Source organism: Agrobacterium sp. B1(2019), from assembly GCF_008274755.1.
Taxonomy (GTDB): Bacteria; Pseudomonadota; Alphaproteobacteria; order Rhizobiales; family Rhizobiaceae; genus Agrobacterium; species Agrobacterium salinitolerans.
The window spans coordinates 1-57,671 of record NZ_VTPB01000004.1 but is presented as its reverse complement, the minus strand read 5'-3'; the positions used below and the strand labels follow the sequence as shown (position 1 = coordinate 57,671).

Genomic DNA, 57,671 nt, shown 5'->3' with positions numbered 1-57,671 from the left:
GAATATGCCAGCGGCTACGAGGTGCTGACCAATCCGGCTCATGCATACACTCGCCAGCTTATCGATGCCGCCCCGGGGCGGCATTGGGATTTCGCCAATTTCCGGCCGCTTGCCCCCGAAGCGGCATAATTTCCAGGAGAATGACTGATGACGTCCCGGCGTGTCGCCTTTGCCGGTTTCATTCATGAGACCAATACATTTGCTCCCACCAAAGCCACCTATGACGCCTTTCTGAAGGGATCCGGCCATCTGCCGCTCTGCCGTGGCGAGGAGATCATCGCTCTCGTCCGGGGCGCCAATACCGGTATCGAGGGCGCGCTCGATTATGCCCGGCAAGCAAACTGGGAAGTTGTTCCTATACTGCGGGCCAGCGCCGTTCCTTCTGCTCATGTTACCGAGGATGCCTTCGAGCGCATTGCCGGTGAGATCGTTGCCGGCATCGTGGCAGCGCTGCCCGTCGACGGAATCTATCTTGATCTTCATGGAGCCATGGTCTGTGAACATCTGGACGATGGCGAGGGCGAACTTCTCGCCCGCATCAAAAGCGCAGTCGGCAATCACATCCCCGTCGCTGTCAGTCTCGACCTGCACGGCAACATAACCAGCCGGTCGGTCGACAACGCCGATGTCATGATCGGCTACCGCACCTATCCGCATGTGGACATGGCCCTTACCGGCAAACGGGCGGCAGGTTTGCTTGACCGCCTGATGGACGGTGAGCGTTTTGCGAAGTCCTATCGTCAGATCGACTATCTGATCCCGATATCGTGGCAATGTACTGAGATGGAGCCGGCGCAATCCATCTACGCCCGGCTCGCAGGGCTGGAGGAAGAGAAAAAAATTGTCTCGCTCTCCTTCTTTCCCGGCTTCCCAGCTGCCGATTTCAACGATTGCGGTGCGACTGTTCTCTCCTATGGAACGACGCAGGAAGCAGCTGATCTTGCCGCCGACGAGCTGAAGGCCCTGATCGACGCCAGTGAGCCCGCCTTTGCCGGGCTCGTCTACAGTGCAGATGAGGGCGTGAAGGAGGCAATACGTCTTGCCGCAACCGCCGCAAAGCCTGTCGTGCTTGCGGATACGCAGGACAATCCCGGGGCCGGTGGCGATTCCGATACGACCGGAATGCTGCGGGCCCTCATCGACAATGGCGCGCAGAACGCGGCGCTTGGCCTGCTTTATGACCCTGAGGCTGCGCTGGCAGCACAGGCAGCGGGCGTCGGCGCAACGATCCTCATCGCGCTCGGTGGAAAATCCGGCATTCCTGGTGACGAACCGCTTGAGGCCGAGTTCATCGTCGAAGCATTATCCGACGGATTGACACGGGTCACCGGTCCCTACTACGGCGACACCCTGATGCGGCTTGGACCTTCAGCGTGCCTCAGGATCGGTGGGGTTCGCGTAGCCGTCGCCTCTCACAAGGTGCAGATGGCCGACCGCGACCTGTTCCGTTATCTCGGGATCGAGCCGGAAACATCGAGCATTCTCGTCAACAAGAGCTCGGTGCATTTCCGTGCAGATTTCGAACCCTACGCCGAGACAATTCTCGTTTGTGCCGCACCCGGTCCAATGGCCGTGGACCCGGCGGCCCTCCCGTGGAGGCGGCTTCGCCCGGGCATCCGTCTTTCCCCGCTCTCTACCGCCCTCTCCTGATCCGTCGCTTTTTTGATCTCAAGGATATCAGCAATGCCCGTTATCGAGAAAATTGCCGCCTGGCACGATGAAATGACCGCCCTTCGCCGTGACATCCACGCTCATCCGGAAATCGGTTTCGAGGAGATACGCACTTCCGGCATCGTTGCCGATAAGCTTGCGAGCTACGGCATCGAGGTGCATCGCGGCATCGGCAAGACCGGTGTTGTCGGCGTTCTCAAGGGAGCGAAGGGGAACGGGCGTACCATCGGCCTGCGGGCCGACATGGACGCGCTGCCGATGGAGGAGCGCACAAACCTGTCTTATTCGTCGAAAATCGTGAACCGCTTCCACGGCTGCGGCCACGACGGTCACACGACCATGTTACTTGGTGCCGCGCGATATCTCGCCGAAACCCGCAATTTTGCCGGCACGGCCGTATTCATCTTTCAGCCCGGCGAAGAAGGCTGCGGTGGGGCCCGCGCGATGCTGGCAGACGGCCTGTTTGAACGTTTCCCCTGTGACGAGCTCTACGGGTTGCACAATATGCCTAATGAGGAGCCAAACAAGATCGGCATCAAACCGGGCACCGCCATGGCCGGCGCGGATTTCTTCGATTTCCACATCAAGGGACGCGGCAGCCACGGTGCGCGTCCCGAAGGGTCCAAGGATCCCGTCATTGTCGCAACTCATCTGGTCTCGGCTCTGCAATCGATCGTGTCGCGCAACATTTCTCCACTTCGGGCGGCCGTGCTGTCGGTCACGCAGATTCATGCCGGCTCCGCCTATAATGTCGTTCCGGAAGAAGCGACAGTCTCTGGCACGGTGCGTTATCTCGACCGCGAGGTGAATGAACAGATCCGTGAGCGTATGCGCACCATCGCAGCCGGCCTTGCCGCGTCTTTCGAAGTCGAAATCGTAACAGACATTCGCAATGTCTTCGACGTCCTCATCAATACGGAAGAACTTGTAGAGGGGGTCGCTGATGCCGCCCGCGACATCGTGGGTGCAGACCTTGTCTATACGAAGAACGAGCCTGTCATGGGCAGCGAGGACTTTGCCGATATGCTCTACAAGGTGCCCGGCGTTTACTGCACGGTTGGCCATGCCGGATCGGTACAGCTGCACAATCCGGGCTTTGTTCTGGATGACAATATTCTGCCGGTTGGTGCGAGCCTTCTGGCGCGTGTCGTCGAAAAACGTCTGACCTCCTGACGCCCCCTGCCCTGCCACGAGATCGGGATTGCCCCCTCCCTTGAGCGCGGGACGTCCCGTCACGATGAAACGAGCCCCCTATTATGGATTTCACCAAACTTCCCTTTGATACAGACGCCATGCTGAAGCGTCTGAGGTCCTGGATAGAATGCGAAAGCCCGACATTCGATGCTGCAGCCGTGGATCGCATGATGGATCTTGCTGCCACCGATTTTGCAACGATTGGTGCCACAATAGAACGAATCCCCGGCCGTATGGGACTTGGCGGCAGCCTGCGTGCACGTTTTGGCGACAAGCACGACACGCCTGGAATTCTCGTCTCCGGTCATCTTGATACGGTTCATCCGGTTGGCACGCTGAAAGAACTCCCCTTTCGTGTCGAGGACACACGTGCCTACGGCCCGGGCATACTCGATATGAAGGGTGGCAATTTTCTGGTCTTCGAAGCAATGAGGCAGCTTCTGCCCACGGGCATCGGCACCCGCCTTCCCGTCACTGTCTTGCTGACCCCCGACGAAGAGATCGGCACACCATCGACGCGGGAGCTGATCGAGGCTGAGGCCCGTCGTAACAAATACGTGCTGGTTCCCGAACCCGCTCGGGAGGAGAACGGCGTGGTCACGGGTCGCTACGCCATTGCCCGCTACAACCTGGTGGCCCGTGGCACACCCTCGCATGCCGGCGTATCGCCGAAATCCGGCCGGTCTGCAATTCGCGAAATGGCCCGCAGGGTAATTGAAATAGATGCAATGAGCGACGACGACTGCACCTTTTCCGTTGGCGTCATGCACGGCGGGCAATGGGTCAATTGTGTCTCTTCGCTGTGCACGGCCGAGGCGCTGTCCATGGCGAAAACCGATGACGATCTCGCGTCCGGTGTCGCCCGAATGCTCAATTTATCAGGGATCGAAAACGAGGTGGAGTTCTCGGTCACCTGCGGCGTCACCAGACCCGTCTGGCCACCGTACCAACCGGAAACCATGGCGCTTTACGAAAAGGCTCGTTTGCTTGCCAAAAGTCTTGGCGTTTGCCTTCCACACGGCAGTTCAGGCGGCGGTTCCGACGGCAATTTTACAGGCGCGCTCGGCATTGCCACGCTCTGTGGCCTGGGGCTGCGTGGCGCAGGTTATCACACTCTCGAAGAGCACATCGAAATTGACAGCCTGGTCGATCGCGGCAGGCTGATGGCCGGCCTTCTGGCGACTCTGGATTGAGGACAGATTGATGACAGGCGACATCACCCGGCTCTCCGCAGCCGCGCTTTCCAGGGCAATCCACCTGCGGCAGGTTTCCTGCCTCTCCGTAATGGAAGCCTATCTCGATCGCATCGATAGTCTCAATCCGGTCGTGAATGCGATTGTCTTTCGTCGACCAAGCACAGAATTGCTGGAGGAAGCGCGCGCCTGTGACCGGGAACTTGAGGAGGGGCGCTCGCGCGGCTGGATGCACGGGTTCCCCCAGGCGGTAAAAGATCTCTCCGAAGTTCAGGACCTGCCGTGCTCCTGGGGGTCCCCGCTCTTTGATAATTTCGTTTCCACCGCCGACAGTCTCCATGTGGAACGCGTTCGCGCCGCCGGCGCGATTTTCATTGGCAAGACCAACACGCCCGAATTTGGCCTTGGGTCCCATACGACCAACCCAGTCCATGGCCCAACCCGAAATCCCTACGACACGACCAGAAGCGCCGGCGGTTCTTCGGGTGGTGCGGCGGCGGCGCTCGCCTGCCGAATGCTGCCGGTCGCGGATGGCTCTGACATGATGGGCTCGCTGCGCAATCCTGCCGCCTTCAACAACGTAATCGGCTTCCGGCCGAGCTTCGGCAGAGTACCAGGCGCAAAAGGGAACGACCTTTTCCTTGGCCAGCTTGCCACTTCAGGCCCTATGGGCAAGACGGTGGAGGACACCGCACTGCTTCTCGCAACGCAGGCAGGTTATGACCGGCGCGACCCGCTATCCCTGGCGGACGAGAGCCTGGCAATCCACGGTCCTGCGACAACCAAGGGAATGAAAGTCGCGTGGTTTGGTGATTTCGGTGGATATCTTCCTTTCGAGCCTGGGGTGCTGGATGTCGATCGCAAGGCTCTCGCCGTCCTGGCGAACATGGGCTGCGATATCGATGAACTCGTGCCGGATTTCGAACTGCCGAAACTCTGGGAAGCGTGGATGATATTGCGCAGCTTCAGCGTGACCCATGGCCTGCGCGCCATTTATGACCAGCCGGAAACACGGTCGCTTCTCAATCGGCAACAGATGTTTGAATTCGACATCGCGCTTTCGTGCAGTGCCGCCGATATCTTCAATGCGTCCGTCGTCCGGACAGCCTGGTACCAGTATCTCTGCAGATTGTTTGAATGGTACGATTTTATTTTGATGCCGAGTGCACAGGTATTCCCTTTCGATATCGACGTCTCCTGGCCGACCGAAATCGACGGCAAATCCATGGATACCTATCATCGCTGGATGGAGGTCGTGATCGGTCCCACGCTGGCTGGACTTCCCGTGGCGGCCGTTCCAGCGGGATTCGGGATAAATGGGCTGCCGACTGGTATACAGCTGGTGGGACCACCACGCAGTGACCGGGCTACGCTGGAATTTGCACTGGCATATGAGCAGTCCGCTGATATCCGCACGGGGGATGCAGTCGCGTAAATGCCTGGCGCGTTTTATGCCGTGCATTGAAGCGTGAGCCCGCTTGAAGGCGAAAGACCAGATGCTTGATAATTTTTGGTGCGGTGAGACTGAAAGCTCGCAGTCAAGGCGCCAGCGTCCGCCTAACGGCGCTACACCACTCGCCGATCCTGAAACTCAACACTTGTGCCATGTGAGTAACCTCCGTGCAGAGCGGGCCAATCCCGCTCGATGGCTCCTCGAAGGACCAGGGACGGTCGTAATCACCGCGAAGGCGAAGCCGAGTGGCGGCAGCTTGCTAGCCGACCCCGACAGAGGGTTGATCGACGGAGATCCGGCCCTGGTCCAGGACGCTATCAATAAAGAGCGGGATTGGTTTGCTTCGGGCGAGCAAGGTGGTGTTCGGCACGGGTCTCCCACCTGAGCCACAGCTGCAGCTCCGCCCTGCTTCTTTCCGCCACACCCCCTCGGCTGTTCAGCCGGAACAAAACGAATTGCGCGCTGGAGGTAAAGTCGTGGAGCGCCCCCCACTCGGCTTTCTCCAGATCTTGGATCAGGCTAAGGACTGATACCAATGGATAGAAATCAGACTATAGACTGCTATCACAAGAATTTTTATCAGTTTACAGTCTGATATGACGCGCTTGATGATCAGTCCCTAAGCTGATAATGTATACAAAATATCAGTTTGTAGGCTGAGATATGAAAAGTGACACTCGCAAAAGAGCACGGGGACGGCTTGACGAAAGACTTCAGGCGCTCCAACCAATTGATCGGTTTAGGGCACCGCCCAAGGGATGGGTGCGAGCGCTACGCGATGCCCTCGGCATGACGGGTGCGCAGCTGGGCACGCGCATTGGAGTCCGGCCGCAAACAGTTGAATCAATCGAAAAGTCGGAAGCTGCCGGCACAATCCAACTCAATACCCTGCGCCGCGCCGCCGAGGCACTGGATTGCACGCTCGTCTATGCCCTCGTTCCAAACAGTTCGCTTGAAGCCGTTGTCGAGGCACGGGCGCGCAAGATCGCAACACGCGAACTTCAGCGCGTCGCGCATACGATGCGTTTGGAAGCACAGGGCACGGACTATGCGGATTCCGAATCTCGTATCCAGGCATACATCCGCGATAGGCTCTCTGAGCGCGATCTCTGGAACGAAGTATGACAGATCTTTTCCAGGAACCTGAAGACGCGACGCCGCTTGAGCCGCAGGAACGAGAGGGTTTGCTTCAAACCTGGATCACTCACCGCCGCGATCTCAACGAAGCGGAAGAGGAAAACATAGTCGAAGGTACGGCTTGGGCGCGGGGCCGGCGGCGCTTGCCACTCGAACGGATGCTCAGCGAAGACTTCATGCGGACGCTACATAAGCGAATGTTCGGTGACGTCTGGCAATGGGCCGGCACGTTCCGGGCGGCGGAGCGCAACATCGGCGTTCAGGCTTATCGTATCGGAATGGAGCTCGCGAGCTTATTGAGCGACATCCGTTACTGGATTGAACACAAGACCTTTCCACCGGATGAGATGGCAATCAGATTCCATCATCGCCTCGTCGCCATCCACCCGTTTCCGAACGGAAATGGACGGCAGGCACGTCTCGCAGCCGACCTGCTGATCGAGCGGCTTGGCGGTGATCCTTTTACCTGGGGCGGCGGCAGTCTGGCCAATGTTGGCGAATTGCGAGGACGCTACGTCGCCGCACTACGCGCGGCGGACAATCATGACATCGCTCCGCTTCTGGAATTCGCGCGCAGCTAACATACCCCGCATCTGTGACAAAGACGGTCGGTAGCCACATGGCGCCCGATTGGCGGCACTCCAGGGGTCTTGGTCGATTCCGGGTTCGCGACCTAGCAAGGATGTCAGGGTGGGTCCCAACGCCTTGATTGGGTTCGAACCGGTGGCTCGCCATACCGATTGGCTGCAGTGTTCGAAACGAACTTTTGATTTCAGACGAAGCAAAGTCCCGCCAATTTGGATGGGGAACAATATGCTCCAAGACAATGGGATGTCCGAAGCGTTTCGCCTCCAGGTATCACGATAATTCCGATCTAATCTTTCGTTGAACGGGCTTCTTCGTGCAGCCATTGTTCAAAAAGACGCATCGACTGGCTTGTGGGAATGTTTCCCGGCTTGGTGAACCAGTATCCATGGTCACTCCGGAAGCCCAGCCCGCCGGGATTGACGAGGCGGCCGGCAGCAAGTTCCTCAACGATCAGACCGTGCGGGATCAACGCCATGCCCTGGCCTGCCAGAGCCGCGCGGATAACCATCGTATAATAGCCAAAACGCATCGTGTGGCGAACCTCCAGCCCGGACATTCCATTCGCCTGCACGAAGAACGGCCAATGAAACGGGGTCTGTGGATGCTCCAGGATGACACCCCGTGCGGCAGCTTGGATGGTCGAGGGATCTCCAAGCTTTTCCCAGTATGATGCGGCACTAACCAGACGAATGTCATTGCCAAACAGATAAGTGCCTTCCTCGTCTGGAGCCGGGGTCACGAGGAACCGTACGCTACCATCAGGAATTTCGGTCTGTGTCTTTGAGACGAAGGTCGTAAACTGAACTTCGATTTCGGGATGCGTCTCGGTAAACTGCACAAAGCGCGGCAAAAGCCAGCGATCTCCGAAGATCGGCGGCACCTGAAGACGAAGAACACGCGGCCCCGGCTTGAGGCGAGCGACCTTCAGGGCCGCATCCTCCATTGCCTTGATCGCCGTGCGGGCGTGCTCGATGTAGATGGCGCCCAACTCGGTTGGAACCATGCCGTTCGGCGTTCGCTGGAAAGCCGGACCACCGATGATTTCTTCCAACCCGATCAATTGCTTGCTGACGGCACTTTGCGAGAGCGCGAGCGGCTCTGCTGCTGCACTCGTCGAGCCGCGCTCGCCCACAGCCAGCAGAACCTGCAGCGCCGTCATGGACGGAAATTGCTTTCGGCCAGACATGTGCACCTCGCGCCCCGTTCAGTCGATTTCAGACTAAGCATGCAAAGTCGGGTTGGCTAGTCCTTTTTGTCATAGGCCAAGGAGTTATCTTCGCTTGCCTCAATTAACGGCGAGTAGGAACATTGCCTCAATACTAAACACAAAAGGGAACTATCATGTCAGAGCCGACCCAGCTCTGGGGTGGACGCTTTAAGTCCGGCCCCTCGGAAGCACTTGCCAATCTTTCACGCTCGCATCCGGCTTACTTCCGGCTTTACCGCGAAGATCTCGCGGGATCACGCGCACATGCCTCCGAACTGAAGCGCGCTGGCGTGCTGGATGAAGCAGAATTCGCCACGATCCGCGAAACGCTCGACCATATCGAGACCGATGTTGCGACCGGAAACGAAAAACCTATCGCCGCCGACGAAGACATTCATACCTTCCTTGAACGCTTGCTGATGCAGCGTCTCGGCGTGCTGGGTGGCAAGCTGCGCGCCGGGCGCTCGCGCAACGACCAGACATCCAACAATACCCGCCTCTATCTGCGCCGCATGGCGCGGGAATTGTCGCGCGGCATCGTCGAGATCGAACTGGCTCTCGTTTCCCAGGCCTCCCGACATATCGAAACGGTGATGCCGGGCTTCACGCATCTGCAGCCTGCACAGCCGGTCGTGCTCGGCCATCATCTCATGGCGCATGCGCAGAGCCTGCTGCGCGACCTCGAACGTTTCGAGGATTTCGACCGGCGCTTCGACCGTTCGCCGCTGGGTGCCGCCGCACTGGCCGGTTCCGGCATCGCCTGTCGCCCGGATCTGTCGGCGGTCGAACTTGGCTATGCCGCGGCCTGCGAGAATTCCATCGATGCAGTTTCCGCCCGCGATCATGTGGCCGAATTCCTGTTCATCTGCTCACTGGTGACCATCAGCCTGTCACGCCTTGCGGAAGAGATCTGCATCTGGAGTTCAAAGCAATTCAGCTGGGTGAAGCTGCATGATTCCTACTCGACCGGCTCCTCCATCATGCCGCAAAAAAAGAACCCCGACATTGCCGAACTGACCCGCGGCATGAGCGGCACGCTGATCGGCAACATCGCCGGCTTCCTGGCAACGATGAAGGCCATGCCACTCGCCTATAACCGCGATCTCGCCGAAGACAAGCGGGCGCTGTTTGAGAGCATCGATGTTCTCGAACTCATCCTGCCCGCTTTCGCCGGCATGGTGGAAACGCTGGAATTCGATGTGGCCAAGCTGCGGGAAGAAGCACCTAAGGGCTTCACCCTGGCAACGGAAGTGGCGGACTGGCTGGTATCGCAGAATGTGCCGTTTGCGCAGGCCCACGATATCACCGGTGCCGTCGTGCGCTATTGCGAGGAGCGCGGCCATGATCTTGCGGGCCTTGTCGAAGAAGACCTCCCTCTTATTGACGCCCGCCTGACGCGCGGCGTTCTCGATGTGATCACGCTGGAAGGCGCGCTTGCCAGCCGCACCGGCTTTGGCTCGACGTCGCCGACGAGGGTGCGTGAACAGATTGAGCGCTTAATCGGCGCGCTGGAGGCAAGAAAGGTCTTCGCAGAAAGTACGCTGAACCTGCCGGGCAGAGTTTCCCCTTCCGAGAACGCACGAGGCGTCCGATGACCATACCTGCACCCCAAGCTGCATTGCCCGACCAGAAATACGAGATCGCCCACCTGACGCTCGTTCCCAAACGCCATATTGGGCGCATGGTGGCCGCCGCCATGGTTCTGGCCGCTCTTGCCGCCCTCGTGCGCGCCTTCAGCGTCGGCCAGATCGAGTGGAGCTATGTCCGCGACTTCCTCTTCGCCCCAGCCATCCTGCAGGGGCTGCAGAGTACGCTGGTGATGACCGTGGCCGCCATGACGCTCGGCATCGTTCTTGGCGTGGTCATCGCCCTGATGCGCGTTTCGGGCAACCCGGTCCTGTCGTCCATTGCGGTGGGCTATGTCTGGATCTTCCGGGGAGCACCGGCGCTCTTACAACTAATGATCTGGTTCAACCTGGCGCTCATTTTCCCGACCATGGGCATTCCGGGCCTGTTCGAATTCCGCACCGTGGACATCATGACGCCGTTTGTCGCGGCCATGCTGGGGCTTGGAATATCCCAAGGCGCCTACACGTCGGAAGTCGTGCGCGGCGGCCTTCTGTCAGTGGATAGCGGACAGTATGAAGCGGCCCGCTCGATCGGCATGACGCAGATGATGATGCTGCGCCGCATCGTGCTCCCACAGGCCATGCGCGTCATGGTGCCGCCGATCGGCAACGAGGTGATCGGCATGGTCAAGCTCACCTCGCTTGCCAGCGTCATCCAATATTCGGAAATCCTGCACAACGCGCAGATCATCTATTTCGCGAATACGCGCGTGCTGGAATTGTTGCTGGTTGCCAGCTTCTGGTATCTCGCGGTCGTTTCCGTCCTGTCGGTCGTCCAGCATTATATCGAGCAATATTTCGGCCGCGGCAGCAAAGCCGTCAGCGCATCGATGTGAGGGGATGGAGATGAACAAGGAAATCGTTGTAAAGGCCGTTGACGTCACCAAGCTTTATGGGACTTTTACGGCGCTCGACAAGGTCAGCCTGGAAATCGCCAAGGGCGAGGTCTGCTGCATCATCGGCCCTTCTGGATCGGGAAAGAGCACCTTTCTCCGTTGCATCAACCAGCTCGAAAAGATGAACGCCGGGGCAATCTGGGTGAATGATGAACTGGTCGGCTATCGCCGCGAAGGCAACAATCTTCACGAGATAAGCGATGTGGAAATGTCGCGGCAGCGCCGCCACATCGGCATGGTTTTCCAGCGGTTCAACCTGTTTCCGCACAAGACCGCGCTGGAAAACATCATGGAAGGTCCGGTCCAGGTTCTGCGCGAGCCGATAGCCGATGTCCGCAAGCGGGCAGAAGACCTCTTGGTCCGCGTGGGGTTGGGGGACAAGGCCGGGCATTATCCCTCGCAACTGTCCGGCGGTCAGCAGCAGCGCGTGGCAATTGCTCGTGCGATGTGCATGCGCCCCGAATTGATCCTGTTCGACGAACCGACATCCGCACTCGACCCGGAACTCGTCTCCGAAGTTCTGGACGTGATGAAAGATCTCGCCGCAAGCGGCATGACCATGATCGTGGTGACACACGAACTGGGCTTTGCCCGTAGCGTTGCCAACACCGTCGCCTTCATGGAGGCAGGCAAGATGGTCGAGGTCGGCCCTGCTTCTGAAGTTCTCAGTACGCCGAAAAGCCCTCGTACCATGGAGTTTATCAGGGCTGTTCACAGCTGAAACCAATCGGGCCGGTCACTCCGGTCGGCCCGCGCTTCAAGACTGCACCGAAACAATTCAGCTCATAAAAAGGGGAATTCGCATGAAAACAGCTCTTGTCACCCTCGCCGCCATTCTCGCCTCTACGGTGGTGTATGCCGAAGGCATGCCGGACCGCATCAAGTCTGCGGGCAAGGTTGTCGTCGCAAACCAGCCCAATTATCCGCCGATGGAATACAAGGACCCTGCGACCAACACGCTGGTGGGGATCGATATCGATCTTGGCGTGGCGCTTGCCAAGCAGCTTGGCACCACGGTCGAATGGGCGGACATCGGCTTCGAGCAGATGATCTCGTCTCTCCAGACGGGCCGCGTCGATCTCATCCATAGCGGCATGAGCGATCTTCCCAAGCGTCGCGATACCCTCGATTTCGTCGACTACATGAAATCCGGGGCACAGTTCTACACCTCGGCGGCGCGCAAGGAGGAGTTCAAGACCCCAGCCGACTTCTGCGGCAAGACGGTGGGTATGAGCCGCCGCACTTCCTTCCCGGATGAAACCGCCAAGTGGAGCGCGGCCAATTGCGAGGCCAAGGGTCTTGCCGCCATCAAGGTCGTCGGCACGGAGGGTTCGGCCGATGCGCGCGCCCAGCTGAAGCAGGGCCGTTTGGATGGTGCGGTTCAAGGCTCGGAAACCCTGCCCTACCTCCTTACATTGGAAAAGGATACCTATGCCATTGTCGGCGAGCCTATTACCGCCGTTTACCAGGGTATCGCCTTCTCGAAAAAGGACACTGCATTGCGCGATGCCTATGCAGGCGCCCTCAAGGCGCTCATGGCCTCAGGCGAGTACAAGGCGATCTTCGCAAAGCACGGACTGGAAGGCACGCTGCTGGACGGCATCTACATAAACGGCGAGCCCGCAAAGTAAGCGGCTAGACATCCGTGACAAAATCAACCGGCCGCAATGGTTTTGCGGCCGGGATCTCTCCCCCGTTAACGTTGCGGGCAATCCACTTATTCCAGAGTATCCTCCTGATGAACCGTTCTCTCGCCGACACGCCGATTGACAGGCTCGCCCGTTTCATTTCCGATCTTGGCTATGGCTCCATACCTGAAAGTGTCGTCGCCAAGACAAAAGTCCACATTGCCGATACTCTGGGTGCTGCCATCGCGGGTGCCCGCTCCCAAGAATTTGCAAGTACATTGCAAGCGATGCACCCGGCGGGCAGCACACAGCTTTGGGGCACAAGCCTCGCCGGTTCATCGCGTGACAGCGCCTTCATCAACGGCGTCGCGGCCCACGCGTTTGAACTGGACGATGCTGGGGGTTGCGATCATTCCGGTGCTGTGATCATGCCCGCGGTATTTTCAGCCCTGTACGAAGTCGCACAGCCAGTAGATGGCAAGCGCATGATCACCGCTGTTGTCGCAGGCTACGATGCGGGACGCCGCATCCTTGAAGCCGCCGGCGGCTATGATGCCCATAACGGGATCGGCTGGCATTCGACCGGTACATGCGGCACGTTTGCTGCGGCCGCCGCCGTTGCCAACCTGCTCGGCCTCGATGCCTCCGCCACCCGAGACGCCATGACGCTGGCGACGAGCCTCTCTTCCGGCCTTTGGGCCTTTATCCATGACGGTTCGCAGGCAAAGAAGCTGCATGCGGGGCGCGCAGCGGAAGGCGGCCTGCTTGCGGCTTTGCTCGCCGCCAAGGGCTTTGCCGGCCCTTCACGCGTGTTCGATGACGTCTGGGGTGGCTTCTTCACCTCGTTCAACAAGTCTGCCTGCCAGCCTGACCTCTTGGCGGAGGGGCTTGGCGATGTCTGGAAGGTCAACCGGGCGGTGCTGAAACCCTATGCCTCTTGCCGCGGCGCCCATTCCGCCGTCGATGCGCTCGACGACCTGCTCGGCGAAACCGCTCGTGCACCTGACGAGATCGCCCGGATCGGCCTTCGCATGAGTGGTATGCTGGCGAACATGTGTAGCGCAAAGGTCGCGGGCGCCATGGCGCCGACCCAGATGAGCCTGCCTTATGCACTTGCCGCCCGATGCGCCTTCGGCACTGCCGGCCTTCAGGCCTATACCGAGGGCCGGCGCCAGCATCCGGACGTGCAGGCGATGATGGAGCGGATCGACATTTCCGTTGACGCATCGATGGATGCCATGGCTGAACCGGTGGTGACGCTGACCTTCCTCGATGGCGTGACGGTCGAGCGGATGGTGCCCCGCGCCACGGGCTCTGCCGAGCGGCCGATGTCACCGCCCGCCGTTGCAGCAAAATTCCGCGAGCTTGCCGCCATGAGTTTGCCAGAAGACCAGGTGGAGACACTCTGGCGAAGGCTCGGCAGCCTCGAAGAGATTAGCGACTGCACCGAGATCGAAGCGCTGATGGCCGGCCATGCCGAAACGCTTCAAACCCTCCGCTGAAAGGCAATGCCATGACATTTGATCTCACACCACGCCCCCTCAACCCGGCAGCAAAGGCACCGGACATGATCTGGCCAAACGGCGCGAAAAGCGCGCTGTTCATCGGTTTCGACGTGGATGCCGAGACCGCCTGGATCGGCAACAACCCCTCCAATATCGATCGCATGGTCACCACCTCGCATGGCGGCTACGATGCGCGCGTCGGAATTGCCCGCATTCTTGGCCTGATGGACCAGCTTGGCCTGAAGGCGACCTTCTTCACTCCCGGCTGGACGGCGCTCGCGCACCGCGGCGAATGCGAGGCCATGGTGGCAGCCGGTCACGAGATCGGTCATCACGGATACCTGCACAAGCTGCCGGACCGGACAAAGCTGGATGAGGCCATGGAGGAAATCGACCGAGGCTTCGAGGCATTGCAATCGGCGCTCGGGGTTCGCCCGGTCGGATACCGCGCCCCATCGGGCGAGAATTTCCCGGAACTCCTCGCCTATCTCAAAGAATCCGGCATCCGCTATTCCAGTTCCTTCCGCGACGACATCCTGCCCTACCGGCATGGGACGTGCGACGGCGTGTCTGGCCCGGTCGAAATCCCCGTAAACTACGCCTTCGACGACTGGAATTTCGGCATGACCAGTCGAACCAGTCCGCGCGCGATCTTCGGGCGCGACACGATCCTGCCGCTCTGGATTGACGAGTTCGAGGCAACCCATGCCTGGGGCGGGGTAACCACGCTCGTGCTTCATCCGCAAGTATCCGGCCGGCCGATGCGCTGGCACCTGCTGCGGGACTTTCTGAAGCATGTGCTTTCCAAAGGCGATGTGTGGATCGCGACCGGCCGCGAAATCACCGACCATTTCGAGGCCCAGGAAGCGGCCCGTCTGTAAATTCCACCGATCAGAAAAGGATATATGTCGATGGCTTTCGATGAAGATGCACTCAAGCGCCTGCGAGCGCGCTATGGCGAAGGCCACGGCGGAACCATTCACGATCCCGAGTTCCGCGCCGTAGCCGACCGTATATTTTCGGCAAGCGGTACACGTGCTGCGCCTTACAGCGGCATACCGACTTTGCTCGATGCCGTCTATCGGCCGATCGATGCTGCTCATCCTGATCTGAGTGATCTCGACGTCGCGCTGGTCGGCGTACCGATGGACCTTGGCGTGACCAATCGACCGGGTTCGCGCTTCGGGCCACGCGCATTGCGATCAATCGAACGGGTGGGGCCTTACAATCACGTTCTCAAAACCGCGCCGCTGTTCGAGATGAAGGTGGCCGATATCGGCGACGTGCCGTTTCGCAGCCGATACCGGCTCGAAATGAGCCATGAGGATATCGAGGCCTATTTCAACAGGGTTGTTCAGGCGGGCATCATCCCGCTCTCGGTCGGCGGTGACCATTCGATCACGCATCCGATCCTCAAGGCCGTCGGCCGGGACCGTCCCGTCGGGATGATCCACATCGATGCCCATTGCGACACCGGCGGCGCCTATGACCTGACCAAGTTCCATCACGGTGGGCCATTCAGAAACGCAGTCCTCGACGGTGTTCTCGATCCCACCCGCGTGGTCCAGATCGGTATCCGCGGGGCGGCGGAGTATCTCTGGGAGTTTTCCTACGAGAGCGGCATGACCGTGATTCATGCCGAGGAAATCGGCAAGATGGGGATCGACACCGTCATCGCGAAAGCGCGGGAGATCGTCGGAGACGGCCCGACATATCTGTCATTCGACATCGACAGCCTAGACCCTTCATACGCGCCGGGCACTGGAACGCCAGAAATCGGCGGCCTCACCAGCCGGCAGGCACTCGATATTCTTCACGGACTAAAGGGTGTGAATTTCGTGGGCGGCGATGTGGTGGAGGTGGCTCCACAATACGACACAACCACCAATACCGCCCATGCCGGCGCTCAGATGCTGTTCGAGATCCTCAGCTTGATCCGCTATAGCCCGGCGATTGCCTCCAGGACATAAACTGAACCTTGGGGCTACCAACGAACCGCGAGAAGACCAGACGGCGGGTAACTTGAGCCAAAAGATTAGACAGCTCTTGAAGGTATATGAGCCACCGGCATGCTAATGTTTGAAGGTATTTTCACGATGCCATCGTAGAAACTGTGGATGCGGGCGCTCGTGAATACCTGCCGGCACGATCGCCTTTCCCGTCCTGTTTATGAGACCATGTATACTGTCGCGGTCGTTTGCGTAGCGTGAGACAAGGATTTCAAGATTGTCCGATAAACCGATGAGACCGCGGTCGAACATCCAATGCGCCGTTCCCGACAGTGCGATTCCGTTCGACAAGATGTCCGGACCATTCGCTTCGACCGGGCGAATGTGAGCAGCATCGACTTCGGCACGGCCGCCGCCATTGATCAGCTTCAAACCCGTTACTGCGCATCGTTTGTCGTAGGCTTGCAAAATCAGCCGACGGAACAGGCGGTCACGAACGATACGTGACGAAAGCTGCGCGACGCGCACCCTCTCCTGTTCGAACATAAATGGAGCCTGCCCAATGTCCGAAAACCCACTCGGTTCCGGCGTCACAACCGCTTCCCCGGATCGCGGCAACTCCGGTTGATCTTCCGCCAGTCCGATCGACAGGATTTGATTGAAGTCTACCGCTGAGATTGGTCGCACGGCCGCTTGCGCCCTTCCCGAAATCCGTCCCGCGTCGTTGAGCACTCCGCGCTCAATCACACCCTCTGGCCCGCTGAAGGGAACGGCGTTGACGAAATCGAGATAGCTGCCGGGCTCGATCAGAGCCAGATACATTCCGGGTGCCGTGGGATCCGGAATCACCTGTGCGACTTTGGCCACCGCGAAATATCCCCGCGTCGCCGCCACTTTTCGGGGCTCGTAATAAATGATCCAGTCTCCGACACAGGCCTGGACACGACCAAGATACTGGCTCGGAAACTGATATCGCTCAGCCGGGCTGTCGTCGTAGATCGAATCTGTGCGATGAATGAAAACCCCAAATCCCATACTCGATCTCTACCATGGTGACTGCGATTTAAACCAGGGAGATCGGTCATTATGCATGCCCCCAGGCTAGGACGGCTGTTTGTCGTCTCGCAGCGGGCTACTCAGTTCGCATACGTGCTGAGGATCGGCGTCATCATCCTAATATGTGCATCGATACGCTCGAGAACCTTTGCCGGAACGACCTCGCGTTCCGGCAATGACCACCAGAGTTTGTCCACGCGTTCGACCGTGTCGACCACGGCATTGAGGACTGCAGCTTCCGGCAATCGTGCGCGATTGGCAAAGGCTTTCCATCGCTGTGCATTCAATGCCTTGAAAGGACGCTCGCCGGCGAGCGACAGAGCCATGGCGTCCGCCGGGATATACGGGATCGTCGAGAGCACGTCGTAAATAGGCGCGAGATCCGGTTTGTCGCCAGCACCTCGATAGATCAATGACCAGTTTTTCAGATGCATGTCGCCATTGCCGGTCAAGGTAGCCAGAGCTAATCGGCGGACAAACTCGAGAGCGGCGGCAGACGACACGGCAACGTTCAATGCCGCAGCGATATCATGATAGGCGGCTCCTTCATACTTCCGGGAAGGATTTATACCGAAGACCTGGGCAAAGTCCTCGATGTGGATCCGCTCACCATTGGTGCCACGATCGAAGCGTTTGACGAGCAGGACTTTCCCATCTGACAGCGTCTCGAACTCTTTTGGAATTCCTTCGAACTCTGATTGCTCGACTAGTTCCCGTTCCGGCACCTCCATGCCGATCGCTTCTGCCAAAGCAAGATTGGCATACTCGTTCTCCGAGACGCCGGGAAATGAGGTGGACGGAAACTTGGCGATATACGAACCCTGCTCGTCACCAAGCGGTAGGGTCAGGCCGCCGCCCTTCCCCATGTTCTTGATGACCGAGAGCTTCATTTGCACACCGGCGAGCGAGAACCGGGCTTTCGGCTTGGGAGCGGAGATGTCATCCTGCCGCGCAAATGTTCCGTGACCCGGCACGACGCGGACGGCGCCCGGCAGGTCCGCCCCGAGTGCGACAAGCAGATCGAAATCGTTCCCGGGGCGAACGCTACCTGCGTGGTGCTTTTCCATGGCCTCGCGCAATTTGTCCTCAGGGAGAAGATTGGCAAAGAACGCAGGCAAGGCTTTGGCAACAGGCTTCGGGTCTTTGCGCAAGCCGCCGGTAGCCGCTCGAAATGATAGGCTCACGATGGGAACTCCACCTGTCGCGCGATAGCTATCCTCGAAGCTGAATGCGTTGAAATCGCCGGGCGTCCGTACGATCGTGCCGACCTTCATGTCGTTCAGTAGCACGTCAAGCGACGAGACTGATCTCGGATTGGGAAAAGCCTCAGTCATCATGATCACCGTCTGGATGAACAACAAATGCCGGGAGATCATCGAGATCGTCGTGCGGCCGCAGCAAAGCATCGACGGCCGGCACCATCGCCTGCGGGATGAGCATCAGCTCCAGCCCGAGAGCGCGAGCGATGTTGATTAAAGTCGTCGTACGCGCGGCGCTGCTTCCGGCCTCTATCTCGCGATAGCGGGGACGCGATATCCCCGCCACGTCGGCGACTTGCTCCTGGGTCAATCGCTTGACCTTGCGCGTCGCCTTCAGCAACTGTCCGATATCTAGTAGTGCATCTGACTCGGAGCGTGCCATCATCCTTCCCCATCCGGTCTTCTTGAGACTGATGGATGAACTAGCAAAATCATACCTCACAGTCAAAATAAAAGATATATAAACGTACCATTTTAAGGAATATGATCTGTTTATATATCATTCATGACGTTTTCAGACGATGGCGCGAGGCGCCCCACTATACATGCTTCGTTAAAGACCGCCGCTTATTTCCGCACGCCCTCGGCACTGGTGCCGACAAGAAGTGGAATGAGCATGCCAAAACACGATCTTTCATCACGTCATTTTCAGCGAAAAATTTCGGAATTCTGCGAGGTGCGGATTGCGCCGATATCCTCGAAGCGGGCGCTGGAAAATGTCCGCCCCTACCTGATCAGCCTGATCATTTATCGCAATCGGCCGCCTGTCGTAAACGGCCATCTCGATTGGACTGCGATTGGAGAGGCCTGCTTGCAACATGGTCAGAGCCGGCGACAGCAGCGACATTACTCTGCTCCTTAGCGTTCCGGGGGAGGCCGCATCGGCTGACTGTGACTATCTTCTTTGATGTCTCGCTCGCCAGATCTTCCCGATAATTTAACCCCTCGGCACGTTGCGATGAGCTTTTGCCTAAGCCAGCGGTGTTCCGGATCAGCATCGAAGCGTGGATGCCACATGGCGCTGATCGTCACCTCCGGCGTAGGCACAGGCAGTGCGAAACTCCGAAGGCCTTCTTGCCTAGCCTCGATGTGTTCAATGCACAGGCTCGGGACAAGAGCGATCAAATCGGAATGACGAGCGACGTTTAGCGCATCGGAAAAGCTCGGCACGATGGCGACGATATCCCGTTTCAGAGAAAGCTGAAACAGCGCATCGTCTACCGGGCCGTGCCACAGACCTCGCCGCGAGGTCACGACATGCCCGCAAGAAGCGTATCGTTCAGGGGTCACAGGTTCATTCAGGAGCGCATGATTTGATCTTACCACTCCGATGAACCGGTCCCGGAACAGGAGTTGACTGCGAACCTCTGGCGCGGAGGAACCCGTGGTGCCGATATCCAGATCGATTGTTCCCTGCCGCAGGGGGACTGTGTCTTTGTCAGGTTTTGGCGCGAAGTGAAAACGCACGCGTGGGGCCTCTTTGGCGATGCCCGCAATTATTGTCGGGGCGAAAAGGGCGACAAAACCCTCATTGGCGCGGATTGTAAATATTCGCTCCAGAGCTCCCGGATCCACGGGAAAGTGGGCTGGCGTCAGCACTGATCGGGCTTCCTGGACCATGGCGTGCAACCGCCCCGCCAGCTGCTCGGCGTGAGGCGTCGGTACCAGCAAGCGTCCAGCTTGAACCAGGAGGGGATCACCGGTTGCGTCTCGTAGCCGAGCCAGCGTTCTGCTGGTCGCGGACGGACTAAGGCCAAGGCGCCTTGCAGCTGCCAGCACACTGCGTTCGTCGAGCAGCACATCGAGAGCGATGAGAAGATTGAGGTCGATCTTTTTCATTCGGCGATCATAAACGGGCGCTGGCCTCATGCATAGCTCCTGATGCACTCGTTGCTTGCATCTGATGCGTCTGGCGCTTTGGATGCGGAATCTTATCTTCAAACAGAAACGATCAAAAGGAGCACCGAGATGTCCGAATTCCTGAATCAGCAAAATCCCAGCGTCCTGCTCGTCGGCGCCTCACGCGGCCTTGGACATGCGATGGCTGTCGAGTTCGTGAAGAAGAATTGGCACGTGTTCGGGACGGTGCGAGAAGGCGGCAGGACTGAACTTGCCGACCTCGAAAACCGCTATCCGGATCTGGTGACGATCGAACGCCTCGACATCACCGATCCCGATCAGATTGCCGCACTGCGCGACAGGCTTTACGGTCGTACGTTCGATATTCTGTTCGTGAATGCGGGCACCGCCAACCGTAACCAAGGCGAGACCATTGCTGAAACCACGACCGATGAGTTCGTGCGGATCATGCTCACCAATACGCTTGGCGTCATGCGAGCCGTTGAAGGTTTGCAGGACTTGGTGCGCCCCGCTGGCTTGATCGGCGTCATGTCATCGGGTCAGGGCAGCATCGCCGACAATGAGAAAGGAGGGCACGAGGTTTATCGCGGCAGCAAAGCAGCTCTCAACCAGTATATGCGCAGCTATGCAGCGCGCCACACCGATGACGCGCGGGCGCTGGTGCTTATGGCGCCTGGCTGGATCCGGACGGAACTCGGCGGCGCAGAAGCACCCTTCAGCATGGAGGAGACGATTCCCGAACTGGTTGAGACGCTCCTTGCGCAACAGGGAACGCCTGGCCTGCGGTTCATTGACCGTCACGGAAAGACGGTGCGCTGGTGAAACCTGAGACGATGGCGCATGAACGGAAATCGACATGAAGCTGATTGGTATTGAGGAGCATTATCTGACAGCCGATGTACGTGCTGCTTGGGACGCAGCAGCGCTCGCTGCCACGGATCCGAGTGTGGCGATCTATTCTGACGAGATCGAGCGTCGTCTGCTCGACCTCGCCGACCAGCGGCTGGCACTGATGGATGAGACCGGCCTCGATGTTCAGGTTCTCTCGCTCACCACCCCGGCCTTGCATGATCTCGGGTCAAAAGGTGCTGAACTCGCGCGACGCGCCAATGACGCTGTGGCGGAGGTGTGTACCCGACACCCGAACCGGTTTCAGGCCCTGGCAACACTTCCAATTGGATCACCCGACGAAGCTGCATTGGAATTAGAGCGATGCGTTACAAGGCTCGGCTTCAAGGGCACGATGCTGTGCGGTCGCGTCGGAGACCGGGATATGGATCACCCTGACCTCGCACCGGTCTTAGCGTGCGCGGCGACACTCGGCGTGCCGATCCTGCTGCATCCCCGTACGCCGCCGTCAGCAGTGCGGTCGGCTTATTATTCGGGATTTACACCAGACGTGGATGCAGCATTCGCGACGTTCGGCCTTGGCTGGCACTATGACGCCGGCATCCAGTTCATACGGCTTATCTTGGGCGGCACCTTCGATCGCCTCCCCGGTCTGCAGGTCATTCTTGGCCACTGGGGCGAGGTGGTGCTGTTCTATGCCGAGCGTCTGGCGGCGATGGACCGGGTGTCATCGCTGAAGGAGCCAATCGCGACCTATCTCCGGCGTAACCTGTATGTGACGGCCAGCGGCATGTTCAGCCGCCACTATATCGCACGCGCCGCAGCTATCGTCGGAACAGATCGGCTCTTGTTCTCCACCGACTATCCGTATCAGTACCGCCCAGGCCGAGACGCAAGACGGTTTCTCGGGGACTGTGGATTGGATGCGGAAAGCAAAGCAGACTTTGCCCACCGAAATTGGGAGCGATTGACTGAAGGCACCCCTTCCCCGCGTTGAAGCCATTTCTGTCTTCAGGGTTGCCTCGCAAACATGACCCTATGGCACAAATCTCTTTGGCAACTGATCAATTCAGGTCGAGCAAAGGCGACGAAACTCCGAGGGATTGGCTGCTTTTGCGTCATCTTGCAGACCAGCAGAGGGCAATCGTCTTGCAGCTTAAGGTATGTAACTGCCAGCCTTACTGGTCTATATCGGGCCTTTCCAACAACGGATCTGGCGTAAGACCGAATTATTGGACTGCCTCGGCAATAAGCTCGGGACGGGGATAGGCTGAAACCAACATTCCAAATACTTCAGAGCCATATGAGGGGCGAGAACAAGGTGCGTTTCAGCAGTGCCATCAACGAGATAATGAGGCGTACCTGCCGATCAACCGGGTCGTCTCAAGTGCAATCAATCTGAGAATCTTCCCGGGCAGATCCTCACGTTACCTGCCAATCTGGCCCGAAGCGGCCGCATTCGCACGGTTAACTGCCAACCGACAACAACATGAACGCTCTTCCGATCACACGTCGGTGAATCCGCCCCGAACCGAGGACGATGGGCGGGCAGGCGAAGGCCGCGACCATCGCCGTGACCGTTACCGGTTGCCCGACATCACCGTTTGTGACGCTAAATTCGGTCGCCATCGACATCCGAATGCTCACTTGCAGAAGTTCCTAAGTCACCAGCCCGAAGACACCGGCAGAGAGAGGGGGAGCTCACTGATCCCTCTCGCGAAATTGTTGCTGGGTCCGCTCGACTGCATCCGGTTCCTTGACAAAATTCCTCTGCCGGTGTTGCTGTGGCAGCCCAATATCCATCCTGGAGTTGCTGATGAAGGAACCCACGTCGGTTGATCTACTTGACGTAATTGCATTCATTCGGGTTGTGGAGGCAGGCAGTATTGCAAATGCCGCTTCGCGCCTCGGGATCGCGAAGTCGATCGTGAGCCGTCGGATTACGCGCCTGGAAAGCTTCCTGGGTGCAGCGCTCCTTACCCGATCTCCAAAAGGTACTGTTCTCACCGATGTTGGCCGGGAATATCATATCCGTGCTGCGTCGGGCCTTGCCGAACTGGAATCAGCGCAAGAAATGGTACTTAAGTCGACAACGGATGTATCCGGCCAACTAAAAATTTCGGTGCCCGTTGCGTTCGGGGAATTTTGCCTTGCGCCACTACTCGCGGAATTCGCGGCCCTCCATCCGAGGATCGATCTGGACATCCGCTTCGAGGATAGAAAGCCGGACCTGATTTCGGAAGCTTACGATGTCGCGATGTGGGTTGGAGGCCCGGCCGATTCAAACCTTATCACCCGCAAACTCGCGAGTGTTCGCTGGGCTATCGTTGCCAGTCCGTCCTACCTGAACGCGAGAGGGCGCCCAGCCAGGCCAGCTGATCTAGCAGGGCACGACGCCATGCTTTATGCGATGGATACGGGAATTTGGCGTTTCAAGGGACCGGACGGCTGGGAGCACATTCGCATCCCGTCACGACATCGGACGGATAATGGCCAAATGCTTCTCGCGGCGGCGCGAGCAGGGCTTGGTATCGTTTTATTGCCTATGTTCATGGTCCAGCAGGCGCTCGCAAATGGCGAGCTGGAGTTTATCCTTCCTGCATTCCCTTACGAGGGTGCAGATCTGCACATCCTGATGCCGCCGGCGCGCGCCGGAATTGCCCGCGTACGTGCATTGGCAAACTTCTTGTACGAGCGGCTCAAGCGAGAGATCTAATGCTGGACAAGTCGGTTAGCAGCCAAGTCTCTGAAAGCGTTGCAACCCGTCTGTAAGGGATACCTAGGCGGTTACGCCTATCAGGCGTGCGATTGACTTTTTTAGCTGCTCGGCAAAATACTGCTCGACTTGCGAAAGTGGATCGGTGACGCCGGCACGCGGCTCGACGGCGGCCGATATACGATCGCGCAGACCGGGGTCGGAAATACTTGAATGCTCCACCAGTGCGCGGATGACCGTGTTGGTGGCAACCTCCTGAGCGCTCTGCGCAAGAGCAGATTTCTCGCGTCTCTCCCTTTCGAGCTCCGCATGGCTCTCCGCCTTTCGCCGCCTCGACCGAATTCTTTGTTCTTTTTCCCAATAGCGGGCAGTACCGCGTCCCGTATAGAGTATGTCCCAGGCGTGCTCTGGATCACCACCCTTGGCCGTGTCCGCATCCGCGCCACACAGGTGCAAAAACAGCTGACGCATGGCGACGTCCGCGAAGTAAATCTGGGCGGTGGATCGCGGTCCAGGTGACTGAAATGCAGCCTCCGATTCCTTCGCCGCCTGGATGATGGCCGCATGTATCGCATCCATCATAGTTTTTTCCGCCTGCTTCAAAGCGTCGATCTCGTCCTGCAAATCTTTATCCTTTCGGAAGGTGCTGAATTCAATCCGAGGAGATGCCGTGTCAGATATCTCCATCGGACAGCCAGCCTGGATTGGGAACATTGAGTGGAAATTACGCCGCAGGCCCGAATGCAAATTTCCCGGACGTGTCCCGCGAGAGCTCCAGCAACAGATGCCCTGCCGCGAGAAAGCGGACCTTCGGCCAACTGCTCCTTTTATCGCAGCAAGCCTGGCCTGAGGGCGATGTGCTTGTACTCGGTAAAGTCCTCGATGGCGGCAACGCCGTTCAGCCGCCCGAGACCGGACTGCTTGAACCCACCTTCCTCCGTCCCGTCGTAGACCTTTGCCCAGTCGTTCACGAAAACGCTTCCCGCTTCCAGTGCCTGGGCGACGCGCAACGAACGATCGAGGTCCCGGGTCCAGATGCTGGCGGACAGCCCGTACTCGCTATCGTTTGCAAGCATCACAGCTTCCCGCTCGTCGGCGAACCGCTGCACGGTGATGACCGGCCCGAAGATCTCCTGCTGCACGATCGCAAGGCTGTTGTCCGACACCTCCAGCATCGTCGGACGGAAAAATGCGCCGTTCGCCAAGGCTTCATCGGTAACGGGGCCGCCGCGGACGATCGCGGTGGCGCCCGCAGCCAACGCGCCCTTGACGAGCTCATCGACGCGCGCGACGTTCTGCTTGTCGATGAGAGGACCCATGTCGCTCGCCGGATCGGACGCTGGCCCGACCTTCACTCTCCGCAGTCTTTCGGCAAGCCCATGGCGTACAAGCTCATAGATCGAATTCTGGACGAGCAGTCGCGAACCGGTCATGCAGAACTGACCGGCGAAAACCGTCAGCGCCTTCTCCAAAACAGGCAGCATCGCTTCGATGTCGGCGTCCTCGAAAACGATCATCGGCGCCTTTCCACCCAGCTCCAGTCCGAACCGCTTCATCCGTTTCGCGCCGACAGCGCCGATGGCAGCGCCGGTTTTCGTGCTGCCGGTGAAGCTGATCGTCGGTACGTCGGGACTTTCGACGAGGAGAGCGGCGCCCTCTGAACCGCTTTCGACGAACATGTTGACGATTCCGTCCGGCAGGTCTTCGGATTCAGCAAGAACCTCGGCCAGAACACCGCCGATCTGGGCTGTCTGGCCGGGCATCTTGACCACGACGGCGCATCCGGCCGCGAGTGCCGGCGCGAACGAGCGAACCGAGAGTATGACTGGAGAATTCCAGGGCACGATGATCCCTGCCACTCCCATAGGTTGGCGCAGGACCACTGAAAGGCTGCCGGGCTTGGGCAGCGTCGCGCGGCCCGCCTCGGTGCGGGCCATCGCGGCCCAGTAGCGCAATTTGCTCGGACTGCCGTCGACCTCGAATGCGGCCTCGCCGCGCAGTTTCCCGTTTTCAAGCGAGAGAATGTCGATCAGGCGCTCGCGATTGCGCTCGACCGCCACCGCCATCTGATCGAGCACTTTCGCGCGCAGTTCGGCGTCGTGGCGCCAGTCGGTGCCGCGAAACGCCCGCAGGGCCGCGTCCATGGCCAAACGAGCAGCGGCTTCTCCATCGTCCGGGTAGTCTCCTATCGTTTCATAGGTAGCGGGGTTGATGGAGCCTTGACGCGACGGTGACGTGACGAAGCTTCCATCGATCCAGTTCTTTGCGGAATACCGGGTCATTCAACGGCCTTTCTGATGATGGGCGGACGGACGGGAAGCCGCCATCGGGGGATGCTTCCCGGGCGAGCCGGTCGCAGCCCTCCCTTTCCGGTTCTCGACAGCGGGCGGGGTTGGATCAGGTCAGGAACGGCGGTGGATTTTCGCCGCGAAGCCGATAGTTCGGCCTTGGCCTTTCGAGGCGGATCGATTCCAGGACGGTGTAGGCGTGGTACTTCGTCTGGGTCGTAACTCCAGCCAGTCGCTCGGACCAGAGTTGTCCGTTGTTGCTCTTCTTTTCGAGAACGTATTTCGTCGCGAAGTTGGCCATCGAGTTGATCCAGTTCTCGGTGCCGGCGAATATATTGTCCCAGCCTGCACCGTCTAGGATGCTGACGAGTGCGTCAGACCGGCTGAAACGATCGATCGCCGCCTGCGCTCCATCGAGCACGTCCTGGAAATACTCGATCGAAGCCGCGACCGTTTCCGGGGTGCCGTAACTCATGTGATGACCGGCGACGAGGAAGTCGAAGTCGTACTCCATCAATTGCTTCTGGGCTTCGTACCAACCGGTGATATTCTGCGACGCGTCGCAGTGCATGAACGTCGCGCTGCCCGGGCTGACGATGTCGATGACGGTCAGCACCTTTTGCGCCCGGGCATAGATGAAGATGTTTCCGGGGCAGTGATTTTCACCCTTGTAGGACAGTTCCAGCGTCACGCCGCCGACGACGAGCAGATGGTCCTTGTCGAAGGTCAGCGTCGGGATCGGCCTTTTCGGATCGGGAAACCGCTCCAGCAGTTCCCTGGTGATGTCGTGCGCGACGATCTCGACATCCGGCCCGAAAACCGAAGCCGCACCAATGTGATCTGTGTGCCAATGGCTGTAGATCACGTGCGTTACTGGCTTGTCCGTAACGTCTTCGATCGCCGCCAGCATGTTTTCGCCGATCGTCGGCGGAGCGTCGATGGCGATCACACCATCGTCGGTCACGACGAAAGCCGCATCGTAGCCGCCGCTTGTCACCCAATAGAAGCCGCCGCGCAGTTCCTCGACGTGATAACCCAGCCTCTGGAACTGTTCGCTGGTGAAATAGGGCGGATAGTATCCCGCCGGATCGGACGGGTGCTCGCCGGCCTCCGGAAATCCGTAGTGATCTATTGCGAAAAAGTTTGGCGCGTCGGTAGCTTGGATGAGTTTCTGGTGCTTGTCGCACATGTGGAATAGTCCTCCGTGACATAAGTTGCTGGCTAACGGGATGGTAAGGTATTGAGTGAGCGTTCAGGCGACGTGCTCGGGAAACCGCAAAACCGCCTTGACGACGAGCCCCGCGGCAACGTCGTCGAACGCGGCGTTGATGTCCGCGAAATCGTAAAAGGTGAGCAGTCTGTCGAAAGGAAAGCGACCGCTTCGATAAAGGCCGACCAGCTCGGGAATAAGCAGGCCGGATACGGCGTCGCCCTGGATGATCCCGATGAGGCTCTGTCCGACGGTCAGCCTCGATGCGTCAAGGACGGCGCCCGAATGATCGTTGAAGGCGACGAAGCCGAATTGCCCCATCGGAGCAAGTGCGCCGATACCGGCGTCGAGGTTCTCCTTCCGGCCGCTGGTGTCGAGGACATATTCGACACCGCGAGAGGTGATATCTCTGATCGTCGAGGCGACGTCAGTATGCTCACGCGGATTGACGCAATGCGTTGCGCCAAGTTCGGAAGCGAGCTTCAGCCGTTCCACATTGACATCAATGGCAATGATGATTGCCGCATCGGCAACCTTGGCGGCCATGATTGCTGCCAGCCCCACCGCCCCTACTCCGAAGATCGCGATCGAAGCGCCGACCGGCACCTTCAAGGCTTTTAAAACAGAGCCGGCGCCGGTCTGAAAGCCGCAACCGAGTGGACCGAGGAGTTCAAGCGGAACATCCTTCGGTACCTTGATAGCGTTGCGCTGGTGAGCGAGTGCATAGGTCGAGAATGAGGATTGGCCAAAGAAATGCGCGTGGAGCCTGTTCCCGTCGGCCACTGCGACGCCGATCGTTCCATCAAGCCTGGCCCCGGCGAAATTGGTTTCCCAGACGTGGTCGCAATAGGCTGCATGGGAAGACATGCACGGCTTGCATTGCCCACAGGAGTGATAGGAAAGGACCACATGATCGCCGGGCTTGAGATGTGATACGGTGGATCCGACATGTTCGACGATGCCAGCGCCCTCATGGCCGAGGATTGCGGGAAGCGGCGTCGGCATGAGTTGTTGCCTGACATGCGCGTCGGTCGCACAAATGCCCGTGGCGACCATGCGGACGAGCACTTCGTCGGGGCGCGGCGCCTCGAGCTTCACTCCACGAAGAATGAAGGGGCCGTTTTTTTCTTCCAGTACGGCGGCGGTCGCGGATTGGGTCATCTTTTCCTCTATCGGCTGATTTCGGATACCGGGGGCGAGTCATCCCGCTCACGGACCGACGGCGATCCATGTTCGAAAGGGTTCGATCCGATCCGCTTGAGTTGGGGTTTGACGAGCAGTGGTGAAGCGGCTGTTTATTTCAGCCCGTTTGCGGGCCTGATGTTCGCGAGCGTATCCATGCTGTCGAACGGCAAAAGACAGTAGTGGCGGAACGTCGGGTAGCTGATAACGAAACCCTTTGTGGCTTCACGGCAGCTGGACAGTTAGATCAGACAGGTCTCATCTCGCCGGCGTTCGGGAATTTGCCTTGGCGGTATGCGGCATAGTAGACGTCAAGCTCCTCTTTGGAGCCAGCGATAAAGGGGCCGTGCGCCACGACATGAATATTTTGCGGTTGGCCTGCATACAGAAGCACGCGAGCGCCATCTTCACCCGCCTTCAGCCTGATAGCGCTTTCACCATCAGATGCCAGCGGGTGAGTCCAGCCGACCTTATCCGTGGTGAGAGGCGTCGCCCCCGTGCCTGCCTCTATTTCGCCCGCGATGACTGCGATGAAGCCATTATATGATGACGGCAGCACCTGCTCGAACTCGGCGCTTGTCTCAAGCTGGAGATCGACCAGGGTTACCGGAACGGCATTCTTCGTTGATGCAATCAACCCTGCCGAACGGCCACTGTAAACGGTTGCCTCAAAGCCGTCACCGCGGTGTACCGGCATTGTATCCCTTCTTAGGATCTGCACCCTCGGCGCCATGTTACGCTCCCGCTCGGGAAGAACCAGCCATAGCTGAAACAGACGCATCCCGGTCGAAACCCGGGCATCTTCCGAATGCACGATGCCGCTTCCGGCAGTCATCCACTCCACGTCGCCCTGAAGCAGACGTCCACCGGCATCTGCCATCGTGCCTTCAAGCATGAACGTGACAGTCTCCAAGCCAGCATGAGGGTGAGCCTCGCCGAATTGCCCCTCTTCGTTCACATGGTCGTCCGCCATCAGGAAAAAAGGGTCGGTCGCGGGGAAGTTTCCTGGCGCAACGACGAGAGCGGCCTTGTGCCTATCGCCTGCGAAGCCAGGGCCAAGAGGCGGTGTGGTGGTAATGCTGTTGATGGACCTGTGAAGCATTTGGACTGCCCTTCTGAAGTGGAGAGGTAAAGCCCGCCCGTTCTATCGACGAATGTGCGGTGCCTCCGATGTCACTGATTTTGAATGAATGACAGCCCGCAACAAGTCGCGATACCGCGAACCCTATGTTGCGAAATCAGCAACGCCTCAGGGCATCTGAGTTGGGTTACGCTGCTGCTCACTGATGCAGATCCTCCAGCAACGGAAGCGCAATGATGAACATGACGAGGCGTATTCGCAGCTTTTTTGCTGAGGAAGTGCGGTTCTTTCCAGAACATGAGAGGCCGGCGATAGCGGGCTCGCCGGCGACACCGGAACATCGACCGATGCTGCGGATCGCCTATGCCCTTGTCGCGATCCTCGTCGGCCTGGCAGGTGGGCTCGGCAACGCGCTCATCATGGTCAATGTCAAGGAGCTGGAGGCGGGTTTGGCTCTGAACGCCGTGCAGGCAGCGTGGCTGCCAACGGCATATGCCATGACAAATATCTCCGCCAATCTTTTGCTGATCAAGTTCCGCCAGCAGTACGGCCTGCGCATATTTACGCTGATTGCCCTTGGTCTATATGCTATCCTCTCCCTGACCTATCTGCTGACTGCAGATCATTGGCTCGCGCTGCCTGTAAGAGCCGCGAGTGGTTTCGTTGCGGCGGCATTGACGGCGCTGTGTCTGTTCTATGTGATGCAGGCGCTTCCTGGCCGTTGGCGCGTCCGAGGGCTGATACTCGGCCTCGGTATCTCGCAATGCGCGTTCCCGCTTGCACGCGTTATTTCGCCATGGCTGTCTGTCAGTTCGTACTGGCAGTCGATTTTTCTTCTCGAAGCGGGTCTTGCTCTTCTCTCATTCGCGGCCGTCGGTGCATTTCGATTACCGCCCGCTGAACGACGGCGCGTGTTCGCGCTTCTGGATTTGCTTACCTTTCTGTTACTTGGCGGAAGCTTCGCACTGATTGCCGCTGTGTTGGGGCTTGGGCGCTTGGAAGGCTGGTTCGAGGCCCCATGGATCGTGTTGTTTCTTTCACTCGCGCTTCCAATGTTCATTCTGGCGCTGAGGTTAGAGAGCCGCCGGGCCGCTCCACTTTTGAACCTGCGATGGCTTGCGAGCGGTGATATTGTTTTATTCGCGATTGCGGTTCTCATGGCTCGCATCGTCCTTGCGGAACAGAATGTCGCGGCGGGACTCCTTACGGCATTGGGAGGCGGCACCGATCAGAACGCGACGCTTTCGCTTGTTACCTTTCTCGGGGCAGTTGCCGGGGTGATGGTGAGCGCGACTACATTAAAAGTCGAAAAGCTGGTCATGCCCATGATGCTGGCGCTAGCGATAATCGCAGTCGCCTCGTTCATTGATGGCTCCGCCTCGAGCCTCGAGCATCTGCCACGCTTTTACTTGTCCCAAGCGGTGATCTCATTCGCGGCCATGTTTTTTCTCGGGCCGGCACTGGTGTTAGGCATCACGAGCGCGCTGCAGAAAGGCGACCGAGAACTCTTGAGTTTTATCGTCCTGTTTGGGGCGATCAATTCGATAGGCGCGCTTACCGGCCAGGCTTTGTTCGGAGCCTATATCGACGGCATCGCGACTGTTTCGCGAGATTGGATCCTTGCCCATCAGAACGCCTTACGCTTGGCAGCGATGTTGGCTTTTTTAACAGCGGCCTATCTGGCTGTGCTCCTCGCATTTCGTATCTGCCATAAGCTGGCGGAAATTCGTCGGGAGAAACAGGTGTCCACTAGCAGTGCTGCCCCCTTCGATCAGGTTGGTCCGACCAAGCCGCAGTCAGGAATGCTTTGGCACCCGCCGATGCTTTCGTTTCAGGCTCGCGCGGTCTTGAGCGTTATCGCGACAGCCGGGGCTATTCTCCTTTTGGTCGCAGTGTGGCCGCAGGGGCGTTAGGCGATATCCATGGCGTGGATGTTCGCCCATACCGTTTATCGATTTTGTCGCAGTGCCGGGGTCGATTAGAACTTGCTCAGGACGAAGGTAGCGTCCGGTAACGTGATTTGGAGCATTGCAGATGTCGGATAAGAAATTTCGTGTGGGTATTATTGGAGCAGACACGCACGCAAGTTGGGCAGGTGCATCGCATGTGCCAGCTCTTGCGTCACAAGCTCATCTGACGCTGGCGGCAGTCGCGACCCGACGCGAGAAAAGTGCCAGGGCGGCGGCCGAAGCATTCGGCGCGGAACTCTGGTTTGCCGATCCCTACGCGATGATCCACGACGAAACCATTGACGTCATCACGGTCGCCGTGAAGGTGCCGGCGCACAAGGATCTCGTGATGGCCGCCTTGCACGCGGGTAAAGCCGTCTATTGCGAAGCGCCTCTGGGCGCAACGCTGGCGGAAACAAACGAGATGGCCGCAGCAGTCGGGTCTTTGCATACCGCGATCGGCCTGCAAGGACGGCATAATCCTGCCGTCCGACGTGCGGCAGAACTGGTCGCGTCAGGAAAGCTCGGTCGCCTGATGTCAGCGCGTGTCGGCGCAACCACATTTGGCTACGGTCCGCAATCTCCGAGCATGTACGACTATTTCAACAAGGCCGCTTCTGGCGCCAGCTTCATGACGATCACGGCAGGCCACGTGCTGGACGTCATCGAGGCTGTGCTCGGCAACATTGTGGAGGTCGATGCACGCACGGAGCTGCTCTGGCCGCAGATCGAGATCGTCGATACAGGCGAGACTTCACAGCGAGAGATTCCGGATCATCTCGATCTGATCGGCAAGACGGCAAGCGGTGCGCCTGTATCGGTGCAGATTCTGGCCGGAATACCTGCTGAAGAGGCGAGTTTTGTATTCGAGATCCGTGGTTCGCAGGGCTGGCTGAAGCTGACCGGGAATCATCTGGCAGGCGTACAGGTTGGGGACATTTTACTTTCATCGAGCCTGGAATTCGCTGCGCCCGATAGGCCGGTCGCGAACGGTGTCGGCCCAACAGCGGCCGATTTCTGGGCAGGAGCCGCTATCAATGTCGGGGAGGTCTATGCGTCCCTGGGGCGCGATCTGACGAACGGTACATACACCACTCCCGGTTTCGACCATGCCCGCCATAACAGCCGTTTGATCGCCGCCGTCGAGCTTGCAGCAAGAACTGGCGAACGGCAGCAAATCGTGTAAGGCGCCGCAGAAAGGCTCGGCGTTCGTAACGAATGTCGAGCCGGTCGTGAGCGCAACCAGCGGGGAAACGCGCGCAACAAGGGCGAGCACCGGCAATCCCGGAAATACAAGAAAGAAGGACGACATTATGCAAATGCGCAAGCTGGGTGAAAGCGGGTTGTTCGTGTCGGAATTGTGTTTCGGCGCCATGACATTCGGCGGAACTGACGGATTATGGGGAAAGGTGGGAAGACTTGGACAGGGGGATGCCGATGCACTGGTCAAGGCCGCTCTCGACTCCGGCATAAACCTGTTCGATACGGCAAACGTCTATGCCCACGGACGCAGCGAAGAAATACTGGGACGTTCGCTGAAGAACCTTGGAGTGTCGCGCAGCGACGTCGTGATCGCGACCAAAGTCGCCTCCGCCATGGGTGACGGACCAAACCATCGCGGCGCTTCTCGGGGACATATAATCTCCGAATGCCGGGCAAGCATCGGCCGGCTGGGTCTGGACCACATCGATCTATACCAGATCCACGCATTCGATTCCGCGACACCGATCGAAGAAACGCTGGAGGCGCTCGACACACTCGTCCGGGCCGGCGATGTTCGCTACATCGGTCTTTCGAACTGGGCCGCGTGGCAGGTCATGAAGGCGATCGGGATAACGCGCGCCAGAGCCCTCGCACCTGTCACCTCACTGCAGGCATATTATACGCTTGTCGGGCGCGATCTGGAGCGCGAGATCGGCCCGCTGCTCTCATCGGAACGTGTTGGCCTTATGGTCTGGAGTCCGCTTGCCGGCGGCTATCTCACCGGAAAGTATTCTTCCGGTGGCAACGCAGCAGGCGGTCGACAGACGGAACTGGATTTTCCGCCCATCGATCGCATCCGGGGAGAGCCGCTGATCGCGGTCCTCAAAGCTGTCGCGGAGAAACACGGTGCTAGCCCGGCACAAGTCGCGATCGCCTGGTTGCTGAAGCAAAGCGTCGTCTCGACCGTCATCATCGGCGCCAAGCGCGTTGAGCAATTGCAGGAAAACATTCGGGCCGCATCGATTGACCTGGACGATGACGACATGGCGAAGCTCGATGCGGTCAGCCGTCTTCCCGTCGAGTATCCTGGCTGGCTGCTGAACGCCGAAAACGAACACTCGCGCTGACATAGAGAATATGCTTGAGATCGATGAAGGATGAGCTTAATTATCCATATCATGAATTTACATGGTATCGATCTCAATCTCCTGGTAGCCTTTGATGCTCTCAATTCCGAGCGCAATGTGACACGTGCCGGAAGCCGTATCGGCCGCACCCAGCCGGCCATGAGCGCGGCTTTATCGAGATTGCGGTTTCTGCTGCGCGACGAGTTGTTCGTTCGTGGGCCGACCGGTCTTCAACCTACACCGCGCGCTGTAGAACTTGCCGAACCTATCTCGCTTGCCTTGCGGGAAATTCAGAGGACATTGCAATTCACACAGGGTTTTGATCCTGGCAAATCGACCATATCTTTTTCCATTGCCGTTTCAGCACATGCAGGTTCAGTCATATTGCCGCGCCTCCTGTCACTGCTTGAGGAAAAAGCCCCCGGAATTGATATCAAGGTAAGGGACTATAGTAGCCGCGATGATGCGATTTCTCTGCTCGATAGCGGCGGCGTCGATCTGACGGTGGGAATTCCTCCCGCACCCACGAGCAGGATCCTGAGTGCCCGACTTTTCCAGGAGCGATTCGTTTGTATCCTGAGGAAGGATCATCCAATCCTCGGTCGCTCTTTCGATGCCCAAACGTTTCTGTCTCTGACACATATCCTGGTCGCCCCCGACAATGAGGGCCTGGATGTTGCCGATGCCGCATTGGCTTCGAAGAATTTCAGGAGGCGCGCGGCCGTGACCATTCCCCATATGCATGCCGCGCCGGCATTGGTTGCAGCGTCGGATATGGTTGCGACAGTCATCGAAAGCGTCGTTGCTCATTCAGGCTTTGCAGAGCGCCTCGCTGTGTTCGATTTCCCGCTCCCCCTAAACCCGATACCATTCGTGCTGTCGTGGCATCGTCGCAATGACGGGCACCCGGCACAGCAATGGCTGAGAAACGGTCTGCTCGCCGCGTTTCCCCACGTGTGGCTCGCTTCAGAAAATATTTGCAGCGATCTTGCCCAGCAGTACTATTAGGCGGCCATCCGTATCGCCGCCAAACACCTCAGAACGCGGAGCGCTCAATTGGCATCACACAGCCATCGGCGTCTGATGCACGACGATTGGCGCGTGGAAAGGAACGCGGTCGTAAAGGTCAACGATGTCCTGGTTCATAAGGCGGACGCAGCCAGATGAAACAGCCTTGCCGATGGATTGCCATTCGGGATTGCCGTGGAGACGATACAGCGTATCTTGTCCATTCTGGAAAATATAAAGGGCCCGAGCGCCGAGGGGGTTATGAAGACCAGGATTCATCCCTCCGTTTGCGACAGAGTATTTTTCCAGTTCGGGTTGCCGGGCAATCATCTCGCTTGGCGGCTTCCATCTTGGCCAATGCTGACGCCAATGGATATATCCGTTCCCTTCCCACGAAAATCCGTCGCGGCCGATGCCAACGCCGTATCGTAACGCGCTCCCGCCGTTTTCCACCAGATAGAGAAATCGCCTTGGCGTATCGACGACAACAGTTCCTGGCGCCTCCCCGGTTGGGTCAGCGACGCGCTGCCTGAGATATTCCGGGTTCATTCGCTCAAAAGGAACTGCGGGAACGAAATGTCCGCCGTCTTCAAATGCGGCGTAACGGGAAGCGAGTTCCGGGTCGATCGGTGAAGGCGTTGGATCGGTAATTCGCTGAGGCGAGTTCAACGCCGATCTTTCTTGCACTGTTGTGCATCCGCCGAGTATTGCCGGCACCGACAGAGAGCCGAGTACGAACGTACGGCGAGATATGAAACTGTTTGGATTTTGCATTATGGAAAGTGACCTTCGGGTTGGGCGTGGCATACGTTGCTTTAATCGCACAGTATCCCCCCTCCGACCGAACATTCCATATCTGCATGAGTGATAGCCGTCATAACCGTTGGCTATGCTACGCGCGGCTACCGTTGCTCCGGGGATATCCCGTCAATGCTCCTGAGCCGCGGCATAACAAAGTCCGTAAATGCCCGCACGACCGGGCGCATAAACTTTGTGGACGGATAAGCAAGAAAAGCTTCGGTAGATCGCAGCCAATATTCGGAAAGCACCCTTACAAGCTCGCCGGTGGCCAACAAGTCAGATACGAGGTTCTTCTGTACCAGTCCCACACCCCGTCCTCGTAAAAGTGCTGCAATCATGACATGCGCATTGTTCGTTATGAGTAACGGTCTGACGATGACGTCCTCGGCGCGCGCACCAGGTCCCACTAGGGGAATAGTATTGCGATGAGCGAGCATTTTCGGGGTACCAATGACCTCTAGCTCTGAAAGCCGTCTCGTATCGCCAATCTGTCCTACCTGTTCCAGGTAGAGAGGGGAAGCGACGAGGAATCGCTCCACCCACCCGATGCGACGTGCGATGACATCCTGATCCTCGATTTTCCCGTAGTGAAGTGACAAATCGAAATTATCATAGACCAAGTCAACTGTGCGCTCGTCGAGAGCCAGTTCGACGGAAATCCCGCAATACTCATCCTGAAATTCCCCGACTATCCGTTCGAGATGACCAACACCAATGCAAGACGGGGCGTGAATTCTTAGATTGCCTTCGATTTCACCGGTGTTGATGCGAACGCCTTCCAGCGCCGCGTCGATTGATGCGATCGCAATGCGGCTGGCTTCGTATAATTCGAGTCCATGCGCCGTCGGGCGGACGATTTTCGACGAGCGCTCCAGAAGCCTGGCTTGAACGTGGCGTTCGAGGTTCGAAATATGCTTCGTAACCGCCGGCTGCGTTACCCCAAGGTCCCGTGCCGCAGCAGTAATCGACCCCTTCTCGACGGTGCGGATGAAGGCTTTTAAAGCAACGTTGATATCCACGATATTGCTCTTGGTTATGATTGACCACAGCCATAACCAAATGTTTGGAATATGGCTTGATGATGTCTGGGCGCGGGACAGGGGCGCATTTCAACGTCATGGATCCGATTGCCGCCCGCAATCGGTCAATCATCTCACGACTATTAGCGCAAACCGGGCAATCACCGCTTGGATTTCAGCCCCCTGTTGATTTCCCTCAATAAGCGTTTCTGCTGATCGTTCGTATTCTCCAGGGCATGAAGCCAAAGCAGCGTTGCCGTCTGGTGCTTCCTACCGCCGCTCAACGCGTTGTCGAAGTCTCTCATCCATGATCCAAGATGGGCGATGTAATCTTCGGCAAGCGCTGAAATCTCGACGCCGTCACTATCTTGCCCCAACGCGTCGAAACGATACCCCAGCTCTCGCACGGTAGCACCATATTCGGGATCCGCGAGTTGGTCATAGAGGCGGGCCAGTTCTGCGCGCTGCCCTTCATCCAAAAGATGTGACAGGAGTACGGATTGGTCCCGACCGGCCCGCACCGCTTTAGGCTCTCGCCCGACCTCCAGCGGCATCAGAGACGCAGCAAATTCCGGTGCCATGTCGGGCGGTCCTTTGCCGTCACGCAGGGCTGTAACAGTCCGGCGTTGACGCTCCAGAAGTTCGATCTGCCGCGTGAGCCCCTCAAGAAGAGCGTCCAAACTGTCCTTGCTCATCTCGGCACGACCGTCGAGAATGGCTGGGGTTTGCGAGAGCGAGAAACCGAGCGCTGTCAATTGACCGATACGCAGCAGTCGGATCAAATGCGGCACGCTGTAAGCGCGATACCCATTATTCTGTCTTGGCGGCTCCGGCAAAAGTCCAATCTGGTGGTAGTGCCGCAGCGCGCGGGTGCTCACGCCCGCCAGTCCTGCAATCTCCTTACTGCGCATGCGCCGCCCTCATTACTCGCCCCTCAAATGCCGTGCAAGAAAGCGCTCGATCCTCCGATAAAGCTCAATATTGCTATCCTCGTTGATGAACCAGTGCCCTTCGCGCTCGTTGAGAAGATAGTCGACCTCCACACCATTCGCACGCACCCTTTCCACCACCAGATCCGCCTGTTCCTTTGCGACACGCACATCGTTCGCGCCGTGAACCACCAAAAGCGGTTTGGAAATGCAATCAAGCCGGCTGACCGGCGAGCGTGCAAGCATGTCCCGGTTCTGCGTCTCGATGTCCGGATCGCCCATGTAAGAAAGGTAGGTGTTGATCAGCGTAGGCCGTACGAACGGGACGACTCCATCCACCAGCCTCCGGAGATCGGACATGCCGGAGTAGGAAATGGTTGCGGCGAAGCGCTCCGGCGTGAAGCTGGCGCCCACCAGCGCGGCGTAGCCGCCATAGGAGCAACCGTAGATCGCCACCCGCGCCGGGTCGGCAATACCCTGCCCGATTAGCCAGTCGAGCCCGTCAATCAGGTCGTCATGCATGCGCCCGGAGAACTCCCCTATCGCAGCTTGCATGAACGCCTTGCCATAGCCGGTCGAGCCGCGAAAATTCACCTGCAGCACGGCATAGCCGCGGTTGACGAGGAACTGGACTTCCGGATCATAAACGCAGGAATCGCGATACCACGGCCCGCCATGCACCAGAAGCACGGTCGGCAGCGCACGCCGCTCATCCTTGGTATCGAACCAGACGGGCAGCGTGACATGGCACGGCAACGTCAATCCGTCGCGCGACATCACATCGACGGGTCGCACGCTCGCCAGCCGCTCGGCTTTGAGCACTGAGAATCGCTCGCCAAGCACATGCGCTTCACCGCTCGCATGTTCGTAAAACCATGTCGTGCCGGGATGCCGGTCATGCCAAAATTCCGCCACCCATTTTCGCCCATCGGCATCGCAGGAAATGTACCCTATTTCCCCGTCTGACAGCCGCTGTAGGCTGTCTAGCACGGCGGCAAAATGCGCTTTCAGAGGCCGTATCAGCTGTCTTTTGCCAAGATAACGTAGTCCCAGCAGCTCGCCTGTCACAGGATTGGTTATCAGGCTCGAGGGAAAGCGCGGATCGGCCTCTGGCCGCGGCGTATCGAGGCTGAAATCTGGCGGGCTGTCGACTACCCTGTGCTTGCCCGTCGCAAGGTCAATGGCAGCAAGATAGGTGTGGTCGCTGCCCGCGTTGCAGCCAACCAAGATGCTCTTTCCATCCGCCGCCACCATCAGCGGCATCGGCCCGATCGGCTGGTCGCGTCCGCTCAGCTTCGCCAACGTGGTGAAAGCACCGTTCTCGTACCGAGCCAGTTCGTGGTCACCCACGTCGTTGATGATGAAGGCATGCGGTCCGTTCGGTGTAATGATCCAGCGTACGAATCGACCGGGACTAAAGGCGGCGACCCTGGTTTCAGCGCTTTCGATATCGACCTCGTACAGATCGATCAAACCCGGACTTCTGAGGTTCATCTGCACGAAAGCCTTACCTGGAAACGCGGCGGACAAGTCCAGTCCCATTACCCGCACGCCGGAATAGGGCGTCAAGTCGACAGTCCTAGCCTTCCTGCCCACCGTCTCTGCCCCGTCCACCTCCACACGATGGAGGTGCCAGTTCTCGTCGCCCTGGGTGTCTTGTACAAAGAGAATGTAGCGAGCATCACGCGTCCAACTGAAGCCGTCGATATTGCGCATGTCATCGCCCGTCAGTCGCCGCGCCGCGCCTTGTCCGACTGGCCGCACCCAGATATTCAACCGCCCATGCCAAGGCGCCAGATAGGCCACCAGCCGGCCATCGGGCGAAATCTGCGCGCGCGAAAATTCTGGCATTCCAAAAAGCGTTTCAATCGCGATGAGATCAGGTGCAGTCATGTCGAACCTCGCATCGTCGACGGCTCCATCGCGGGCCGCCACACTCAAACAATATCGACACACTGCCTGAACTATGACGTCGCGTCGGGGTCAACCGAGAAAGCAAGCTTGGTCCGGAATCACGTAATTTCTGCGTAACTGTGAGATTCCATATGGGTTTGGCGGGATCGCGCTTCGCTCTCGCAATTGACTGACTTGGCTAAAAAGAAGGTACATCAAATGAGCAAAGCCTCCCAAAATCACATCGTCAACCGACGCCTGTCTGCCGGAACAATGTTCGCAGGCCTCCTTATCCTGACCGGTTGCCAGACACCGGAACAGGAACGCTACGCCGATCTCGACACCTGCTCTGGAATGGGCGCACGATACGGATCATCGTCTCATACCGCATGTATGCTCCAGCAGCAGCAGCGTCGTGACGACGCGCAACTGCGGACTCTTGAGTCAGCAAGGCTAAGCCAAATCATGGCAGAAGATGCACGCCGGCAGCATGAGCGCATGAGAAGAGAGAGACGACGGGACTAATTCCGAGTTCGGTGTGAGGCTCAAGCGGAGACGTTTGCGCCCAGCCCCTCACCAATGATGCGCCCCTTTATGTAGACCAGATCTGGTCAAAGCCACAACATCGGAAAGCGGTGGCTAAATTGGATCTGATCTTCGTATTCCATAAAGGCCCGCGACGTGTTGAAGCCGCTTTCTAACGCCGGACACACGCTGGAACGCAACCACACAACTGGACCGAAGTCGACTTCGATTGCATCGCCGGGGCGTCCAACACGTCGACCTGGAGCGCGTTACGAAAGCAGACCGGGTGCTTACGTGGTTGTTCGGCCTTTCGGTTGCACGCGCAGAGATGAGCCACAGCGCGCATGCTAGAGTATCCGTGTTGGTCAAGCTAGCGATTGGGTCCATTTTCTTTCCTGGGTTTTTAGGGGGTGAGGTTGCCCGTATCGCGGACGGACAGATGCTGGCGATGACCCGTCACATTGGCCTGTGTGATCGCCTCGAGCACCCGGTGACGATCGAGCGCGACCGCGAAGTCTGGCGCATCTGCGGTTCCGTCGCGAAGATCGGCGGCGAGCTGGGCGTAGAGCCGGGCGACACCCGCCGCGGGCGCTTCAAGTTGCAGATCGGGAGCCGCATATGCTGTTGGGACCTGTAGCTGCTGGACAGGCTCGCTGCCGCGGCGCAAGGTGATGGTCATATCACCGAAGTGGATGTAGCCCGACGCCGTCTCCACGCGCAGACTGCCTTCCGTGCCCTGGATCTCCCACGCCGAGCTGGCGGACTGTCCGGCGCTGTAGTGCAGAGAAGTGACGATCCCGCCTTCGAGAACGCCGGCGACGATGATCTCGTCCGGCGCATCCTTCGGAAGAGACGAGCCATCCGAAAGGCGGACGCCGTCGCCGCGCTGATTGGCGACGATGGCGGACAAGCTCTCGAATCCGCCGAGCACGTGGGCCAGTGGTTGGAGCGCGTGGCCGAGCATGATGCTTTGAAGCGTCGCGCCATTCGCTGCGCGAGCCATGTACTCGAATGGCGGGTCGTATCGGCCGACCCACATGTCGTCGTTCAGATGCGCTCGGATGCTCGTGCTGAGCGGCATACCGATCACGCCCTGACGGACGAGGTCGTGAAGGTAGCGGATCGGCGGGTGCAGGCCGCCCTGCAGGCCAATAACCGTGCGCAGCCGCCGTTTGCGGGCAAGCCCCTCCATCGCTCCGGCTTCCGATAGATTTCGCGCGAGCGGCCATTCGCAATAGACCATCTTGCCCGCGGCGAGCGCGTCGGAGACGATCTGCTGGTGATCCGGTACCTTGACCGCAACCACGACCAAGTCGACCTCCGGCCGCAGGACCAGCGCCTGATGTGTATCAAAGGCTAGATCGGCGCCCAGTCGGCGAGCAGTCGCGTTTGCACTCTCCATACGAGTTGTGCTGACAGCGCGGATCTGGAATGCATCGAGCGCCCGCAGCGCGGGGACGTGGGCAATTCCGCCCCAGCCTCGATCGGCACTGGCGCCGATGATGCCGACGCCAATCCGGGTGATTGCTGAGTTTGTCATTTATGCGTGCTCCTGTCTGGTGCAGCCTGGGCAATGCTTGCCGTTCTGCTTCACCATCGTTTCGTTTTCAAACAAATGCGCGGGTGCTTGGCGAGTGACCAAGCATTGCCGTTCGCGTTGCGGCTGCGTGGGTTTGAGCCGAAGTGATGCAAGCGCAGAGAGTTAAACGTGGGCCCAATGGGCCTCGAGTGCGCGCGCAACATCGGCCGGGCGCTCTATCATTGGCCAATGCGAGGCGCGCAGCTTCACGACAGCGTGTGCGTGTGTGGCATTGCCGAGCTCGTCAGCGAAGCGGTGCGGCAGGAACGGATCGTCCAGGCCCCAGATCACCAGCGCTGGCGCAGTTATGCTACTCAAACCCGGTTTCCACTCCGCCCCGACCTCGATTGCGGAACGATAAAGTGCCAGAATGCTCGTCCGCATGGTGGCATCGAGATGCCGAACCGATTCATCCGCCGCATCTTTAGGCATCTGGGCCTGGACGAGTTTCGCCGCAAATTCCTGGAGGTCGAGCTCCTTCATCCATTGCTCGCCCTCACCTGGGGTCTGCCAGATCTTGGCGAGATAGTGCCAGGGATATTCCGGATCAATTGGCCCGCTGATGCCGGTCCAGGTCCGGACCAGATCCGGTCGGATCGACGTGATACGGCCTGTCAGCAGGCAGCCCCAGTCATGGCCGACCAGATCTACGGGTTCGCCGATCTCAGTAATCCGGTGAATAAGCCAGTCGAGATATTCTTCCTTTGTTGACCTGAAGTCTGGCGGCAACGGATGACCGAAGCCGGGAAGATCGATCGTGACGATGTCACTGCGTTCAAGATGAGAGCGAACGGTGTCCCAGATCCGGTGGGTGTCGGGTACGCCATGGACGAAAACTGCAGGCATGTCGCGATCTCCTTGGTGGTTGTTGTCAGGAGAATATCGACATGGTGGCATCGCGGAAGTCGGCGTCAGAGAAACCCGGCGTTGCTATTAGGGGAACCCTTGCCGTTGTGCGCTCTAAGCCGCGCCGCTTTTCCTAGGACGATAGTCACGCGAGCCGCTGTTGTCGTCCTCGAGATGATAGACCGTCGGTTCCCCCGAGAAGTATTCCTGTATGCCTCCCATGAACTGCTCATGGTCTTCGCTCGCTTCGAAACCCGGAGTATGATCGTCAAGCGACCGCCATCGCACGATCAGATTGAATACCTCCGGCGTTTCGATCCCCTGGGCGAGGACATGACCGCGGTAACCCCGCGCACGCGTGAGCAGAGGAACAACACCTCCGAACGCTTGCCTGAACTCGCTGATCTTGTCCTTTTGGACAGGCAGCACAGCGATCTCGTAAATCATGATTGCACCTTTGTGTCTGCCTGCGGGTCAATGGCAATCGCGATCTTACCGCGCAAACCGTTGTTTGGTTTCTCGAGCAGCGCATGGGCAAGCGGAAGGTCGGCGAGCGAATAGACGGCGCCCACATGCGGCCTGAGCTGACCGCGTTCCACCAAAGTGCTCAGCTCGTTGAGCTTTCCTTGGTTCTGCCTCGTGAAGACGAAGTGGTAGCTCGCGTTCCTGCCCCATGCCTCAATGAGATTTTGCGGCTGTGCGATGTCCACGATCGAGACGACGCGACCGAGTTGTGCAAGCGCCTTCGGGCTGTGGGACAATGTTTCGCCGCCGAGGGTGTCAAACACGACGTCTACTCCGCGGCCTTCGGTCTCCCGCATGATGGCGGCGACATAATCCTTTTTCCTGTAATCAATGACGACGTCAGCTCCGACACTTCGCGCAAACTCGAAGTTTTCTTCGCGGACGGTCGTAAAGACCTTTGCTCCGATGGCTTTCGCAACTTGGATAGCGACGTGCCCTACCCCACCAGCGCCGCCGTGGATCAATATGCTTTCACCCACCCTCAGGGCAGCACGCGAGACAAGCGCTTCCCAGGCGGTTCCGCCAACCAGGCTAAGGCTCGCAGCCTCAAGGTGGGTCAGCGAGCTGGGTTTGCGCCCGATGATGTTTTCGTTCGCAACGTGGTATTCGGCATAACTGCCTGGCCCGTCGAAGATCTGTGGCGTGTACCAGACCTCGTCCCCCGCAGCGAACATTGTTACCCCCGGACCGGTCGCTTCGACAACGCCCGATACGTCATGACCGGTAATTGAGGGCAACGGCACCAGGTCGCGATAGTCGCCTCGCCGCACTTGGTAGTCGAGGGGATTGATCGATGTGGCATGGACCCGCACCAAAACCTGCCCCGCCCTCGGAACAGGCTTTGGAATTTCGACGAGCTCAAAGGCTTCTGGACCGCCAAAGGATTTGAGTGACATCGCTTTCATTTCAGGCTCCTCTTCTATCGAAGGTAATGATTCTTGTCGCCGGCGTCGGCGTGGGACGACAAACATGCTCCGCCGTTGGAGCATTGCCGGCCTCGAAGCATCCACGCCGTTTCGATGTTCTATGTGATTTAACGCAATTGCTTTCGGTAGTGGCCCAGATTAAGGATCACCTTCAAGAAAAATTTGAAAGTCGGCGAATGGACGTGGACGAATTAAATCTCTTCGTGCGAATTGCTCAACTGCGCAGCATCAGTGCCGCAGCTCGCGACTTGGGTCTGACGCCCGCTGGCGCTAGCGCCAAACTGTTGGTTCTCGAGCGAAAACTCAGCGCAAGGCTCGTCCATCGCACCACACGGCAAGCAACTTTGACTGAAGACGGTCTGGCGTTCCTGCCACATGCGGAACATATTGTTGTCGCTGCGGAGGCCGCCCGAGCGGCACTTGGGCGAGAGCAAGCAGCGCCTCGCGGCACATTACGAATAGCGGCCCCCGCCTCGTTCGCGCGAATGCATATTGTGCCGGGTCTGGCTGACTTCTGCAGGCAATATCCCGACTTGGCACTTGATTTGCGCATTTCGGACAGCATCGTTGATCTGGTCGAAGGTGCCTTCGATGTGGCGGTTCGTTATACCGAGCTCAGCGACTCATCCTTTGTCGCGCGGCGGCTTGCTCCCGACAATCGGGTGCTGGTCGCGTCACCTGAATATCTCGAAAATCGCGGCCGGCCCAGCACGCCCGAAGACCTCGCGGAACATACCTGCCTCGTCGTCGGCACGCTCGATCTCTGGACATTTCGGGGGAACGGTTCGGTGGTGATCGAACGACGTGTTACTCCGAGTCTCCGCATCAACGACGGCACTGCAGTGCGCGATGCCGCTTCTGCCGGGCTGGGCATTGCGCTGATGGCCACGTGGTGCGCATCGGAAGAGCTACAGTCTGGCGCGCTGGTTCCGGTCCTTCCGGAGTACCCGCTGGTCTCAACCCAGACGCTTTGGGCCTTGTATCCAAGCTCTCGCGAGCTGGCACCGAAAGTGAGAGTGTTCATCGACTGGCTTGTCAATCGCTTCGGCAATCAACCCTACTGGGATAAAGGACTGGAAAACATCCTCGATTACCGTCGATGATACGTGATTATTGTCCGGTTCCGATACGCGCGCGAACACGAGTTCATATGGAACGGTGCGGTTTTACGCTTGAAAGGCGGCTGGGCGCGCATTCCAGATCAAGATCGGAACGGTGAAACCACCGAAGGCGACCCCTTGTTTTTGATCGTGCCAAGCCGCGGCGGCGTCTTGCAACCGCGTCGGTCAAGCCCGCCTTGAGCCGTTGATTATTGGTGAGGCGTCGAAATCGCTGCGCTTGGCGACGCAATTTTGCATTTCGCCCGGCATTTTCAGGATGTGAAACCTCCATCGGCCCGGATGTCGGCACCTGTTACAAAGGAGGCTTCCGGACTTGCAAGGAATGCGACCACGCTCGCAATTTCCTGAGGCTTTCCATAGCGGCCCACCGCGATACGCGAGATCTGCATAGCGGCAAACTCACCATCAACAGGGTTCATGTCAGTGTCGGTTGGGCCTGGATGCACCGTGTTGACTGTGATGCCGCGTGGCCCGAGGTCATGAGCCAAACTGCGGTTGAAACCGGCGACTGCCCCCTTGGTGAGGCCGTATGCTGACAGCCCGGGCACCCCGGCATATTTCGTGATCGAACTGCCGATCTGTATGATCCGGCCGCCATCCTTCATATGGCGCACGGCCTCCTGCGTGGCAACGAAAACGCCGGTTACGTTGATTGCGAGCATTGCCTGATAGTCATCGAAGGCGATTTCGTCGATGGGACCGGCAAAGGCAATACCGGCATTGTTCACCAAAATGTCGAGGCCGCCGAACTTATCGACCGTCGCGGCAACGGCGGCGCGTATCGCGTCCGGATCAGCGGCATCAGCGGCAATAGCCAACGCGCGCGCGCCCGTTTTTTCTATGGCGACAGCGACTTCCTCGGCCTTCGCAGGCGATCCGCGAAAGGTGAAAGCAACCTGAGCGCCATCCGCTGCGAGACGCTGGGCGATTGATGCGCCGATAGATCGCGATCCACCGGTGACAAGTGCGATCTTTCCGCTTAGTGGAAGATATCGAGACGAGGTTAGTTCAGGCATTTTTTCACTCCTTTTACGTGTCCGTGGAGTGATATATTTGCCCGTTCATGTCCTGGAATATTAGCATCATATCGGTTGGATCATCTTCAAGCATGTGTTGTATATGAGATATTCGCCGCAGTTAAACGACCACGGCTTTCAAAGAAGCTAACATGGCGTGTGGACATTATCCGAGACTGCCTGCGAACCGGGCACTGAGGCGCTCGCGACGGAAATATTCAGTGTAGAAGTCGATGAACGCGCGTGTTTTTAGCGGTTGGAGCGCGCGGCCCGAGTAGTAGAGCGAGATAGATCCGGCATCGGCATACCACTTCGGAAGGACACGTTCGAGCGCGCCACTTTCCATATGCGGCAGCACGTCGGGTACAGCCAATAATGCAATGCCCAACCCCGCGATTGCCGCCTGCACCATGGGCGCAGCGTCGCTCATCACAATCGTCTCGTCGAGGAGTGCACGCTCTTCGCGTCCTTGAGCGTCCCGCATCATCCATTGCCTGATCCGGCCCGAATTCGAGGATCGCATCAAGATTCCGGCATGCTCGGCCAGATCGGCGGGGCTGGCCGGCCGGCGACGTGCAGCAAAATAGCTGGGCGATGCGACCGCGATAACGTGTACGGGTGCGAGCGTCGTGGAAACGATGCCAGGATTGAGTTCGAAACCACCGCCGATCGCGGCGTCGAAACCCTCAGCGATAAGATCGACCTTGCGGCTGTCGAAATGCCAGTCAGGTCGGACGCCCGGATAACGGGCCAGAAAGTCGGGCAGTGCGGGGAGAACGTATCCCATCGCGAATGACAAACTCATGCTGAGCTTCAAAACACCGACGGGCTCGCCTTTCGTTTGTGATGCCCCGTCGATTGCCCCCTGAAGGTGGTTCAGGCTGTCGCCGATGCTTGCCAGAAACGACTCTCCCGCCTCGGTCAAGGTCAACTTCCGCGTTGAGCGGTGAAACAGTCGTATGCCGAGGTTGCGTTCCAGCATTGCAACATTCCGGCTGACGGCGGCCGGTGTGATCGAGAGACGCCGTGCAGCCCCGGAAAAGCTGCTTGCTTCTGCGCTTCGAACGAACGCTTCGAGGTTTGCCAATGTCTCCATGAAACGTGACCTTCAAACATTGATTGAAACTAAAACAATTCATCTATGACTTATGCTGCGTGTATTTGCCAGCCATATTCCGGTTCAACAGCAGCGCCGGTTTTTCGCAACGCCCCGTATCACGCCCAGTATGCAGCGGGAAAACCGACAGTCGCAGACAGAATTCTCACGAACCGTAAAGGAGTGGGTCATGACAGTTGGAATTATCGGAGCCGGCAACATAGGGGGCGCATTTGCCACGGCGCTCGGCAAGGCGGGAATCGAAGCCGTGATCGCAAACAGCCGAGGACCGGAAAGCCTCACGGCGCTTGTTTCGAAGCTAGGCAGCACGATCCGGGCTGGAAGCCTGCAAGAGGCCGCGGCGCAAGACATCGTTCTCGTGGCGGTCCCGTGGTCAAAGATACCTGGAGCGCTCGCCGGTTTGAACTTCGGCGACAGGATCGTAATCGACGCCAACAACTCCATCGAAGCGCCGCTTTACAGGCCGGCGGACCTTGGCGGCCGCACCTCTACGGATATTTTCACCGCCCTTGTGCCAGGCGCGCGCGTCGTCAAGGCGTTCAACCATCTGGCGCCAAGCCAACTGTCGGGCGACCCCCACTCGGAAGGAGGCAGGCGCGTCCTGTTTTACTCGGGCGACGATATGAGGGCGAAGGCTGAGGTCGCCGCCATCATTGATCGCATCGGCTTCTTCGGGATCGATCTCGGCGGGCTTGCGGTCGGCAGCCAGCTGCTTCAGTTCCCAGGCGGTCCCCTGCCCGCTCTCAGTCTCGTTAAGTTCGACTGAACATCGCTGCGCTCCATCCTTCTGCAATCGGAGCGCGGTGCGCCATCTGAAACCCGGAGACAATATCGTGACAAGGTTCATTCAAATGCAGTTGGCGGGCGGACCGTCGGTTTTGCAAGTTATAGAGAAAGACCTGCGCGCGCCCCGTGCCGGCGAGGTCAGGCTTATTCAAGACGCGATCGGCCTCAACTTCGTCGATACGATGATACGGAAAGGCCAGTATCCGATGGCGTTGCCGGCGGTTCCCGGTTTTGAAGCAGCCGGGACCATCACCGAGGTCGGATCCGCCGTCGAGGGGCTGTCGGTCGGTGACCGGGTCGCTTACTTCTTTTCGGAAGGCGCCTATGCCACCGAGAGGATCATTCCGACCGCGCCGCTCATCCGTCTGCCCGCCGATATCTCGAACGAGACTGCGTCGACCTTCCTGGCGAAGGGTGCGACGGCCTGGATGGGGATGCGTGGTCTCCACGATCTCAAATCCGCCGAGACGGTGCTGGTACTTGGGGCATCGGGGAGCGTGGGTGCTATCCTGTCTCGCTGGGCGAAGTCGCTGGGTGCTACAGTGATTGGCGTCGCAGGATCGCCGGATAAGTTCGACAAGGTCGCGGCCGGTGCTACTCATGCCCTCCACGCTGGCGAGCCAGATATCGCCGCCAAGATCCGTGCGATCGCACCTGACGGTGTCGACGTCGTTTATGATTTTGTCGGCCGGGCGACCTTCTCGTTGGGCGTGTCAAGCGTCCGAGATGGTGGTGTAATTGCGGCGATCGGAGCCGCGACGGGTCAGCCAGCGCCGGGCCCCGATCTTGTGCGACGAGGCGTTGATGTCCGCAGCGGCGGCACCCCGCAATACGTCCGGGGACCGACAGTCGAGATCGCGACCTCTCAGCTATGGGATGCGCTGCGCTCAGGCATTTTCAGTGATCTCGAAACCGTCCGCTATCCGTTTGACGAGATAGCCCGCGCGCATGACGACATGGACAACCGCCGCTTGAGCGGTCTGCCGGTCCTGATCGCGTAATCCGAAAACTAATTGTGCGGCGGCAGGCCGCACGGACGCCCGCCGCAAGGCGGCCGGGCGAGACATTTCCCCTGTCGATAACGAAAGGAATAAACCGATGAGTGAACTGGCAGGTAAGCGTGCGCTTGTGACTGGTGCGTCCCGCGGCATTGGAGCCGCGATCGCAATCGCACTGGCCGAAAAAGGTGCTGACGTAGCGATCACATATGAACGCGCCGCTGATCGGGCAGCGCAAGTTGTCGCAACGATCGAAGGCAAAGGGCGCAAGGCGTTGGCTATCCAGGCTGACAGCATGGACCCCAATGCGGTCAAGCGGTCGGTTGATGAGGCGGCGCAGGCATTGGGTGGCCTCGACATATTGGTGAACAATGCCGCGATCGCGATCTACAAGGATGTGGCGGATTTCACCGTTGCCGAGATCGACGCCCTCTTCGCCGTCAACGCTCGATCCCCGATTTTGGCATCGCAGGCCGCGATGCCGTATCTCGGACAAGGCGGCCGGATCGTCACAATCGGTTCCGCAGGCGCGGAACGCATTGTCGGTCCATCGACGGTTTATTCGATGACCAAATCGGCACTTCAATCATTTACCCGCGGTCTGGCGCGAGAACTTGGCCCCCGTGACATTACTGTCAACCTCATTCAGCCGGGATCAACCAACACGGAAATGAACCCGGCCGAGGGCGAGTTCGGAGATTTCCAGCGTGCTCTGATTCCGCTCGGCCGGTACGGCGAGCCGGAAGATGTCGCGGCTGCGGTAGCCTTCCTCGCATCCGGCTCGGCCCGACAAATCACCGGAACCATCCTGACCGTTGATGGCGGCACACTGACCTAAACACACTCTCGCGGGTCCACCAATTAAACATAGGAGAGTGGGAGCTAACTGGATACGCCCACCTACCAGCTCTCCTTTCTCATTCCACTTTGCACCAGCAGAGCGTGGTCGAACGGAGTGTAGATCCCATGTGTTTCAAGCGCGGCTCGGCACTTCGCGCTGGGAAACGAGCCGCGGCGGCTGCCCCCCTTTCGCCGCGCTTTCGGAGGCCACTGCTCGGACTGGAGGAAGAGGGGCATGGATCGAGGGGCATATGCTGAGATTCGTGAATCAAGGAGTTCAACCATGTCACTGCGCCAGCCCGGCCAAGTTCCATTTCCCTTTCACTCACAATTGCCAAGGGACCACAGCTGTGGGCTTCGCGTCCTGCAAATGCTCACTGGCATGACCTATGATCGGGTCGCGGCCATGGTGGATTGGGGCAACAGGTCGATCGATTATACGCGGTGGGATAACGTCTGCCGGGTGTTGAGGTCCCTCGGCTGGCCTATCGGCACGCCGATAAGAACCAGCGGTTGGAGTGATATAAGGTGTGGCCGTCGTTCACGTCGATGGGGACCATTTCCTGCTCTATGAGTCGGTCAATCGTCTGTTTTACGATCCAAGAGAACTGGCGGGGCCACCTGGGGTTACCAGCCATGGCACCCGCTACCGTCTCAGGACGATGCGGCCGAGCCGACCCGCATCTTGATCGGGGACGGAAATGAATCGGAGGCAGCGGTTTGTTTCAGAAGTGTCATTCGACCATATTGTGAACATCGCCGATCATCTCGCCATGAACTCAGAAGCAGTCAGTTCTCCAGCAACTTGCGAGACTGATTTCCAATTGGAACTCCAAAACGGCAATGCCCACTGCTATTCTTCACTACGCCATCACATGCTTTCCAGCCATCAATCGCGTGCCAAGGCTTCTATCGGGTCCAGCTTTGCCGCATTGCGGGCGGGAAGGAAGCCGAAGACGATTCCGATCAGGGTGGAGCAGGCGAAAGCCACAATGATGGAGCCGGAAGAGAAGATCATTTTGAAATCCGGGCTCACTAAATTAAAAAGAGCGCTTATCCCGAGGGCGAGCATCACTCCCATGAGGCCGCCGAAAAGGCAGACCATGACGGCCTCGATCAGGAACTGGGAGAGGATATCGCTGCGGCGCGCGCCAACGGCCACACGAACGCCGATCTCCTTGGTGCGTTCGGTCACGGACACCAGCATGATATTCATCACGCCGATGCCGCCGACAATCAGCGAGATCACGGCGACTGACGAAATCAGCAGCGTCAGGGTTTGCGTGGTGGTCTCGATAGTCTCGCGAATGGTCGCTGAGTTGGTGAGGAAGAAGTCTTTCACGCCATGCCGACGCTCGATAAGGCGCGAAACAGCGGCCTCGACATTGCCTGGATCGACATCGTCGCTGATACGGACGGTTATGCCGTCGACGTTCGGACGACCCAGCATGCGGCCCATGACGGTTGTGTAAGGCGCATAAACCGTCAACGTATCAACCGCCGGGCCGAAGGAGTTTTCCCGTTTCGTCACACCTACGATCCTCGCCGGCATTGTGCCCAGAAGGATGACCTGCCCCACCGGGTTTACCCGGTCTGGAAACAGGTCTCGCGCAGCATTTGCATCAATCACCACATTCTGGCTGTAGGCGGTAACGAACTGGGCGTCGAACAGTTGTCCCTGCGCCAGCTCAAGACCCCGTACACGAAAGAAGTCCGCGCCAACTCCGCTGACTGACGCATTGACGGCCACGGCGGCGCGCTTGACAGTTACGCTCGTCGTGACGGTTGGTGTCACGCTGTCGACATAGGGCTGGTTCACCAGCGCTTCGGCATCGGCGGGAACCAGGGTCCGTATCTTGCCCGCTTCCAGATCGCCGAAGCCTTTCCCTGCCCGCACCTCGATCGTGTTGGTGCCGAGCGAACTGATACTGCTCAGGATTTGTTGCTGCGAGCCGGCTCCCAGTGCCGAGATAGCCGCTACCGAGGCGATGCCGATGATGATACCGAGCATGGTCAGAAGCGAGCGCATCTTGTGCGCCCATATTGCCGCGCCCGCCATACGAAAGGCCTCAGTCATCCGATCAATTGCGCCACGCAAGCCAGCGCCCGGCGCGTGTTCGCGGATGGGACGGGCCGTCGCGGCGGATTTGGATATATTTCGCTCGTCGGAAATGATAACGCCGTCGCTGATCTCCACGACCCGATCCGCATGTTCGGCGATCTTCTTGTCGTGAGTGACGAGGATGATGGTATGCCCCTCGGCGTGAAGCTCGCGAAGGATCTTCATGACTTCCGCGCCACTGTGCGTATCCAGCGCTCCGGTCGGTTCGTCGGCCAGAATTATCTCGCCGCCATTCATCAGGGCGCGGGCGATCGACACCCGCTGCTGCTGGCCGCCCGAAAGCTTGCCGGGGATATTGCCCGTCCGCTCGGCGAGGCCCAGTCGGGTCAACAAGGAGATCGCTCGCTTGTGTCGGTCGGATCGGCTGCGTCCGGCATAGATGGCTGGCACCTCGACGTTGCTGGCCGCGCTGAGATCGCCAAGCAGATGATAGCGCTGGAAGATGAAACCAAAACGCTCACGGCGTAGCGCCGCCAGTTCGTCCACGGACATCTTCGAGGTCTCGCGTCCTTCGATCCAGTAGCTGCCGTCCGTCGGACGATCGAGGCAGCCAAGGATGTTCATCAGCGTCGACTTGCCGGAGCCAGAAGCACCGATGATGGCCATCATCTCGCCGGCCTCGATGTCGAGGTCGACGTCTTTCAGCACCCGCACCATCTCGTCGCCTGCGGGGAAAGCGCGGGATACCCCACGTACGCGGATCAGTGGTTCCGTCATAGCGCGCCCTATCGCTTCGCCGCGGCCAGTTGAGCCTGGCCATCCATGCGTTCGTCCGTGGATGCTCCAAGGACTATGGTCTCGCCTGCCTGAAGACCGCTAAGGATCTGGATCTCCGCGCCGTTATCGATACCGACCTGGACCTGCCGGATCTGGACCTCGCCCATCGCGTCCAGTATGCGGACACGCGTCGTGTCCCCGGCCCGTGGCGCGCCTTCTACCGCACTGAGCGGAACCAGCACGGCGCCGCTGACGCGGCTCAAAACGATGGACACCTGCGCCGTCATGGAGGGCCGCAGGACCCCGTCCGCGTTCGCCACGTCGATCAGCCCGGTGTAATAGACCGCGCCGTTGGTTGAGCCAATCTGGCTCGCGGCGGCGTTGCTCTCGTTGGCGATGGAGGCTGGGGCCGGTTCCACCTGTCGCAACTCCCCATCGAAACGACGCTTCGGATCGCCAAGAATGCTAAACCAGACCGGCAGGCCCCGCCGTACACGCACGACGTCAGCCTCGGAGATATCCGCGCGCACCGTCATTGTGTCCAATCGTGCGATCATGACGATCGTCGGCGCGGTCTGCAGGGCATTTACGGTTTGACCCTCGTCAGTGACGATCGCGACCACTGTGCCGGCGATTGGGGCAGTGATGCGGGTATAGTCCAACTCTATACCCGCGGACTCCAGCGCGACCTGCGCTTGGGCGACCTGAGCGTCCAGCGACTGAACCTCAGCCCGCGCGGTGTCTCGCATGGCAACCGCAGCGTCATACTGGGCGCGCGGCGTGGAACCACCTGCCAGCAGGTCACGCTCGCGCTCGAAATCCTTCTCGGCCTTCACCAGACCGGCGCTGCGCGCGGCGTGAACAGCGCGGATGTTGGCCAAAGCGGCCTCGCGGTCCCGCAAGGTGTTGCGCCGGGTCTGGGAATCGATCTCGGCCACCAATTGGCCAGCCTCGACGATGTCACCGATCTTGACAGCCAGACGCTCAATGCGACCCGAGGCCTGGGCGCCGACACGCACCAGCTCGAGCGGTTCGAGAACCCCGTTCGCCAGCACCACCTCTTCAATGTCACCCGTTCGCGCCTGCGCCGTCACCAGTTCAGGCTTCGCCGGCGGACGCAGAAACAGCAGCCAGACGCCCAGCAGACCGACAAGGGTTGCCGCCGCCAGGATCAAACGCTTGCGGGTAATGTGTCGTGTCATTTCGTCGTGGCCCATGCTATTGAAATTTGCGGGCTTTCTCTGTCACGAGAGTTACCTGAAAATTACGGAGAGCGGCCGTCGGGCCTATCCGTTTGGCACGCGCTGTAAGATCAACCGATCAGCAAAGAGTGCTTGCAATGTGGATGGCGTGCCAGAGATTGCGCGCCAGACATCAATCGAGCGCGGCCGTGCTCAGCAAGCGTCGACGGACGAAGATGCCTTGACCAGTTGGCGCAGGCGACGGTCCCTACCGCTGCTGGAAAACGCGCTTCTCGCGCCAGCGCACGGCAAATGTGCTGCCCTTGCCTAGAGCGGACGAAAGCTCAACATAGCCGCCGTGACGGGTCACGATCTCGTTGACCATGCTGAGCCCCAAGCCCGCACCTGAGCCGTGGGGGCTGACCCGGTAGAACGGCTCGAATATGCGCGATTGCTTATCCCCGGCAATTCCGCAGCCCTGATCGGCGACAGTCACGCTGCCGTCAGCCTCAATACTGACCGATATCTGTCCTCTTCCGCATCCGTACTGGACTGCATTACGCACCAGATTGACGAATGCACGCTCCAGAGCTTCGGCATCCCCGGGAACGAACAGGTTTTCCGCATCGCTATCGAACGAAACCTCGTACCCTTCGGCGATTGCCAAGGGAGCAAGGTCGGCAACCACCTTAGACACAACGTTGTTGAGATCGACAGGTGCATTCTGCTGGGGCTTCTGCCGGTACTTCTCGGTGTCGAGAAGCTGGTTCGCGATTGCTGTAAGTCGCTTGATGGCCGTCTGCAGGTGTGTCTTGTCCGCACCCGGCGAAAGCGTATCAATTCTCACCTGCAGGACAGCAATCGGCGTTCGAAGTTCATGGGCCGCGTTGACAAAGAAGCGCTCCGTCGCCTCGAATCCGCTATCGAGACGGCGCAGCGCCCTGTTGATATCGCGCACCAAACGAAGCACCTCAGTGGGCAAGCCCCGCTCTTCCACCAGGGCGCCACGTGTGTCGAGATCGATCCTGTCGAGACGCCTGGTCAGGTCGCTGAAGGACCGCAAAGCCCAGCGTGTGACAAACGGGACACCAATCAGGGAAATGGCGACGAGGATCAGTGCCGGCACGCCGATGGCAAGGTTCCCCAACAGCACGGTCACACCATATTGGGACATCGAAACACCACCTGCAAAAATCGTTGCCTCACCGGCCTCTGTGTCGAAACGCTCCATGCGGGCGACACTCAACGGATCGTTCAGGTCACCATGCAGCTCGACACTTCTGAACGCCCGCAGGAATGGCATGTTGTCGGCAATTTTCCCGGGAGGCGCGCCGTGTGCAAGGACAATATCTTTCCCAAGGTCTGCTACGAACCAAAGGTCAGGCGCTTCCTGTATAATCTCTTTAAGCTCGGCCGTCGGAACCAGATGGGGTCGGCCATTCGGCTCGAGACGAACCGAGTCTGCGATTTCCTGAGACAGCCAGATGGACGTGATCGCCACATCGGGCTTGAGGCCAGAAAGGAGATAGAAAACCAGGCTGAGCGAGGCGATGACCGCGCAGAGCTGCAGGACAATAAAACCAAAAGTGAATCGCCAGCGAAGGGATGTGCTGGTCATCCTATTTCTGCTCATGAAGGTAGTAGCCTATGCCACGAATGTTCTTGATAACAATGTCGGCCTCCGCTTCGCCAAGCTTTCGGCGCAGGCGAGACATATTGGATTCCAGTGAGTTCGACTGGATTTCGTCGTCAAAGGAATAGACCTGCCCCTCAAGGGACGAGCGCAACACGGTACGACCGCGGTTTCTCAAAAGAGTCTCGATGATGAGCAGTTCCCTTCGGGTGAGCGCAAGCCGGATGCCGTTGACATGCACATCGCATGAAACCCGATCATAGGTGACGTTTCCTGCCGACAGGACGGACGGGCCTGCTGTCGGCACCCGCCTCAGCACAGCGCTCATTCTCGCGACCAGTTCGGGGATTTCGAAGGGCTTCGGTAAATAATCATCAGCACCGTCATTGAGCCCGGATATACGCTCGTCGGTAGACCTCAGAGCGGAGATGATGATCGATCGCGTGTTTGAACCTGCGCCACGCAAATCCGCAAGGAAGGTACTGCCATCACCATCAGGCAGTTGCCGGTCGATAAGGACGATATCGTAGTCCGCCATGGCGATCGCTTCCCGCGCCGTTGCCAGATCGCCAACCGCATCAAGAACGATGCCATGCTGCGAGAGGGCCACCCTCAAGGCATCCGTCATTTCTGGATCGTCTTCGATAAGTAGAAGTTTCATAGTCGCCTAGTCAGTCAAGTCGGACTATCGTTTCCGATAATCCTTACAGCAAAACCACGGCCATTGGTCGACATAAACTCGACGTTCGTGACGTCGTGACCGTCAGATTACCGGATGTCATAAAACTGCTGCGGACGCGGAAACCGAAGAACCGGAGTTCGTCGGTATCACTCTAACCTTTGACGTGCGGCAGCCCGGCTGCAATCTCTACCGGCAGCGACCGTAATAATCCCGGTATTTGCAGCTGTAGTCGCGGCGATCCCGTTGTCCCCAGCGGTCGCGGCGGTTCCTGTCGTTACGTTCGCTGATGTTGCCTATCACAGCGCCACCCGCGCCGCCTGCGGCGGCTCCCACTGCTGCGCCTTCCCAGGTACCGCTTGCCAGCCCACCGATGATAGCACCGCTCGCCGCACCAATGCCGGCGCCCTTTTCCGTCTGGCTGCACGCGGTCAGTGCCACGCAAACGAGTACTCCCGAGATAATCTTTTTCATGCCTGTCCTTTCATTCACCGCCACGGCGGCCGTCCATCGACCGTTGAGGCAGAGACGTATGGCCGCCGAAAATTACGGGGAAGTTACGCTGAACCGTCGCCATCGACGCCTGTCGAATGGGCAAATTCCTGTAGGACGCGCGTCTTAGCGATCACCCATTCTCAAGTGACCGCCGCCCATTTATAAGGTTCGGATTCTCGCTGTTCCTCGCTGCGCTCCAGAATGGAGAGCCGAAATGACTACATGCAGTCCCTCGCCAACGGCCTTGCGCCCCGACCGAGGGACCAATCTACTGATTTTGCGCGCTTTACGCTGGATTGCCGACTGTCAATCAGGAGGTCTCGTTTGAACTACAAGGCTTTGATCAACGCCGAGTGGTCTTTGTCGCTCAGGCCTCTTTCCAGCGCGCCAGTCATCAACTGATGAACCATCGCAGTGTTGGGCAGCATAAGCTCGAGCAGACGCGCCGACTCAAGGTCGCGACGAGATCGCCTTGCATGATTTGCATGTGGTAGAAATCATACTGGATCAGCAGGTTGGACTGCCCGACACGGTCCATGATCCGCTCGGCCTGATCGGTGTTAGTGAGGAAATATCCGGGTATGTCGCGGGTGTTGATGGGCTCGAAGACAAGGGCAATTCCGGCATCCGCCAGACGTTGCGCAGCGTGCCCGAGATTGCCGACGAGCGTGTCTTCCAGAACCTGCCGATCGACACCTGGCGGTTGGATACCGGCCAGACAATTTATCTTTCGGCATCCCAGAATTTTTGCATAGCGGATCGCCGTTTCCACGGATGTCCCGAATTCGGAGACCCTGTCCGGCAGGCAGGCGATCCAGGACACACCAGATGTCGTGCAACAGCATTATGGTCGCTTCTTGCCGCAGGATAAGGCAGCGCTCGCGGCCAAGATCCTGAATCAGGTCTGGGAAGCGGCATAACGATCAATCCCGTCAGATGCGGAAAATCGCGTCTGACGGGTCGGCCTCGCCTTGATGGGATATGAACCGGCGACACGTCAATTACTGCCCAACTCGCAGGGACGATCCGGGCCGCTGCGGCCCTGGCCTCAGACGCTCCAAGGGTCCACAAGGACTACCCCTGTTC

51 protein-coding genes and 1 pseudogene (1 of these 52 running past the window's edge) are annotated in these 57,671 nt (G+C 58.8%); 26 read left to right on the top strand and 26 right to left on the bottom strand.

Annotated elements, in window-relative coordinates:
- The 7 genes from AGR1_RS24395 to AGR1_RS24360 form a co-directional block, all read left to right on the top strand.
- Positions 1 to 129, top strand: the end of a protein-coding gene (locus AGR1_RS24395) for an ABC transporter ATP-binding protein (protein ID WP_149148588.1). It extends 1,542 nt beyond the left edge of the window; only the last 129 of its 1,671 coding nucleotides appear in the window; its start codon lies beyond the left edge, outside the window; it ends in the stop codon at positions 127 to 129.
- Between the two features lie 18 nt (positions 130 to 147).
- Complete coding sequence (locus AGR1_RS24390) at positions 148 to 1,650, top strand: M81 family metallopeptidase (protein WP_149148587.1); 1,503 nt, start codon at positions 148 to 150, stop codon at positions 1,648 to 1,650.
- Between the two features lie 33 nt (positions 1,651 to 1,683).
- Positions 1,684 to 2,844, top strand: a complete 1,161-nt coding sequence (locus AGR1_RS24385; RefSeq protein ID WP_149148586.1) for a M20 aminoacylase family protein — start codon at positions 1,684 to 1,686, stop codon at positions 2,842 to 2,844.
- 83 nt (positions 2,845 to 2,927) lie between these two features.
- On the top strand, positions 2,928 to 4,058 hold the full coding sequence (locus tag AGR1_RS24380) for a M20/M25/M40 family metallo-hydrolase (RefSeq protein ID WP_149148585.1): 1,131 nt from the start codon (positions 2,928 to 2,930) through the stop codon (positions 4,056 to 4,058).
- 10 nt (positions 4,059 to 4,068) lie between these two features.
- Positions 4,069 to 5,493: an amidase gene (locus tag AGR1_RS24375; RefSeq protein WP_149148584.1), complete on the top strand. Its 1,425-nt coding sequence runs from the start codon at positions 4,069 to 4,071 to the stop codon at positions 5,491 to 5,493.
- Between the two features lie 681 nt (positions 5,494 to 6,174).
- Entirely contained in the window at positions 6,175 to 6,636 is a 462-nt protein-coding gene (locus AGR1_RS24365; protein ID WP_149148583.1) for a mobile mystery protein A, read from the top strand.
- Positions 6,633 to 7,229, top strand: coding sequence for a mobile mystery protein B (locus tag AGR1_RS24360; RefSeq protein WP_149148582.1), 597 nt, complete (start codon positions 6,633 to 6,635; stop codon positions 7,227 to 7,229). The genes AGR1_RS24365 and AGR1_RS24360 overlap by 4 nt, the downstream gene beginning before the upstream one ends.
- A gap of 293 nt (positions 7,230 to 7,522) precedes the next feature.
- On the opposite strand, the gene AGR1_RS24355 is transcribed toward AGR1_RS24360, so the two are convergent.
- The gene (locus tag AGR1_RS24355; RefSeq protein ID WP_149148581.1) at positions 7,523 to 8,422 is read right to left on the bottom strand and encodes a LysR family transcriptional regulator; all 900 of its coding nucleotides are present in this window, start codon (positions 8,420 to 8,422) and stop codon (positions 7,523 to 7,525) included.
- 155 nt (positions 8,423 to 8,577) lie between these two features.
- On the opposite strand from AGR1_RS24355, the gene argH reads away from it, so the two are divergent.
- The 7 genes from argH (at position 8,578) to speB (ending at position 16,070) form a co-directional block, all read left to right on the top strand.
- Positions 8,578 to 10,038: an argininosuccinate lyase gene (gene argH, locus AGR1_RS24350; RefSeq protein ID WP_149148580.1), complete on the top strand. Its 1,461-nt coding sequence runs from the start codon at positions 8,578 to 8,580 to the stop codon at positions 10,036 to 10,038.
- The gene (locus AGR1_RS24345) at positions 10,035 to 10,907 is read left to right on the top strand and encodes an amino acid ABC transporter permease (RefSeq protein WP_149148579.1); all 873 of its coding nucleotides are present in this window, start codon (positions 10,035 to 10,037) and stop codon (positions 10,905 to 10,907) included. Before argH ends, AGR1_RS24345 begins: the two co-directional genes overlap by 4 nt.
- Positions 10,908 to 10,917: 10 nt before the next feature.
- On the top strand, positions 10,918 to 11,688 hold the full coding sequence (locus AGR1_RS24340) for an amino acid ABC transporter ATP-binding protein (protein ID WP_149148578.1): 771 nt from the start codon (positions 10,918 to 10,920) through the stop codon (positions 11,686 to 11,688).
- A gap of 82 nt (positions 11,689 to 11,770) precedes the next feature.
- Positions 11,771 to 12,598: an ABC transporter substrate-binding protein gene (locus tag AGR1_RS24335; RefSeq protein ID WP_149148577.1), complete on the top strand. Its 828-nt coding sequence runs from the start codon at positions 11,771 to 11,773 to the stop codon at positions 12,596 to 12,598.
- A gap of 107 nt (positions 12,599 to 12,705) precedes the next feature.
- The gene (locus tag AGR1_RS24330) at positions 12,706 to 14,097 is read left to right on the top strand and encodes an MmgE/PrpD family protein (RefSeq protein WP_149148576.1); all 1,392 of its coding nucleotides are present in this window, start codon (positions 12,706 to 12,708) and stop codon (positions 14,095 to 14,097) included.
- A gap of 11 nt (positions 14,098 to 14,108) precedes the next feature.
- Complete coding sequence (locus tag AGR1_RS24325; RefSeq protein WP_149148575.1) at positions 14,109 to 14,981, top strand: polysaccharide deacetylase; 873 nt, start codon at positions 14,109 to 14,111, stop codon at positions 14,979 to 14,981.
- Between the two features lie 30 nt (positions 14,982 to 15,011).
- Entirely contained in the window at positions 15,012 to 16,070 is a 1,059-nt protein-coding gene (gene speB, locus AGR1_RS24320; protein ID WP_149148574.1) for an agmatinase, read from the top strand.
- A 102-nt stretch (positions 16,071 to 16,172) separates the two neighbouring features.
- Here the strand turns inward: speB and AGR1_RS24315 are convergent, their stop codons facing one another.
- The 3 genes from AGR1_RS24315 to AGR1_RS24305 all read right to left on the bottom strand — a co-directional run bounded on the left by AGR1_RS24315 (position 16,173) and on the right by AGR1_RS24305 (position 18,746).
- On the bottom strand, positions 16,173 to 17,084 hold the full coding sequence (locus tag AGR1_RS24315; protein ID WP_149148573.1) for an HNH endonuclease: 912 nt from the start codon (positions 17,082 to 17,084) through the stop codon (positions 16,173 to 16,175).
- A gap of 101 nt (positions 17,085 to 17,185) precedes the next feature.
- Positions 17,186 to 18,439, bottom strand: a complete 1,254-nt coding sequence (locus tag AGR1_RS24310) for a HipA domain-containing protein (RefSeq protein ID WP_149148938.1) — start codon at positions 18,437 to 18,439, stop codon at positions 17,186 to 17,188.
- On the bottom strand, positions 18,432 to 18,746 hold the full coding sequence (locus tag AGR1_RS24305; RefSeq protein WP_149148937.1) for a helix-turn-helix transcriptional regulator: 315 nt from the start codon (positions 18,744 to 18,746) through the stop codon (positions 18,432 to 18,434). Before AGR1_RS24305 ends, AGR1_RS24310 begins: the two co-directional genes overlap by 8 nt.
- Positions 18,747 to 18,974: 228 nt before the next feature.
- On the opposite strand from AGR1_RS24305, the pseudogene AGR1_RS29985 reads away from it, so the two are divergent.
- Positions 18,975 to 19,175, top strand: a pseudogene (locus AGR1_RS29985) (hypothetical protein); the annotation flags it as partial.
- Between the two features lie 47 nt (positions 19,176 to 19,222).
- Here the strand turns inward: AGR1_RS29985 and AGR1_RS24295 are convergent.
- Positions 19,223 to 20,203: a LysR family transcriptional regulator gene (locus tag AGR1_RS24295; RefSeq protein ID WP_149148572.1), complete on the bottom strand. Its 981-nt coding sequence runs from the start codon at positions 20,201 to 20,203 to the stop codon at positions 19,223 to 19,225.
- A 129-nt stretch (positions 20,204 to 20,332) separates the two neighbouring features.
- On the opposite strand from AGR1_RS24295, the gene AGR1_RS24290 reads away from it, so the two are divergent.
- From AGR1_RS24290 to AGR1_RS24280, 3 genes are all read left to right on the top strand, one after another.
- The gene (locus AGR1_RS24290) at positions 20,333 to 21,046 is read left to right on the top strand and encodes an SDR family NAD(P)-dependent oxidoreductase (RefSeq protein ID WP_149148571.1); all 714 of its coding nucleotides are present in this window, start codon (positions 20,333 to 20,335) and stop codon (positions 21,044 to 21,046) included.
- A gap of 34 nt (positions 21,047 to 21,080) precedes the next feature.
- The gene (locus AGR1_RS24285; RefSeq protein ID WP_149148570.1) at positions 21,081 to 22,070 is read left to right on the top strand and encodes an amidohydrolase family protein; all 990 of its coding nucleotides are present in this window, start codon (positions 21,081 to 21,083) and stop codon (positions 22,068 to 22,070) included.
- A gap of 819 nt (positions 22,071 to 22,889) precedes the next feature.
- The gene (locus AGR1_RS24280) at positions 22,890 to 23,789 is read left to right on the top strand and encodes a LysR family transcriptional regulator (protein WP_149148569.1); all 900 of its coding nucleotides are present in this window, start codon (positions 22,890 to 22,892) and stop codon (positions 23,787 to 23,789) included.
- Between the two features lie 63 nt (positions 23,790 to 23,852).
- Here the strand turns inward: AGR1_RS24280 and AGR1_RS24275 are convergent, their stop codons facing one another.
- From AGR1_RS24275 to AGR1_RS24255, 5 genes are all read right to left on the bottom strand, one after another.
- A complete protein-coding gene (locus AGR1_RS24275) occupies positions 23,853 to 24,413 on the bottom strand; it encodes a hypothetical protein (protein ID WP_246669729.1) in 561 nt (186 codons plus the stop codon).
- Between the two features lie 203 nt (positions 24,414 to 24,616).
- Positions 24,617 to 26,071 (bottom strand): aldehyde dehydrogenase family protein, encoded by a 1,455-nt coding sequence (locus AGR1_RS24270; RefSeq protein ID WP_149148568.1) that lies wholly within the window; start codon positions 26,069 to 26,071, stop codon positions 24,617 to 24,619.
- Positions 26,072 to 26,186: 115 nt separating this feature from the next.
- Positions 26,187 to 27,266: an MBL fold metallo-hydrolase gene (locus AGR1_RS24265; protein ID WP_149148567.1), complete on the bottom strand. Its 1,080-nt coding sequence runs from the start codon at positions 27,264 to 27,266 to the stop codon at positions 26,187 to 26,189.
- Between the two features lie 63 nt (positions 27,267 to 27,329).
- Positions 27,330 to 28,448, bottom strand: a complete 1,119-nt coding sequence (locus AGR1_RS24260) for an NAD(P)-dependent alcohol dehydrogenase (protein WP_149148566.1) — start codon at positions 28,446 to 28,448, stop codon at positions 27,330 to 27,332.
- A gap of 268 nt (positions 28,449 to 28,716) precedes the next feature.
- Complete coding sequence (locus tag AGR1_RS24255; RefSeq protein WP_281406471.1) at positions 28,717 to 29,442, bottom strand: pirin family protein; 726 nt, start codon at positions 29,440 to 29,442, stop codon at positions 28,717 to 28,719.
- Between the two features lie 341 nt (positions 29,443 to 29,783).
- Here AGR1_RS24255 and AGR1_RS24250 point away from each other — a divergent pair, with 341 nt between their 5' ends.
- From AGR1_RS24250 to AGR1_RS24235, 4 genes are all read left to right on the top strand, one after another.
- Positions 29,784 to 31,463 carry an MFS transporter gene (locus AGR1_RS24250; RefSeq protein ID WP_210248751.1) on the top strand — a complete coding sequence of 560 codons (1,680 nt, stop codon included), beginning with the start codon at positions 29,784 to 29,786 and terminating at the stop codon, positions 31,461 to 31,463.
- A 121-nt stretch (positions 31,464 to 31,584) separates the two neighbouring features.
- A complete protein-coding gene (locus tag AGR1_RS24245; protein WP_149148564.1) occupies positions 31,585 to 32,685 on the top strand; it encodes a Gfo/Idh/MocA family oxidoreductase in 1,101 nt (366 codons plus the stop codon).
- A gap of 127 nt (positions 32,686 to 32,812) precedes the next feature.
- The gene (locus AGR1_RS24240; RefSeq protein WP_149148563.1) at positions 32,813 to 33,829 is read left to right on the top strand and encodes an aldo/keto reductase; all 1,017 of its coding nucleotides are present in this window, start codon (positions 32,813 to 32,815) and stop codon (positions 33,827 to 33,829) included.
- A gap of 30 nt (positions 33,830 to 33,859) precedes the next feature.
- The gene (locus AGR1_RS24235) at positions 33,860 to 34,837 is read left to right on the top strand and encodes a LysR family transcriptional regulator (RefSeq protein ID WP_149148562.1); all 978 of its coding nucleotides are present in this window, start codon (positions 33,860 to 33,862) and stop codon (positions 34,835 to 34,837) included.
- A 54-nt stretch (positions 34,838 to 34,891) separates the two neighbouring features.
- Here AGR1_RS24235 and AGR1_RS24230 read toward each other — a convergent pair whose 3' ends face one another.
- The 8 genes from AGR1_RS24230 to AGR1_RS24190 all read right to left on the bottom strand — a co-directional run bounded on the left by AGR1_RS24230 (position 34,892) and on the right by AGR1_RS24190 (position 43,859).
- Positions 34,892 to 35,611, bottom strand: coding sequence for a L,D-transpeptidase (locus tag AGR1_RS24230; protein WP_187772278.1), 720 nt, complete (start codon positions 35,609 to 35,611; stop codon positions 34,892 to 34,894).
- 128 nt (positions 35,612 to 35,739) lie between these two features.
- Entirely contained in the window at positions 35,740 to 36,657 is a 918-nt protein-coding gene (locus AGR1_RS24225) for a LysR family transcriptional regulator (RefSeq protein ID WP_149148561.1), read from the bottom strand.
- Positions 36,658 to 36,818: 161 nt separating this feature from the next.
- On the bottom strand, positions 36,819 to 37,568 hold the full coding sequence (locus AGR1_RS24220; RefSeq protein WP_149148560.1) for a MerR family transcriptional regulator: 750 nt from the start codon (positions 37,566 to 37,568) through the stop codon (positions 36,819 to 36,821).
- A 12-nt stretch (positions 37,569 to 37,580) separates the two neighbouring features.
- The gene (locus AGR1_RS24215) at positions 37,581 to 39,479 is read right to left on the bottom strand and encodes a S9 family peptidase (protein ID WP_149148559.1); all 1,899 of its coding nucleotides are present in this window, start codon (positions 39,477 to 39,479) and stop codon (positions 37,581 to 37,583) included.
- 928 nt (positions 39,480 to 40,407) lie between these two features.
- Positions 40,408 to 41,544, bottom strand: a complete 1,137-nt coding sequence (locus tag AGR1_RS24205) for a Gfo/Idh/MocA family oxidoreductase (protein WP_149148557.1) — start codon at positions 41,542 to 41,544, stop codon at positions 40,408 to 40,410.
- A 162-nt stretch (positions 41,545 to 41,706) separates the two neighbouring features.
- Complete coding sequence (locus AGR1_RS24200; protein ID WP_149148556.1) at positions 41,707 to 42,429, bottom strand: alpha/beta hydrolase; 723 nt, start codon at positions 42,427 to 42,429, stop codon at positions 41,707 to 41,709.
- Positions 42,430 to 42,543: 114 nt separating this feature from the next.
- A complete protein-coding gene (locus tag AGR1_RS24195) occupies positions 42,544 to 42,876 on the bottom strand; it encodes an antibiotic biosynthesis monooxygenase (protein WP_149148555.1) in 333 nt (110 codons plus the stop codon).
- Positions 42,873 to 43,859, bottom strand: coding sequence for a zinc-dependent alcohol dehydrogenase family protein (locus tag AGR1_RS24190; protein ID WP_149148554.1), 987 nt, complete (start codon positions 43,857 to 43,859; stop codon positions 42,873 to 42,875). Before AGR1_RS24190 ends, AGR1_RS24195 begins: the two co-directional genes overlap by 4 nt.
- Positions 43,860 to 43,885: 26 nt before the next feature.
- Here AGR1_RS24190 and AGR1_RS24185 point away from each other — a divergent pair, with 26 nt between their 5' ends.
- On the top strand, positions 43,886 to 44,983 hold the full coding sequence (locus AGR1_RS24185) for a LysR family transcriptional regulator (protein WP_246669727.1): 1,098 nt from the start codon (positions 43,886 to 43,888) through the stop codon (positions 44,981 to 44,983).
- Positions 44,984 to 45,252: 269 nt separating this feature from the next.
- Here the strand turns inward: AGR1_RS24185 and AGR1_RS24175 are convergent, their stop codons facing one another.
- Together AGR1_RS24175 and AGR1_RS24170 are read right to left on the bottom strand one after the other, a co-directional pair.
- The gene (locus AGR1_RS24175; RefSeq protein ID WP_149148553.1) at positions 45,253 to 46,017 is read right to left on the bottom strand and encodes a 3-oxoacyl-ACP reductase family protein; all 765 of its coding nucleotides are present in this window, start codon (positions 46,015 to 46,017) and stop codon (positions 45,253 to 45,255) included.
- Positions 46,018 to 46,183: 166 nt separating this feature from the next.
- On the bottom strand, positions 46,184 to 47,113 hold the full coding sequence (locus AGR1_RS24170; protein WP_149148552.1) for a LysR family transcriptional regulator: 930 nt from the start codon (positions 47,111 to 47,113) through the stop codon (positions 46,184 to 46,186).
- Between the two features lie 190 nt (positions 47,114 to 47,303).
- On the opposite strand from AGR1_RS24170, the gene AGR1_RS24165 reads away from it, so the two are divergent.
- The 3 genes from AGR1_RS24165 to AGR1_RS24155 all read left to right on the top strand — a co-directional run bounded on the left by AGR1_RS24165 (position 47,304) and on the right by AGR1_RS24155 (position 49,756).
- Entirely contained in the window at positions 47,304 to 47,900 is a 597-nt protein-coding gene (locus tag AGR1_RS24165; protein ID WP_149148551.1) for an NADPH-dependent F420 reductase, read from the top strand.
- Positions 47,901 to 47,967: 67 nt separating this feature from the next.
- A complete protein-coding gene (locus AGR1_RS24160; protein ID WP_246669726.1) occupies positions 47,968 to 48,921 on the top strand; it encodes a zinc-binding dehydrogenase in 954 nt (317 codons plus the stop codon).
- A 97-nt stretch (positions 48,922 to 49,018) separates the two neighbouring features.
- Positions 49,019 to 49,756 (top strand): SDR family oxidoreductase, encoded by a 738-nt coding sequence (locus AGR1_RS24155; protein ID WP_149148550.1) that lies wholly within the window; start codon positions 49,019 to 49,021, stop codon positions 49,754 to 49,756.
- Positions 49,757 to 50,647: 891 nt separating this feature from the next.
- Here AGR1_RS24155 and AGR1_RS24145 read toward each other — a convergent pair.
- The 6 genes from AGR1_RS24145 to AGR1_RS24115 form a co-directional block, all read right to left on the bottom strand.
- Positions 50,648 to 52,597, bottom strand: coding sequence for a MacB family efflux pump subunit (locus tag AGR1_RS24145; RefSeq protein ID WP_149148549.1), 1,950 nt, complete (start codon positions 52,595 to 52,597; stop codon positions 50,648 to 50,650).
- Positions 52,598 to 52,605: 8 nt separating this feature from the next.
- Positions 52,606 to 53,814, bottom strand: coding sequence for an efflux RND transporter periplasmic adaptor subunit (locus AGR1_RS24140; protein WP_246669725.1), 1,209 nt, complete (start codon positions 53,812 to 53,814; stop codon positions 52,606 to 52,608).
- A gap of 232 nt (positions 53,815 to 54,046) precedes the next feature.
- Positions 54,047 to 55,396: a HAMP domain-containing sensor histidine kinase gene (locus tag AGR1_RS24135; RefSeq protein ID WP_149148548.1), complete on the bottom strand. Its 1,350-nt coding sequence runs from the start codon at positions 55,394 to 55,396 to the stop codon at positions 54,047 to 54,049.
- Position 55,397: 1 nt separating this feature from the next.
- The gene (locus AGR1_RS24130; protein WP_149148547.1) at positions 55,398 to 56,072 is read right to left on the bottom strand and encodes a response regulator transcription factor; all 675 of its coding nucleotides are present in this window, start codon (positions 56,070 to 56,072) and stop codon (positions 55,398 to 55,400) included.
- Positions 56,073 to 56,279: 207 nt separating this feature from the next.
- Positions 56,280 to 56,564, bottom strand: coding sequence for a YMGG-like glycine zipper-containing protein (locus AGR1_RS24125; protein ID WP_077984381.1), 285 nt, complete (start codon positions 56,562 to 56,564; stop codon positions 56,280 to 56,282).
- 415 nt (positions 56,565 to 56,979) lie between these two features.
- Entirely contained in the window at positions 56,980 to 57,408 is a 429-nt protein-coding gene (locus tag AGR1_RS24115; RefSeq protein WP_348640597.1) for a TIM barrel protein, read from the bottom strand.
- Positions 57,409 to 57,671: the final 263 nt, after the last annotated feature.

Excerpts from the sequence above, each read along its gene's own strand:
- AGR1_RS24305 (WP_149148937.1), bottom strand. The coding sequence starts at position 18,746 with ATGGCACGCTCCGAGTCAGATGCACTACTAGATATCGGACAGTTGCTG.
- AGR1_RS24335 (WP_149148577.1), top strand. The coding sequence starts at position 11,771 with ATGAAAACAGCTCTTGTCACCCTCGCCGCCATTCTCGCCTCTACGGTG.
- AGR1_RS24245 (WP_149148564.1), top strand. The coding sequence starts at position 31,585 with ATGTCGGATAAGAAATTTCGTGTGGGTATTATTGGAGCAGACACGCAC.
- AGR1_RS24385 (WP_149148586.1), top strand. The coding sequence starts at position 1,684 with ATGCCCGTTATCGAGAAAATTGCCGCCTGGCACGATGAAATGACCGCC.
- AGR1_RS24235 (WP_149148562.1), top strand. The coding sequence starts at position 33,860 with ATGAGCTTAATTATCCATATCATGAATTTACATGGTATCGATCTCAAT.
- AGR1_RS24215 (WP_149148559.1), bottom strand. The coding sequence starts at position 39,479 with ATGACTGCACCTGATCTCATCGCGATTGAAACGCTTTTTGGAATGCCA.
- AGR1_RS24290 (WP_149148571.1), top strand. The coding sequence starts at position 20,333 with ATGTCCGAATTCCTGAATCAGCAAAATCCCAGCGTCCTGCTCGTCGGC.
- AGR1_RS24190 (WP_149148554.1), bottom strand. The coding sequence starts at position 43,859 with ATGAAAGCGATGTCACTCAAATCCTTTGGCGGTCCAGAAGCCTTTGAG.
- AGR1_RS24125 (WP_077984381.1), bottom strand. The coding sequence starts at position 56,564 with ATGAAAAAGATTATCTCGGGAGTACTCGTTTGCGTGGCACTGACCGCG.
- AGR1_RS24250 (WP_210248751.1), top strand. The coding sequence starts at position 29,784 with ATGATGAACATGACGAGGCGTATTCGCAGCTTTTTTGCTGAGGAAGTG.
- AGR1_RS24165 (WP_149148551.1), top strand. The coding sequence starts at position 47,304 with ATGACAGTTGGAATTATCGGAGCCGGCAACATAGGGGGCGCATTTGCC.
- AGR1_RS24315 (WP_149148573.1), bottom strand. The coding sequence starts at position 17,084 with ATGGGATTTGGGGTTTTCATTCATCGCACAGATTCGATCTACGACGAC.
- AGR1_RS24135 (WP_149148548.1), bottom strand. The coding sequence starts at position 55,396 with ATGACCAGCACATCCCTTCGCTGGCGATTCACTTTTGGTTTTATTGTC.
- AGR1_RS24310 (WP_149148938.1), bottom strand. The coding sequence starts at position 18,439 with ATGACTGAGGCTTTTCCCAATCCGAGATCAGTCTCGTCGCTTGACGTG.
- AGR1_RS24390 (WP_149148587.1), top strand. The coding sequence starts at position 148 with ATGACGTCCCGGCGTGTCGCCTTTGCCGGTTTCATTCATGAGACCAAT.
- AGR1_RS24200 (WP_149148556.1), bottom strand. The coding sequence starts at position 42,429 with ATGCCTGCAGTTTTCGTCCATGGCGTACCCGACACCCACCGGATCTGG.
- AGR1_RS24295 (WP_149148572.1), bottom strand. The coding sequence starts at position 20,203 with ATGAAAAAGATCGACCTCAATCTTCTCATCGCTCTCGATGTGCTGCTC.
- AGR1_RS24375 (WP_149148584.1), top strand. The coding sequence starts at position 4,069 with ATGACAGGCGACATCACCCGGCTCTCCGCAGCCGCGCTTTCCAGGGCA.
- AGR1_RS24220 (WP_149148560.1), bottom strand. The coding sequence starts at position 37,568 with ATGCGCAGTAAGGAGATTGCAGGACTGGCGGGCGTGAGCACCCGCGCG.
- AGR1_RS24140 (WP_246669725.1), bottom strand. The coding sequence starts at position 53,814 with ATGGGCCACGACGAAATGACACGACACATTACCCGCAAGCGTTTGATC.
- argH (WP_149148580.1), top strand. The coding sequence starts at position 8,578 with ATGTCAGAGCCGACCCAGCTCTGGGGTGGACGCTTTAAGTCCGGCCCC.
- AGR1_RS24145 (WP_149148549.1), bottom strand. The coding sequence starts at position 52,597 with ATGACGGAACCACTGATCCGCGTACGTGGGGTATCCCGCGCTTTCCCC.
- AGR1_RS24285 (WP_149148570.1), top strand. The coding sequence starts at position 21,081 with ATGAAGCTGATTGGTATTGAGGAGCATTATCTGACAGCCGATGTACGT.
- AGR1_RS24195 (WP_149148555.1), bottom strand. The coding sequence starts at position 42,876 with ATGATTTACGAGATCGCTGTGCTGCCTGTCCAAAAGGACAAGATCAGC.
- speB (WP_149148574.1), top strand. The coding sequence starts at position 15,012 with ATGGCTTTCGATGAAGATGCACTCAAGCGCCTGCGAGCGCGCTATGGC.
- AGR1_RS24325 (WP_149148575.1), top strand. The coding sequence starts at position 14,109 with ATGACATTTGATCTCACACCACGCCCCCTCAACCCGGCAGCAAAGGCA.
- AGR1_RS24260 (WP_149148566.1), bottom strand. The coding sequence starts at position 28,448 with ATGACCCAATCCGCGACCGCCGCCGTACTGGAAGAAAAAAACGGCCCC.
- AGR1_RS24280 (WP_149148569.1), top strand. The coding sequence starts at position 22,890 with ATGAAGGAACCCACGTCGGTTGATCTACTTGACGTAATTGCATTCATT.
- AGR1_RS24330 (WP_149148576.1), top strand. The coding sequence starts at position 12,706 with ATGAACCGTTCTCTCGCCGACACGCCGATTGACAGGCTCGCCCGTTTC.
- AGR1_RS24240 (WP_149148563.1), top strand. The coding sequence starts at position 32,813 with ATGCAAATGCGCAAGCTGGGTGAAAGCGGGTTGTTCGTGTCGGAATTG.
- AGR1_RS24205 (WP_149148557.1), bottom strand. The coding sequence starts at position 41,544 with ATGACAAACTCAGCAATCACCCGGATTGGCGTCGGCATCATCGGCGCC.
- AGR1_RS24170 (WP_149148552.1), bottom strand. The coding sequence starts at position 47,113 with ATGGAGACATTGGCAAACCTCGAAGCGTTCGTTCGAAGCGCAGAAGCA.
- AGR1_RS24175 (WP_149148553.1), bottom strand. The coding sequence starts at position 46,017 with ATGCCTGAACTAACCTCGTCTCGATATCTTCCACTAAGCGGAAAGATC.
- AGR1_RS24255 (WP_281406471.1), bottom strand. The coding sequence starts at position 29,442 with ATGGCGGACGACCATGTGAACGAAGAGGGGCAATTCGGCGAGGCTCAC.
- AGR1_RS24130 (WP_149148547.1), bottom strand. The coding sequence starts at position 56,072 with ATGAAACTTCTACTTATCGAAGACGATCCAGAAATGACGGATGCCTTG.
- AGR1_RS24270 (WP_149148568.1), bottom strand. The coding sequence starts at position 26,071 with ATGACCCGGTATTCCGCAAAGAACTGGATCGATGGAAGCTTCGTCACG.
- AGR1_RS24360 (WP_149148582.1), top strand. The coding sequence starts at position 6,633 with ATGACAGATCTTTTCCAGGAACCTGAAGACGCGACGCCGCTTGAGCCG.
- AGR1_RS24355 (WP_149148581.1), bottom strand. The coding sequence starts at position 8,422 with ATGTCTGGCCGAAAGCAATTTCCGTCCATGACGGCGCTGCAGGTTCTG.
- AGR1_RS24230 (WP_187772278.1), bottom strand. The coding sequence starts at position 35,611 with ATGCAAAATCCAAACAGTTTCATATCTCGCCGTACGTTCGTACTCGGC.
- AGR1_RS24345 (WP_149148579.1), top strand. The coding sequence starts at position 10,035 with ATGACCATACCTGCACCCCAAGCTGCATTGCCCGACCAGAAATACGAG.
- AGR1_RS24380 (WP_149148585.1), top strand. The coding sequence starts at position 2,928 with ATGGATTTCACCAAACTTCCCTTTGATACAGACGCCATGCTGAAGCGT.
- AGR1_RS24185 (WP_246669727.1), top strand. The coding sequence starts at position 43,886 with ATGATTCTTGTCGCCGGCGTCGGCGTGGGACGACAAACATGCTCCGCC.
- AGR1_RS24265 (WP_149148567.1), bottom strand. The coding sequence starts at position 27,266 with ATGTGCGACAAGCACCAGAAACTCATCCAAGCTACCGACGCGCCAAAC.
- AGR1_RS24155 (WP_149148550.1), top strand. The coding sequence starts at position 49,019 with ATGAGTGAACTGGCAGGTAAGCGTGCGCTTGTGACTGGTGCGTCCCGC.
- AGR1_RS24340 (WP_149148578.1), top strand. The coding sequence starts at position 10,918 with ATGAACAAGGAAATCGTTGTAAAGGCCGTTGACGTCACCAAGCTTTAT.
- AGR1_RS24365 (WP_149148583.1), top strand. The coding sequence starts at position 6,175 with ATGAAAAGTGACACTCGCAAAAGAGCACGGGGACGGCTTGACGAAAGA.